Here is a 44948-nt window from a genome sequence, read left to right as displayed (position 1 = left end):
TTGGGTGTCACGAATGATATGTCGGACAACAGCTGACCCAATGAAGCCTGCTCCACCGGTTACTAATATTTTCATTACAAATGTTACCTACGTTAATTTTTGTGCCATCAGATACACATGAATACTTTATGATTATTGTAGTTTATAGACTCACTCGAGCATCGTTAGACTCAAGAAGGCTTACTTAGAGCAATCAATATAAAATGATAAAAAACTCAATTAAGATTGAGAAGCATAACCGTCCTGAAAATGTTCAAAATCGGATTCTTGCCAAATAATCTGTCGCTTTAAACGCTCTTTATTAAATGAACGCAGAAGTCTATTTAGATTTTGATGCTTCCAGTCACCAGAAGTTTCAAAACGACACTTATCAAAATCGATAATCCATACCTTATCTTTGTCGTCGATCAAGATATTGTGGATATTCAAATCGGTATGGTTAACGCCAACCTGATGCATCTTGGCAATTTCTTGCCCTATTTTCTGATACATTTCTACCGATAAAGACTGTTCTTGCAAGATACTAACCAGATCTCTGGCGTTTGGGATTCGCTCACTTAATAAATCAGCTTGATAGAAGAATCCTGACTTTACGGCTCTTGCTGCAATAGGACGAGGAACGTGCACCCCAGCCTCAATTAGCGCCAACAAAAGCTGAAACTCTTGCGCACAACGGGTGTTATCCCAGCCAGAGAACCAATAATGATCGTTAACTAACTTCCCAAACAAACCGCCACGACGGTAATGACGTAGTGCCGCTTGCATGTTCTCTAGTTGGATAAACCATGTCGTGCCTCGCCCCGTCGCACTGCCAACCACCTTGTCGGAGGACTGCCAGTATTCCGCATCAAATATCGGTTGGCTAGGGTCTGTAATGATCTCGTCATCAAACCAGATCACTTGGTTGTTGTTTTTATACTGTTGAGTCATACGCTCACCCTCTAGCCTAAATACCGGCTGGCTAATATATACAACCAAGTAAATGCAGCAAACGCCAAAGCAACCATAACGGCAGCAGAGCCTATATCTTTAGCTCGACCACTGAGTTCATGCCGTTCAATACCGATACGATCAACCACTGCCTCAATCGCTGAGTTTACAAGCTCTACAATCAAGACTAATACCACGACCCCGATCATTAAGATACGCTCAACCATGCCGACATCCACTAGCCAAGCCAAAATCACGGCGATACTCAACAGAGCCAACTCTTGTCGAATGGCAGCTTCATGCTTAAAAGCCGCTTTTAATCCTTGGATCGAATAACCCGTCGCTTTAACGATGCGCTTTAGTCCGGTATTACCCGGCTTGCCAGATTCTTGTGATTGATGTGGTGTTGTCTTTGACATTGCAGAACACTTATCAGTACTTAGCTATATTCGAGCCGTGTATTTTACATTTATTGGGGATGTCTGCATAATTTACCTGCCTCTATTCATCGAATCAGACAATAATTATGTTCACTTCTGCCCCATCGTCACTATGCGTCTTGCGTTTGTCCGCTATCGGAGACGTTTGCAATACTATCGCCACAATTCAAGCTATTCAGAAACACTGGCCTTCGACCCAGATTACTTGGATAACGGGTAAACTTGAAGCCCAGTTATTAGCCGCCATCGATGGTGTAGAAGTGATTGTTTTTGATAAAAAAGCGGGACTTGATGGCTACAAATCACTTTGGCGACAGCTGAAAGGCAGAGAGTTTGATGCGCTATTGCATATGCAGTATGCGATTCGAGCGAGTGTCGCAACGTTGGGCATTAAAGCAAAATACAAACTTGGTTTCTCTTCTGATAGAAGCCAGGACTTTCAAACACTATTTACCAATGTCAAAGTGCCTTCCCCGCAATCTCTGCATGTCGCAGATGGCTTAATGGCCTTTGCCCATCAAATTGGGGTACCAAAGGCAGGACTAGACTGGGTACTTTCTTATTCAGACCACGACCAAGCTTGGGCAGAGTCTCATATTTCTCGTAGTAAACCTAACCTGCTGATTGTGCCTGGTGCGAGCAAAGCTTATAAAAACTGGAACGCGGAAGGTTATGTGGATGTGATTCATCACGCCAGAGCAAAAGGCTGGAACGTGATTCTGGCAGGCAGCCCTGCTCAGGTAGAATTGGATCTGGCAGAGGCCATTCAATCTCGCTTGGAAGAACCGTGTCTAAATTTAGTTGGACAAAGTTCAATTCTGCAAATGCTTGCGTTAATAGATAAGGTTGAAATGGTCATCGCCCCCGATACCGGACCAGCACACATGGCGAATGCAATGAAAACACCAATCATCGGGCTCTATGCACACCATAATCCGCTGCGAGTGGGACCTTACCGTTATCTAAAATACGTTGTCTCAGTGTATGAAGAAACGATCTTTGCGGAAACAGGTAAAAACAGTCACGAGTTAAGCTGGCGAACTCGCGCTAAAGATGAAACGGCAATGAACCGCATTACCAGCACTCAAGTAATGAGCATGTTCGATCAAGTCTTAGAAGATTTGTATCCTCAATACCAGTAAACTTACTGTCTTGATTTGTTAAGAAGGAAATGACCTTGTCCAAACCAACCTTAGCCGTTGCCTTAATTGTAAAAAATGAAGAGAAGCACTTACAAGCTTGTCTAGACACAGTAAAAGATTGGGTCGATGAGATTGTCCTTCTAGACTCGGGCAGCACTGATCGCACTGAAGAAATCGCCCGACAATACACAGATAAGTTTTACACCAACCTAGATTGGCCAGGATTCGGTAAACAGCGCCAACTGGCGCAGCAATACGTTACGGCAGACTACGTTTTGTGGCTTGATGCGGACGAACAAGTCACTCCAGAGCTAAGAGAAAGTATCTTACAAGCGGTATCAGCCAATAAGCCGAACGTTTTATACAAACTTAATCGACTAAGCTCAGCGTTTGGTAAGTTCATCTACCATTCTGGTTGGTCTCCAGACTGGATTGTGCGCTTATATCGCACCGAATATACTCAATATAATGATTCGCTCGTTCATGAAAAAGTTGATGAGAAAAACTATCAAACTGAAAAACTGGATGGTCGACTGCATCACTACACTTACGAGCACCTTCATCATTACATCAATAAAACCACTGGCTACCTCAAGGCCTGGACGGATGAACGTGAAGGTAAAAAGAAAGCGGGTTTAACGACCGCTATCGTTCACGCTCTTGCGAGCTTTTTGAAGATGTATGTGCTCAAACGAGGTTTCCTTGATGGCAAGCATGGCTTCATTCTAGCTTGGCTAAGCATGCACTCTACTTTTGTAAAATATATCGATCTCTACTTACGTGAACAGGCAAAAAAATCATGAAAACGACTTTAATTATCACCACTTACAACTGGAAAGAAGCATTAAAAGCGGTGTTAGAAAGCGTGAAACGTCAAACCGTTTTGCCTGACGAAGTAATTGTTGCAGATGATGGCTCTCGAGAAGACACCAAAGCAATGGTTGACCAAATGCGTGAAGGTTTTCCAGTTCCACTGATTCATAGTTGGCACGAGGATAATGGCTTTCAGCTTTCAATGAGCCGCAACCGTGCGATCGCCAAAGCATCAGGTGACTACCTCATCATGATTGATGGCGACATGGTGCTGTCCCAAACGTTTATTGAATCACATAAGCAAGTCGCAAAACCAAATTGGTTTGTGCAGGGTGGACGTGTGTTAACGGATGAAAGCTGCAGCAAGGCCATCATGGAAAACGGCTTAGTGCCTTCCATTTTCAGCAAAGGCATTCGTAATCGTAAAAACTGCATCACCAACGCCTTGCTATCGAAATGGTTCTCTTACGAGCGTAATAACGACAAAGCCACTCGCGGCTGCAACATGGCGTTTTGGCGACAAGATGTCATCGAGGTGAATGGCTTCAACCAAGATTTTGTTGGATGGGGACGCGAAGACAGCGAGTTTGTTCATCGCATGTTGAATGCGGGTAAGTCACGTCTTTACCTAAAATTCGCAGGTGTAGGCTACCACTTGTACCACGTAGAAAACTCTCGTGCGTCACTCGGACAAAATGACGAGATTTTAGAAAACACCATTAAAAACAAGCTTAAACGCTGTAAGAATGGTGTTGATCAATTTCTAGAAGCTTAAGATTATAAAAAGGGGCGTTTCGCCCCTTTTTTATTGTTGCTGAGATAAAGCGAAGTACTTATCGGCAACCATCAATGAGATCAAACGCTCTTTACGTTTATCTTTGAACTGCTCAACCCACTGGTGCGCATTTTCAATGATCGCTAATGCTTCTTGCTCATTCGCTAGGTAATAATCCATCTTTTCGGGCAAATCCGAATAGTCATCCTTCACTTCAACATAGTGGACGCCTGCCTCTAACTTACCTTCCATAAACCAAGTCTCATATTTTGGCTTTGACATAATAACCAAGGAGTTAGACGACATAGCCCACTTAAGGTTGGTGGCCACATCATTGCCTTCTATACAGAGCAAAAACTTATACTGCAGTTGCTCTTCAATACTCATAAAGCCCTTTTCCCATGGTTCCCCTTCTACCGGGCGGGTCTGGCCAATATTGCATTGCGGATGGTTGTAAAACGCATGAATCACCTTTTTACGATGCGGCTGAAAACCCACGCCGCGCCACGCTACCATGTCCTTTTTATCTTGATAGCGAACAGGATCATCAATAAATTTAAAATGACGAACTTGATTAAGTTTCAACACCACTGAATTTTGGTTGTTACCAAAAATAGGGCGGCTTTTTATAAAGCTCGGTACATTGGGGATGTGTGTAACATCGCCGTTGATGTAGTTAAACGCAAAACTGGAAGGGAAATAGCGTACAACTTGGCGAAGATCGAAAAAATACGTCCAGCCTTTCGTTTTTTTGAATGTATCGATGGTCGAGTAATTTTGTTCTCGGCTATCGACTGAAAACGGCGTTTCACACTTATTGTAATAGTTCACTCGCTCAAGACAGCGGTGCTGCTCTGCTTCGGTCAGATTCGAAAGTAAACGCTTGGCTTGTGCTCGATATACAAAGCGAGGGATAAGTATCGAGAGAGCGTTTGAGAAATAATAAGGGAACTTACTGTCTTTCATTCAGTTTTTCCCCAATCGCGATGGCTACTGGCTTGGGAACGAATTGTTCGATACTTCCGCCATGAATCGCTACTTCTCTCACGATAGTCGACGATAAAAACGCAAACTCTTCTTCAGGAGTTAAAAATACGCTCTCAATTCCTGGTAATAGCTTTCGGTACATGTTGGTCAGTCCAAACTCGTATTCAAAGTCTACCGTTGTTCGTAAACCACGAATAAGAACCTTAGCTTTCTCATCTCTCGCGAAATCCACTAATAACCCAGAGAACCCCTTTACCGTCACACCAGGTAAATGCGCTACAACGTCCTGCATCAGTGCAACGCGCTCTTCCAATGAAAACATGGTGTTCTTCGATGGGCTTGCGGCTACGCCAATCACAACCTCATCAAACATTTCGTGAGTACGTTCTATTAGATTGAGGTGACCATTAGTCACTGGATCAAAAGTGCCCGGATAAATGACTTTCATATAATTTACTAAGTTATTCGAAACTGATTGAATTATTGAGGCTCGAGCGCAAGATTACAACAACTTAAGCTCGATAATAGCTCGACTTACTTCTGACACTCACTACAAAAGAAGGTATTACGTTGGCCAATCTTTAGCTCTTGAAGTCGTTCGCCGCACTCTGGGCATAGCTCTCCTGCTTTTCCGTAAACCAATAACTCTTGTGCAAAGTAACCCGGCTTTCCATCGGCTTGCGCAAAGTCTTTCAGCGTAGTCCCACCTTGCGTAATGGCAATCTCAAGTGTCATTTTGATATTTTCAACAAGTAACCCCCACTCTTGAGAAGTCAACTTACCTGCGGGCCTTGAAGGGTGAATTCGAGATTTAAACAACGACTCATTCGCGTAGATGTTCCCAACACCAACCACGACTTTGTTGTCCATGATGAACTGCTTGACAGCGACACGCTTATTTTTAGCTTTCTCCGCTACATATTCCGCATTGAACTCTTCAGTTAAAGGCTCAGGCCCCATGTTTGCTAGCACAGCATGTGACTCGCCAGGAGCACACCACAGCCATGCCCCAAAACGACGCGGATCGTTATAACGCAGTATTTTTCCACTGCTTAGTTTGAGATCCACATGATCGTGCTTTGCTGGCGGAAAGTCGGCGTCTAGAACACGTAAAGACCCCGACATGCCCAAGTGAACAATGGCTGTACCCGTGTTTGTCTCGATCAGTAAGTATTTCGCACGACGACTAATCGCACGGATCACCTGCCCTTCCAATTTTTTAAGCTCTGTAGGAATATCCCAGCGCAATTTAGGCGTTCGAAAAGTAAACGACTGGATCGTTTGTCCAACCATGTGGGGGCTAATCCCCATACGGCTCACTTCAACTTCTGGCAACTCAGGCATTAGATTCTCCAATTCACCGGCTAATAGTTCTCGCTGCTAGCATAATCGAAAAGAAAAACGATAAATAGGGAAGCTTATTAGGGGTATAGACGCAAAAAGGCTTTACTCTGGCATAAGGTAGTTTTCATCAACGGAGATAGCTACCCATTTGTCTTGCCAGGTTTTAAATAGCCAAAAATCAGGTAAACGAAAGAAAGTCACCCGCTGCGGCTCTTCGAGATCCTGATACCAGACTTCTACCGTTTCAGGTACCGCTAGGTTAGGTTTTAAATGGTCGTACTGTTCTGAGGTAAGCTCGGTCCCTTCCAATGATTGCCAGCGTGATACAAGCTCACTGATCGGTGCATCAACTTTGATGTTGGATTGCCACCGTCCATCATGCAGCTCGAACTCCCAGCCACTATAGTACAAAGACTCCACCGTATAGTCGGAGCGAAGTACATTTGGGTAAGGGTCTGCTTGGGCTGTTAATAGGTAAGTTTTGATCCACATCGGCGCATTTAAGATCACTATAAACGCGATAATGCCCAGAATAAGAATATTGTTCCATCGGCGGCGACGAGCCGGACTCACACGCATAACCATCTCTACTCTCTTATAGTTATGAGTAAATTACCAAAGAGTATTGAGCTTGACTAGAACAACGGTGTGCAAGTGTGTAGGGAAGTGGTAACTAAGCGGCAGAGAGCGATCAATCAAAAATTCGAGTATAGAGTCGGACCAATAAAATGACGTTAGCAGTGCCTTATAACCCGATGACGTACTGAACACTTTTCTTCAGCATTTTTATTCAGGTAATAAAAAACCCAACTCGAAAGTTGGGTTTTTCAATTCATCAAAGAGACTGAAACCAATTATTTGATTTTTGCTTCTTTGTACATAACGTGCTGGCGAACTACTGGATCAAACTTTTTGATCTCAAATTTGCCTGGCATGTTACGCTTGTTCTTATCAGTTGTGTAGAAGTGGCCTGTACCTGCAGAAGATACTAGACGGATTTTCTCACGAACGCCTTTCTTTGCCATTGCTTATTTCCTCTTAAACGTTTTCGCCACGTGCACGCATGTCTGCAAGAACAGTATCAATACCTTTCTTGTCGATGATGCGCATACCTTTAGCAGATAGACGTAGTTTAACAAAACGTTTTTCGCTCTCTACCCAGAAACGATGAGTTTGTAGGTTCGGCAGAAAACGACGCTTAGTAGCATTTCGTGCGTGTGAACGGTTGTTACCCGTTACTGGACGCTTACCAGTTACTTGGCATACTCGTGACATGAATGTCTTCTCCAAAATCGTTTCAGCTCGATATCAACCTTGGTGGCCGAACCTCTCTATCTCTCGAAAAGAAGTTAGAGGTTAAGAACCGCTATGGAAAATCCATACAAGGCTATCAAAGGTCGCGCATTATACTAACTTGATATGCATTGCTCAAGACCCGAACAGATCCTTTTTACAGGTTTTCGTGATCTTTTTTTAGACAGCAGATTTTTTTAGCAGTCCAAGCTGAATTCAGTTAAAAATTTAGTGGCGTGGATGATAGCAGATTTTTAGCAACTAACAACCTAAAAAACGCACAGTTATATCCAGCCTCTTTCAGCAAAAGAGACACTTTCCCCATCTCCGATGACGAAATGGTCCAAAATACGAATATCCACCAATGCTAATGCGTCGATGAGACGCCTTGTAATCCTTCTGTCAGCTTGGCTCGGCTCAGCAACCCCTGAAGGATGATTGTGCGCCAAAATCAAAGCCGCCGCGTTATGATGCAGAGCACGCTTGACGACTTCTCTCGGATACACCGACGCTGCATCCAACGTTCCTTCAAATAAAATTTCATCTTTTATCACTCGGTGCTGGTTATCGAGAAAAAGAATATAAAAAGCCTCTCTTTGCCGATCCCTCAAAATAGAAGACAGATATAACTTAGTTTGGTCGGGGCTGGTTAAGGCATCACCACGCTTTAGCGTCTCCGCCAAGTAACGTTGTGTCATTTCTAGTACAGCTTGCAATTGAACATACTTGGCTTGCCCTAATCCTTTGTGACGACAAAACTCTTCTTCTGATGCTGAAAATAGTTGTCTGAGCGAACCAAAGTCTTGAATAAGGAAGTCTGCAAGCTCAATCACGTTCATTCCTCGGGTGCCTGTGCGCAAGAAGATGGCCAGTAGCTCAGCATCGGTCAAAGCTTGCGGCCCTCGTTGCAGTAGCTTCTCTCTGGGCATGGACTCATTTGGCAAAGCTTTCAGTATCATCTGATGTCTCTTTATATGGAAAGTGTCCCTATTCCACAAAACAAAAAGCGAAAGTCGAGTATGACTTTCGCTTTCTTCGTGCCATCAGTGCTTTCCATGCAACTTAACAGTTCATCAGAGTTTAAAGTTGCCAACCAAGCCGTGAATTTCCGTTCCAGACTGTGATAGCTGCGTGCTGATTGACTCGGCATGCTGCAACGTCTCATTAATGTTGTTCACGATCTGTTGAATAGCCACTAAGTTTTGGTTGATGTCTTCTGCAACCGCACTTTGTTCTTCTGCGGCAGACGCGGTTTGAATACCCATATCTCGAATTGTTCCGATAGAATGATGAACACCAGAAAGAGATTGCTGAATGAGCGCGGACTCTTCCGCCGTTTTTACACCTCGTTTTTGGCTCACCGACATCGTACTGACCGCTCTTGATACACCATTTTGTAGCTGCTTGAGCATGTCGCCAATTTCATGAGTACTATTTTGTGTACGACTGGCTAACGAGCGCACTTCATCCGCAACGACGGCAAACCCTCGACCTTGCTCACCGGCTCTAGCCGCTTCAATCGCCGCATTTAGGGCCAACAAATTCGTTTGCTCGGCTATCTCGCCAATCACATCCAGCACTTTGGTTATTTTTTCGGTCTGTAAACTCAACTCAGAAATTGCATCTGACGTGCTGTCTATCTCCGTCACGAGTTCGGTAATGCCTTCTATTGCTTGCTCGACCTCATGCTGAGCGGCGGTGACTTGACTGTTGGCATCGTCAATTGCCTGCGCGGTCGCATTAGTATTGCTGGCTACTTCTTTGGCAGTCATGCTCATTTGCGTCACTGCCGTCACGACTTTGTCCGTCTCTAAACAGTGATCCTGCATTTGACCGCTCGCTTGGCTGGTCTGAGTGTTCAGGCTTTGGGAAACGGTCTGTACTGTCGTCGCAGAGCGATGAATGTCCTGCATCAGTGGATGCAGCTTATCCATAAACTCATTAAACGCCGCCGCCACTTCACCGACTTCATCCTGACTTTCGACTTTTAAACGAGCCGTTAAGTCACCGCCGCCTGCGGCAACATCTTTTAATGAAGCCGCGACATGTTGTAATGGCTGAATGCCTTTAGACACCACGATACTGGTGAGAACACTGGTAATGATCAATCCAATAGCGGAAATCAACACGGCAGATAATGTATGCTCTTTTAGCTCTTGAGTCTTTAACTCTCTGTGCATCGCAACTTGCTGGTCGATGTCATCAATATAAACGCCAGTACCTAAAACCCAGTCCCATTTCGATAGATATTCTGCATAGCCCAACTTAGGCGCTTGTGCGTCAATGGTCGGTTTGTGCCACGAGAAATAGAGGAACCCATCCCCTTTTTGAGAAGCGTCAATCAAGCCCGCAATAACTGCGACCCCATTTTCATCTTTTAAGTCGTAAAGGTTTTTACCCTCTAATGCAGGTTTGATGGCGTGCAACGTATTCACACCTTGAGAGTCGTAGGCAAAAAAGTAGCCATCGCTTTCAAAGCGCATGGCTTTCAGAATTTCTTTTGCTGCCTCTTTATTACTTCCATTTACATCCGTGTCGTATAACGGTTTTATCGCCGTCACGCCCATCATCATATAGGCTTGTAACTCTTTCTTTTTCGTTTCGATGAGCTCTTGCCTGTCTCTTGCCAGCTCCGCTTCCAAACTTTTACTGCTGTTGATGTAATACACCACTGAGATCAACGTGGTGATCAACAACAGCGGAATTAGGGTTATCAGCAGCAATTTGTTTCGACTTTTCAACACCATGGTTTCCACTACCTCTTTTTCTTTTCAGACTTGCAAACTCCGCGCAACTTGTCTGTGAGGTAGGCGAGAATTTTCCCTTCCTCGGTCAGATTAATACTCTGGAGTTTGATGTGAATTATCTTCTCGTTATATATGCTCGGGCGGTCAGACTTTGAATTGTGTTAAAATCCGGTCATCAAATTGGAGATCTCACATGCAAACACTAGCAGGAAAGAAAATTCTACTCGGCATCAGTGGCGGTATTGCCGCGTATAAATGTGCGGAGCTAACCCGTCGCCTCATAGAGAGAGGAGCGCAAGTTCAAGTTGTAATGACGAAAGCCGCAAAAGAGTTCATTACCCCTTTAACCATGCAAGCCGTTTCGGGCCGTCCTGTCTCGGACAGTTTACTAGACCCAGCAGCGGAAGCCTCTATGGGTCATATTGAATTGGCCAAATGGGCAGATTTAGTGCTATTAGCGCCAGCGACCGCGGACTTAATCGCACGCATGTCCGCAGGCATGGGGAACGATTTACTTACTACGCTCGTGCTCGCGACGGATTCCCCTGTTGCTGTTTCTCCTGCGATGAATCAACAGATGTATCGCAATATCGCAACCCAAGAGAACATCGCTACGTTAGCGCGTCGTGGTATGCACATCTGGGGCCCTGCGGCAGGAGAGCAAGCCTGTGGTGATGTAGGACCAGGTCGAATGCTGGAACCAATGCAGCTAGTACATCTATGTGAACAGTTCTTTCAACCAAAATTGCTAGAAGGTAAGTCGATACTCATTACCGCCGGACCAACTCGCGAAGCGATTGATCCAGTGCGTTACATTACTAACCATAGCTCTGGGAAAATGGGCTATGCATTGGCGAGCGCCGCAGCGCAGATGGGAGCAAAAGTCACCCTCGTGAGCGGTCCTGTCAGTTTAAATACGCCCGTAGGTGTTGAGCGCATAAATGTTTCCAGCGCACAAGAGATGCAAGAAGCCGTTATGACACATGCAAACCAGCATGATGCCTTTATTAGCTGCGCTGCCGTTGCCGACTACCGCCCACAAACGATCGCGTCTCAAAAGTTGAAAAAGACAGAAGACAACGACGAAATGGTCATTAATATGGTTAAAAATCCTGATATTGTTGCATCTGTGGCAGCAATGACGGAGAAGCGTCCGTTTACCGTCGGTTTTGCGGCTGAAACCAATGATGTAGAGACATACGCTCGAGGCAAGTTAACAAAGAAAAACCTCGATATGATCTGTGCAAACGACGTTTCGGTTGCAGGGCAAGGATTTAATAGCAACGACAACGCAATTACCCTTTACTGGCCTGAAGGTGAACTTGCGCTCGCTTTAGAATCAAAAGAAGCATTGAGCTTTAAAATTCTCGAAAAAATGCATCAATTGATGTAACTAACGTTTGAAAACCCTGCCAATTTTTTACAAAAGCTGGCATAAATTTGGTACAAAAATGACAACTAAGGGTGTTAAATCTCCCATTCCACCCTTAGTGGTCTAGTTTGAGGCGAAATAGCGTCTTATAATCCCCTCCGCTCAACTTTGTATTTTGAAAGGAAGTAACTAATGGCCGGCAGTAAAAAATCCAACCGTCGTGAAGAGATCTTACAAGCATTGGCAGAAATGCTTGAATCAACAGATGGCGCTTCACGCATTACTACGGCAAAACTGGCCAAGCAAGTCGGCGTTTCAGAAGCCGCGCTGTATCGTCATTTCCCAAGTAAAGCGCGCATGTTCGAAGGGTTGATTGAGTTCATTGAAGAAGCCTTGATGACACGCATCAACCGTATTCTAGACGACGAAAAAGATACACTAGAGCGTATTCGTATGGTGATGCACCTTATTTTGGCGTTCTCTGAACGTAACCCAGGTCTGACACGCATTTTGTCGGGTCATGCTCTAATGTTTGAAAATGAACGTCTACGTGAACGCATCAATCAACTCTTTGAGCGTATAGAAACACAATTGCGCCAAATCCTGCGTGAACGTAAGATTCGTGAAGGGAAGTCTTTCCCTGTCGAAGAGCGCATCCTAGCCGCGCAAATTCTGGGACAAGTTGAGGGGAGCCTAAACCGCTTTGTGCGTAGCGACTTTAAATACCAGCCGACTGCAAACTTTGATGAGTACTGGGCGCTTTTGAGTGCACAAATAAAGTAAAAGACTATGAGTAAAGACAAATACACGCAGCCCGAGTTTTCTCTTTCACTTCTTCACCCTCGTAACTGGGGCGTATGGCTTGGTTTTGGTCTGTTGGCCATCCTCGTCAATATTCTTCCTTATCGGCTGCTGCTTTCATTAGGTCGTTCACTCGGTAAATTTGGCATGCGCTACGGTAAAAAGCGTGTCCACGTTGCTCAGCGTAACTTAGAATTGGCCTTTCCAGACAAAACACCTGAAGAGATTCAACATATTGTTGAAGAGAACTTCAAAAATACCGGTATGGCACTGATAGAAACCGGAATCACTTGGTTCTGGCCGACTTGGCGCTTTAAAAACCTGATCGTCGAGAAAGATCTCGGCGCACTGCGTGAAAAAGCCAAAGAAGGTAAAGGCGTCCTACTTTGTTGTGTCCATGCTCTTAATCTAGAGATCACTGCGCGTGCTTTCGCCGTGTTAGGCGTGGCCGGGTACGGCGCGTTTCGTCCGCATAATAATCCTGCTTATAACTTTATCCAGTATTGGGGACGGACACATAACGGCAATAAACTGATTGATCGTAAAGATGTAAAAAAGATGATTCGTGTTTTACGCAGCGGTGAGCGTCTGTTCTATTTACCGGATCACGATTACGGTCGCAAAAAATCAGTATTTGTGCCCTTCTTTGCCGTAGACGATGCGTGTACGACAACAGGCACGAGCATTCTGGCGTATACCTCAAAATGTGCGATCATCCCAGGCTCAGGGTTTCGCAATGACGAAGGAAAATACGACATCATCGCCGATAAGTGCATTGAAGCCGACTATCCACAAAAAGACGAAGTCGCCGCTGCCGCTTATATGAACAAGTATGTGGAAGAAGTCATTCTACGCGCTCCAGAGCAATGGATGTGGCTCCATAAACGCTATAAAACCATGCAAGATGAGCATGTCGAGAAAGGCATTCGCTATAAGTAAGTGGTCACGGCGATAAATCCAAAAACAAAAAAGGGCAGATGAATATCCATCTGCCCTTTTTACTTTTTCAGAAAAAGTAACCAATTAAATGCCGTATTCTGCGCGGTACGCTTTAACTGCTTCTAGATGCTCTTTGTCTGTGCCTTTCTCTTCAAGGAAAGTCACAAGGTCAGTCAGGCTAACGATTGAGATGATTGCACAACCAAAGTCACGCTCCACTTCTTGGATCGCAGACAACTCACCTTTGCCTTTTTCTTGGCGGTCAATCGCAACCAACACACCAGCAAGGTCTGCGCCATTTGCTTGAATTATTTCCATCGATTCACGAATCGCAGTACCTGCTGTGATTACGTCATCCACTAGCATTATTCGACCTTCAAGCGCAGAGCCTACAAGGTTACCGCCTTCGCCGTGATCTTTCGCTTCTTTACGGTTGAAGCAGTAAGGCGTGTCGATATCGTGGTGATCCGCCAGCGCGACTGCTGTTGTCGTCGCGATTGGGATACCTTTGTACGCCGGGCCAAACAGTACATCAAACTCAATGCCAGAGTCAGCGAGCGCGGCTGCGTAAAAACGACCAAGACGCGCTAGGTCACGACCAGTATTGAAAAGACCAGCGTTAAAGAAGTACGGGCTTTTACGGCCAGATTTCAAAGTAAACTCACCAAACTTAAGAACTTCTTTCTCAAGTGCAAACTCAATAAATTCACGCTGGTATGCTTTCATTATTTCCTCTCTATGTCCTTGGTTTCTTGTGTCTCTTCTCGACAATCAATCATTTCTCTATTGTCGAGATAAAAAAATAGCCCCCATAATGGGAGCTATCTAAATCAATTGGCTAACGCCGCCTTCTGCGCTGCGACAATTTCCGTAATGCCGACTTTCGCCGACTCGAGCAATGCCATCAGCTGTTCGTGACTGAACGGTTCACCTTCTGCGGTGCCCTGAATTTCAATCATCTTGCCTTCTTCGGTCATTACTACGTTCATGTCTGTGTCTGCCGCTGAATCTTCAACGTATTCAAGATCACACAATACTTCGTCGCCTAGTAAGCCGACAGAAACTGCCGCTACGTGGCCTTTCATTGGGTTTGCTTTTAGCTTGCCGCTATCTACTAGGTGTTGGAACGCATCGGCCATTGCAACACTTGCGCCGCTAATGGATGCAGTACGCGTACCACCGTCTGCTTGGATAACGTCACAGTCAACGGTGATCATGAACTCACCCATGGCTTTTAGATCGACAACAGCACGTAGGCTTCGCGCGATAAGACGCTGAATTTCCATCGTACGGCCGCCTTGTTTGCCACTTGCCGCTTCACGACGAGTACGAGAATGTGTTGCTCGAGGTAGCATGCCGTATTCAGCTGTAACCCAGCCTTTACCTTGACCTTTTAGCCAACGTGGCACAGATTCTTCGACGGTCGCATTACACAACACTTTGGTGTTACCGAACTCAACTAGCACTGACCCTTCAGCGTAAGCTGTGTAGTTACGAGTAATTTTGATAGGGCGAACTTGATCCGCCTTGCGATCGTTTGGACGCATGGGCATCTACCTTAAATATGAGGAGAAGACGATTTGGTTGGGCGAAGATTATAACGGAATCGATTCCGGATTCATAGGTTACGCATCTGGCACAACATAAACAATCCATACATGCCGCGCACCTATCGACGCAGCGTGATACACTCTTGAAGTAATTTTCAAAAAATGAAGACAGGAAAATTCGATGATTTACAGTATGACAGCGTATGCACGCAAAGAAGTAAAAGGCGATTGGGGTTCTGCGGTATGGGAAATCCGCAGCGTGAACCAGCGTTATTTAGAAACATACTTCCGCATGCCAGAGCAATTTCGCGGGTTAGAGCCCGTTTTACGTGAGCGTTTTCGTAAGCGCTTAGCGCGAGGCAAAGTAGAATGTAATCTACGTTTTGAAGCAAACCCTGCCGCAAAAGGTGAGCTTAGCATCAATGAAGCGCTTGCTAGCCAGGTAATTAAAGCCGCTGAACAAGTCATGCACATGACTGGTGAACTGAGCCGAATCAATCCATTTCAAGTCATGCAATGGCCGGGGGTAATGGAAACGCCAGAGCAAGACATGGATGCGGTAAATAAAGTGCTACTAGAAGCGTTTGATGGCGCAATGGATGAATTTATTGAAGCGCGCGCTCGTGAAGGCGAGAACATGAAGGCGCTGATTGAACAGCGTTTGAACTCCATTTCTGCAGAAGTCGTAAAAGTGCGTGCGCGCATGCCAGAAATTTTAGAATGGCAACGTGAGCGTCTGTTCTCTAAATTTGAAGATGCGAAAGTAGAGCTAGACCCATCTCGCGTTGAGCAAGAGCTTATCCTTCTGGCACAGAAATCAGACGTAGCAGAAGAGCTAGACCGTCTTGATTCTCACGTAAAAGAAACCACAAACATTCTGAAAAAAGGCGGCGCAGTGGGTCGTCGTCTAGATTTCATGATGCAAGAGTTCAACCGTGAATCGAACACGCTAGCGTCGAAATCCATCAGCACCGACATCACCGCATCGGGCGTTGAACTGAAAGTTCTAATTGAACAGATGCGTGAGCAGATCCAAAACATTGAATGATCTAAAAGTCATCGAGTATTGAAACAAAAAAGCCCCGCTAATACGGGGTTTTCTTTTATTCGTCTTTTTCCAAGGTACTGTTATCAACGTAGGGCCAATAATGGTGCCCAATTCTGATCAGCAAAGTAGCCGCAGCCAAAATAAACGCAGCCAGAGATAACCACACAACCAAAACTGCATCCAGCTCTTTCATTCCGAGTGTGATGTAGCGGGCGATGGCCATCATCGCGATGTAGATAGGATAGCGTACCGGAATTTTACCGTTCATCACGAACTGCTGCACCATGGCGAGCACTTCCAGATAGATAAACATCAACAGAATATCCGTGAGTAAGACACGCTTCTCTACAAATACGTGCACAAACTCTTGCATCATGGCGTACAACGTCGCCAAGGTAATAGAGACTAATAACACCGCCTCCAAAATATGGAAGATTTTCAGGAAAGGTCGACTAAAGGATTTCGGTAAATTCGACGGCATGGTCCATTATCCAAACAAAGAAAATAGGCCTTGAGTTTAGCATGCAACGATCTTCAATCAATCAGAATAAACATCAGTGCAAATCGACTCCAAGTCCTGGCATTTGCTTATAAAAACGCTCCGCTTATTTGGCGGAGCGCTTTTGTGTTATAGGACCTGTGGCATCACTTACGCCACTTGCTGCTTTTTTTCAGCTACGCGCTTTTTCTTCCGATATTTAGGGTGAGTGATCGGAATCGCAGATAGGAGTTTTTTGGTGTATTCGTTTTGCGGGTTTGCATAAATTTCTTTAGCACTGCCTGCTTCTACCACTTTACCAAAATACATCACGGCAACTTTGTCAGAAACATGTTTCACCACCGAGAGATCGTGAGAGATAAATATGATCGCCAAGTTCATTTCTTGTTGCAGCTGTAGCAATAGGTTCAAGATTTGCGCCTGTACCGACACATCTAACGCAGATACCGATTCATCACAAATCAGCAATTTAGGCTTCAATGCAATCGCGCGAGCGATACCGATACGCTGCCGTTGTCCGCCTGAAAATTCATGTGGATAACGGTTTACTGCCGTTTCTGGTAATCCCACTTTGATTAAAAGCTCTTTTACCCATTGTTTACGCTCTGTTGGCGTGCCAATTTTATGAATAACAAACGGTTCTTCCAGAATCATACCGATGGTATGACGCTGATTGAGTGACTCCATTGGGTCTTGAAAGACGATTTGCATGTCTTTACGCAGCGAGCGCATCTCTTTAACAGACAATTTAGTGATGTCTTTACCTTCAAAGAAAATCTTACCTTCTGTTGGCTCGTATAACTTTAAGATCGTGCGACCAAGAGTGCTTTTACCACAACCTGACTCACCAACTAGCCCCAGTGTTTCACCTTCAGAAACAGACAGTGAAACCCCGTCTACCGCTTTGATGGTGTAGCCTTTCTTGAACAGCCCTTTACCAGAAACAAAGTGCTGCTTAAGATTTTCAATTCTTAATACTTCTTTTGCCATAACATCCTCTTTTATGACTGGTTCACTTTGCTCAGTTAACTGGCAAACATACTGGCATCAATAGGCTTGATATCGATCATCTGCTTTGGCTCATTATCTAAGCTCGGCATCAACCCCATCAAACGCTCTGTGTATGGGTGCTGCGGGTTATCAAACAACTCAAAAATTTCTGCTTTTTCGACAATACGCCCACCATACATCACGGCAACATCATCACACACTTCTGCCACAACCCCGAGGTCGTGAGTGATGAAGATCATTGCCATGCCTGTTTCTTCCTGAAGCTCGTTCATCAGTTCAAGGATAGACGCCTGAACCGTAACATCCAACGCTGTAGTCGGTTCATCACAAATCAGAATATCCGGCTTACAGGCCAATGCCATCGCGATCATGACACGCTGGCGCATACCACCAGATAGGTTATGGGGATACTCATTCAATCGCTTCTCTGGCATTGGAATTTTTACTTTTGCCAGCATTTCAATCGAGTACGCCTCCCGCTCCTTTTTGTCGAGCTCAGGTCGATGGAGCTCAAGCACTTCACATATTTGACGACCAATGGTATGCACTGGGTTAAGCGCCGTCATTGGGTCTTGGAAGATGATCGAAATGCGATCGCCACGCATGGCGTACATCTCTTCCGCAGGCAAATCAACTAGGTTGGTGCCGCGATAATTCACTTCACCTTTAATGATGTTGCCATATGGCTTAGGTAATAGCCCCATGATCGACATTGAGGTTACGCTCTTACCACTACCTGACTCTCCCACCAGACCGAGTGTACGTCCAGCTCTCACATCAAAGTTCACACCATGCAGAACCTTCACTGGCCCATCATCGGTGGTAAATTCAACTTCGAGATCTTTAACACTTAGGATTACATCGTTTTCCATAACCAATCCTTACAGCTTATAAGTGTCATCTACGACAACAACAGGTTCAAAAGCTTTGCCTGACTTCATCGCTTGTTTCGTTTCTTTTTTGATATCACCATCAATCCAGTAAGTGCCATCGCCTATGATTGAACCACTGAACAGCGCCTCTGTCATGCGATTCATTGGCTTATCTGGAAACTTTAACCAGCGCCAGTGACCATAGCGGACATAAGGAACCATGTAGCCTGGGACGATAACGTGAGCATCAATGATGTCACGCTGAATCTCATGACCTAGCTGGATCTTTTTATCCATATCCATGCCAAAACGATACTCGATGATCTTTTCATCCAGTTCTGGCGTGCTGTAGTTTGTGAAAGAGTTAGTTTGCGGCTTGTTCGCATTGACTGAATGGAAGTACTCCCAATACGTTGGGATCTCAGACGTACCCATATCTAAGAAAGCCAAATCGTGCTTTTTCTCACGTACGTATTTGAACATGGATGAGCCATCAACTAACTTGAGCTCAATATCCAGCCCTGCTAGCTTGGCTTGCTCACGCAAAAAGGCAATACGAGGAGTATGAACAGGTGTTCCGTAGGTCAGCTCGAAGCTTAAGCGCTCACCTTTATCATTGACACGAATACCATCAGAACCAATTTTGTTAAAGCCTGCGGCTTCGAATGCCTCGGCCGCTTTTGCGGGATCAAACTTCGGTGCCTTAGCATCTGGTAGGGTGTATTTACCATGACCATAACCGGTCGGGTTCGGTTTACGGGAGTAATCGCCACGCATGACATTCTCTATCATGCCATCAAAGTCAATCGCGTAAGTAATGCCCTTGCGAATGTTTAAATCATCCAGCAAAGGCATCGCGGTGTTCATCCATACACCACCAGCCCCAACTGGGAATTGGTTGTAACCCCAGAACTTTTGAATGTATCCCTTTTGGTAAGGTTCCGTATTCGATTTATCATGCCATAAGCTTGGTAAAACAAGACCAAATGCGTCCAGCTTCCCTTTCTCAAAGTGCTTCATCGCGATATCACTGTCGCGAATCACTGTGATGCGGATTTTGTCGACATTATAGCGATGTTGATAATACTTATTGCTGTAACCCCACCAGTCTTCACCGACATGCTTGTAGGTAACACTTTTACCTTTTTTAATGTCATCTAGGTAGTATGCACTGGTCGTTGGTTCACTTTTAAAATTGTAGTAGCGGACAAAGTTGTCATGTATACCGTCACCATTTTCATCTTTTGAAGGGTTAGCATAAAAATGTGCGGGACGTGGGCGCAGAGCCCCCATTCGTAACAGCAATTCTTCCGGATTGAACTCTTTCGCCGCCTTAACAGCAAACGTGTGAGTGTCGTACTTGATAACATCCGCAATCGTTTTGTTGTAGTAATCGTTGTACCAAGGTTCCAAGATGTCTTTGGAACGATAAAACTTCAGCATGAACACGAAATCGGCGGCAGTCACAGGTTTGCCGTCCGACCATTTGGCTTCAGGGTTGAGTTTAAAATAGACCGTTTTGTTGTCACCTGCTAACGCCCACTCGTTAGCAAGCTCAGGTATGAACTCTAAAGTATCTGGGTGGCGGACCACCAAGCCTGGTGTTTCATCTAAGATAAAAGAACGTAGCCCTGCATTAGCATCTGGGCCAACACTACGTAACGTCTGCGGGAAACTTGACATAAAGGTGCGATAAGTCCCTCCACGTTTCGCTTCTGGCGAACCATATTGAGGCTCATCCCAGTTTGTTTGCCAGTTTAAGTCAGTCGGAAGCGTTGCTGACATTGCACCAAAACTCAGGGCGCTCAGCGTGGACGCTAAAAATAATTTCTTCATAAAACTTCCCTTTTTTATGTTTTGCTCACAATGCTCGCTTAAACATAGCGTGTGAATTTTTTCGGGTCGAAAGCCGCTCGAATGGCTTCACCAATAAAGGTCACCATTACCAGAACCAGAACAATAGAAGTCACTACTGACGCAACAATCCATGGCGAATCTAAGTTTGACTTACCTTGTTGCAGTAATTCCCCCCAACTTGGTGTTGGTGGCATCAAGCCTAAGCCTAGGTAATCGAGAGCAGTCAATGCTGTGATGTTAGCTGCAATAGTGAAAGGTGCTAGGGTTACAATCATCACCATCGTATTTGGCAAGATGTGATTAAACAAGATACGTCCAGTCGATGCCCCTAAAGCACGTGCCGCCATTACGTATTCTCGTGCCGCTTCTTTATAGGTCATGGTCCGCATGTACCATGTCATCCCCATCCAAGTGAAAAGCACGTTAATAGCGACAAAGAGAGCAAACGTCGGTTGAACGATTGAAACAAGAATCATTATGACGTACAAAAACGGGACCATTGACCAGATTTCGATAAGTCGCTGTACAAACAAGTCAAATTTACCGCCCCAAAAACCCATAGCACAACCGACTGCAGTACCGATCGCGTAGGAAATGGCCATCGTAAGCAACGCAAATCCCATCGCCGTTCTGAATCCGTAGACGAGTCGCGCCAAAATATCGCGACCTATCACATCTGTACCTAAATAATGCTTATTTTCGGCACTAGGTGCTGTTGGCGGGAAATCACCACTAAAATCTTGTTCGTATGGGTTCCACGGCACAAGCGGCAAAATAACAAAGTTGTCGCCCCCTTCAGCCTCAAACGCTTTTTGCAGTACACGATAATCGGCTTCACTGGATGACTCTTGGCCGAATTCGCTACCTAAACGTACGTCACTGACAACAGGAAAATAGTAGCTACCATCGTACTTGACGACTAGCGCTTTACTGTTGATCAAAAGTTCGGCGAATAGAGAAAGGATCAACATGATAGAAAGAGCAACAAACGACCAATAGCCTCGTTTGATCTCTTTAAAGTGACGAATTTTCTTTTGAGTTAATGGACTAACTTTAATCATGTTACGCTCCAAACTTCACACGTGGGTCGACTAAAGCAACACAAATATCTGAAATGATGTTACCAATGAGCAGTAACAACGCATTAATGGCGACAATACCCATAACAACAGGGTAATCACGCTCCATGATTGATTCGTAACCCAATAAGCCAATGCCATCAATATTGAAGATAACTTCAATCAGGAAGGCACCGGTCATGAAGAACAACAAAGAGTTACCAAAGTGACTCGCGATCGGAATTAAGCTGTTACGCAACGCGTGCTTACGAACTGCTTTTTTGAAAGGTAATCCTTTCGCAATTGCGGTGCGGATGTAATCTGAGGAAAGGTTTTCCATCAGGTTATTTTTCATTGTCATCGTCAGCGTGGCAAAATCACCAATGAGGTAACAGATCAAAGGCAACACCGCATGCCACATAATGTCTTTAGCGCGTTCAAAGAAGGTTTCGTAATCGTCGAAGTCATCGCCGACAAAGCCTCCCATCGGAAACCATTCCAAGTGATAACTAAATAACGTGATCAGCAATACACCCACCACATAACCTGGTAGCGCGTAGCCTACGAAAATGAGTACTGAAGAAGCGGAATCAAACACAGAACCGTGCTTGAGTGCCTTATAGTAACCAAGAGGAATCGAGATAAAATAACTAATAAAGAAGGTCATGCCGCCATAAAACAACGACACTGGCAAACGCTCTGCGATCATGTCCGAGACAGGCTCGTAGTAACGCGTCGACTCGCCAAGATCTAGCATTACCAAACGACTTAACCACTCGACGTACGCTTCAGTTACAGGTTTATCCAGGCCATAAAACGCATTCAGCTCCGCGATTTGATCGTCAGAAAGGGCCGTATTACCACCCGCAGACGTCATTGATGCGGCGCCGTCCCCCTGGGACTGCATTTGTGACAACATGCGTTCAACAGGTCCGCCAGGCACGAAACGAGTGATAGCAAAGATGAGAATAGTTATCCCGAGAAACGTTGGGATAACCAACGCCAAACGGCGTAAAAAGTACGACAGCATATACAACTTGCTCCTTGTCTACTGTCCAGTTCAAACGGAGTGAAAGAGGATATTTTCCGCCCAAAATGGTGCATATTTATCTCGTAGTAACTAAAACTGTTGAAGCACACTCCCTGCGCCTCAAGAGCTAGACTTTTCTACTACTGCAATAATTTCAGCGTCATATTTATCTTGAATCCACATCAGCTTCAAGTGTTTGAAACCAAAACATGACAAACTTCCTTCGATGTCGAAAAACAGAAATGTTTTTGTAAAAAATTATAAAAAACCACAAAAATAATTCATACAGAATATCAATCTAGGCTGTTTAGAGCCAAAACCCTACATAAAAATGCACCCTAAACACATAAATAGACACATAATCCAAGGTTATATTTGACCTAAAAATACGAGTGAGCCCTTTAACCGCAATGGGTATCATATTTTGATACCACCTAATAAGTTCGAGCTAACAAAGTATGGATTCGATATAAAACTCATCTCAGAACAATTCACTGGAAAAATATCTTTTTCCAGATTCAATTACCCACTAAAAAACCATAGGCAAGATAAGTCATTAAAGTTTATAAGAAACACAAAATACGGTGTTTTATTGAAATTTAATCTCGATTCATAAACCTTACTCGGTTTTTTATTCCGCCTTTTAAATAAAGTCTAGTTATTTACATCTTTTTTACATTTAAGCATCCCCGTTTACCACTGGTTTGACTTCCTTTTTTCATCTCGGTTATACATTGGCCGAACGTTAACGAAATATTAACGTCACATTTGGCCGCTATGCGGCCAGACATAGGAAATAATAATAATCGGAGCAACAAGGATGTATAAAAACACAACCGCTTTATCTGTTGCGATAAGCCTTGCTTTGGGGACAGCAGCAGTTGCAGCCCCAGCAACAGCACTGGCAGAAGAGCAGCAAGTTGAAAAACTTCAAAAGATGAAAGTTACTGGTTCGCGTATCTCCACGACGGATATGGAAGGTCCTTCACCAGTTACTGTTATTAATAGTAAAGACATTGAGTCTAAAGGCTTTAACAGCGCGCAAGACGTATTGAACAGTTTGACCCAAAACACAGGTGGTGTAATGGCTCAAACAGACTCTTTCTCGTTTACACCAGCAGCGCAGTCAGTCAACTTACGTGGCCTTGGCGCGTCGCGCACATTGATTCTTATTGATGGCCGTCGTCTTCCTCAATACCCGCTAGCACAAAATGGTACATCTAACTTCCAAGATATCGGCCAAATCCCTGTCGCCGCTATTGAGCGTGTTGAAGTAATGACCGACTCAGGTTCTGCTATCTACGGCTCCGACGCAATCGGTGGTGTCGTAAACTTCATTTTAAAGAAAGACTTTGATGGCGTTTCTGTAAAAGTACGCGCGGGTGACGCGACGGATGGTGGTTACCAAAATGGTCGTTTAGACGTTGTAGCTGGCAAAAACTTTGACGACAAACGTATTCTCTTCGTTGGCCAATTTGCGGGCAACGAAATGCTAAAGCAATCTGACCGAGATGATTGGGCTGGCGATGACGGTTCTAGCCGTTCTCAGCTAAGTGGCTACTCTAGCTACGGTGCAAACTTTGAAGGCGCCAACGGAACACTTCTAACACCAGCTGATGCTGGTTCTTCATGTAAAGAAGTCGTTGGTGATGCCGCGATTGAACGAGCGGATGGAAAGTGTGGTGTTAACCGTTCTGCGTACCGAACATTAAAACCAGAAAATAAACAAGTAGACCTACTTTTACGTGGTGAAATGGACATTAACGACAATGTCACTGCCATGGCAGAAGCCCGTTTTGGCTACAAGTCTACAGAATCTGAATTCGAACCTAACCCTTACAGCGTTGAAGTTGATGCCACTCACTTCCGCGGCGAAGGCGAATACACTCGCCGTATGGTCGAATTTGGACCACGCGAAAGTAACACTGAAGCCGATTCTTTTGGCTTAACCTTAGGCTTGAACGGCCTGCTTGCTGATACGTATGATTGGGACCTATCCGCTGGTTACTCTGAGCAAAGCGTTGAAACAAGCAACCCAGCAATCTTCCTAACTCTCGACCAAGCTGTACAAAATGGTGATGTCGATCTTCTAGGGCCTATCTCTCAAGACGTTGTAGACAAATACAGCGGCACTTCAAGCAAAGAAGCTTACTCAAAGCTTTACTCTGTTAACGGCTCACTGGCTGGTGATTTGGTTGAACTTCCTGCAGGTATGTCTGGCTTTGCTGTTTATGGTGAATGGAACCGTACTGACTACAATGAGACGATTGATGCTACAACAGCAGCTGGTGGTTTCTCTGGTCTAGGTGGAACATCAGGCGGCGGTGACCGCGATCAGATTGGTCTTGGTGTTGAAGCTCTTATTCCTATCATTGAAGATTTAGAAATGACTGTCGCTGGTCGTTACGACCACTACTTCGACGACTCGGCAACTGGCGGCGCATTCACTCCTAAAGTAGCCCTAGCATACCGTCCTACTGACACCCTATTGCTACGTGGTAGCTACGGTCTAGGCTTCCGAGCTCCAGACTTGAAGCGACTATTTGGTGATCAAACTCGAGGCTTTGGTTCTGGTTTTGACCCTGTGCTTTGTGCCAACGCTGGTGGTAGCGGCCCACAAGATAAAGATAAGTACCCAGAGTGTGATACTCAGTACTTCGATACGCTTAATGGCCCTAACTCTGAGCTGAAAGAAGAAACAAGTACAAACATTAACTTGGGCCTAGCGTGGGAGCCTGTAGATGATCTTGGTGTAACTGTTGACTGGTACCACATCAAGATGGAAGACGTCGTAACAGCACCAACTTACCAAGACGTAATTAACGATCCAGGTAAATACCCAGGTACTGAAGTCGTTCGTAACCCAGATGGCACCATCAAGTCGGTATCCTATGGTCCAGTGAACCAGTCGTATGAAGAGCGTTCTGGTATTGACCTAGCGATCAAATACGCATACGACACCAATGAGTTCGGTTCATTTAACACGCGTGTTGCTGTAACGAAGATCTTGATTGCTGAATATCAAGAAAACGACAGCGAGCCTGTAACGGATGAAAGAGATTTCATGCCTGAATACACCGCAACGTTAAATCTTGGCTGGGCATATGAAGATGTCGCTATCAACCTATTTGGTAAATACCGCGACCGTATGTGTTCAAGCTACGCAAACCGTTACTACTTTGATGACTGTGATTCTGCTAAAAAAGCGGGTTACAAAGCAGAAATCGCTAGTATGACAACGTGGAACCTAACGGCTTCTTACCAATTCAACGAGAGTGGTCGTGTAACTCTTGGTGCTATCAACATGTTTGACAAAGTACCGCCTGCAGATCCTCTAAGCGATACCTCTCCATTCTATGCAACTGGGTATGACGATCCAATCGGACGTCAGCTATACGTCGAGGCATCATACGACTTCTAAAAAATATTTGGCGCGGGTTTTCCGCGCCCTTTTCGACTGACTAAAACACTGACAAGGATGCAACCATGAAATTCAAGGAATTTGGTCTCAGTGCCATAGCTGCAGCATTGCTTACTATCAGTAGTAGCTCTATAGCGGCCAACTCTGGTGCTGTCGTTTCCACACAAGCAAAAGCAAATCAATCTTCAGAAGCTTCGCAACAAAAAATCGACAATTATGCCGAAAGTACTGAAGGCATGTTGGCAGAATACAAAGGCTTACTACGTCAAATCGACAGCATGAAAGTCTACAACGAGCAAATTAACCGTATGGTTCAATCACAGCAAGGTGAATTGGACTCATTAAATAACCAAATTGCTCAGATCGATCAAACGGCAACAGAAGTAGTGCCACTGACACTTAAAATGATCGATGCACTCGATGAGTTTGTGACTCTCGATCTACCTTTCCAGAAAAAAGAACGTAATAAACGTGTCCAAGAACTGCGTCGTCTCATGGATCGCGCCGACGTAACGACTTCTGAGAAATTCCGTAAAGTGATGGAAGCCTACCAAATTGAAGAAGGTTTCTCTCGCTCAATTGAATCTTACAAAGCTAGCCTAGATAGAAATGGGGAAACCGTGACTTACGACTTCCTACGTATTGGTCGCACGGCGCTTTTATTCCAATCTCCAGACGGTGGTGAGACAGGTATGTGGAACCAACAAACACGTCAATGGGAAACATTACCGGAAAGCTACCGCATAGCGGTACAGCAAGGCCTTCGTATCGCGAAGAAGCAAGCGCCACCAGCGCTAATCAAATTGCCTGTATATGCTGGGGAGGAATAAGAGATGAAAGGATTCAAAACTCTAGCCGCTGGTCTACTAGCGAGCTTATTTATGGCTTCAGGCGTACAAGCAGAAACGCCTAAAAACCTATCTGAACTACTCAAAAACGTAAAATCAGAAAGCATCGTTGAGTCAAAAGAGAACAAAGCCCGTGAAGCTGAGTTCAAGAACAACCGAGATAAGCAAGCAGCATTATTGCAACAGGCTCGTGAAGAGCTAGCTTCACAGCAAGCACTGGGCGATCAACTTAAAGCGACATTTGATGAAAACGATAAGCAGCTGACTGAACTAACAGAAACCTTACGTGTTCGCTCTGGTACTTTGGGCGAAATGTTTGGTGTGGTCCGCCAATATGCGGGCGAGTTTAAAGGCTTATTTGCAGCCTCTCAAAACGCAGTTCAGTTCCCAGAGCGTGACGCTCTACTAACGAAACTGGCTGAAAGTAAAGAACTGCCATCAACACAAGAGCTAGAAGCATTCTGGCATACCATTCTTCAACAAGTGGTTGCCTCAGGCGAGACAGCAACAACCCAAGCAACGGTTGTTTATGGCGAAGGTAAAGAAGCGGTTCGCGATGTTACTCTTGTCGGTGAATTTAACGCGATTGCCGATGGTAAGTACGTTACTTATGTACCTCAAACAGGTAAGTTCGAAGAACTCTCTCGACAGCCTCGCACCAATATTACACGTCATGTTGCGGGCTTTGAGTCAGCGTCAAACAGCTATGAGCCACTGTTTATTGACCCATCCCGTGGTGTAATTCTGTCTCTACTTGTACAAAGCCCTACCGTTCAAGAACGTATTGATCAAGGTGGCATTGTAGGTTACGTCATCCTTGGTATGGGTGCAGTTGGCGCTATCATTGCTCTAGTTTGCTTCCTACGCCTTCAAGTGATTGGCGGTAAAATGCGTAAGCAAGCGAAATCAGAAACCGTGATTCCTGGTAACCCATTGGGTGAAGTTATCCAGGCTTACCAAGAGCACAAAGGTGACAACCTTGAAGATCTGGAAGCGAAGCTTGACGAAATCATTCTACGTAACGCACCGAGCATTGAACGCTTTATCAGCTCAATCAAGCTATTTGCTTCTGTAGCACCTCTACTTGGTCTACTGGGTACGGTAATGGGTATGATCGGTACGTTCCAAGCAATCACACTATTTGGTACCGGCGATCCTAAGCTAATGGCTGGCGGTATCTCTGAAGCACTTGTTACAACCATGCTTGGTCTGGTTGTCGCAATTCCTCTACTGTTCCTGTACACCATCGTACACAGTAAAGGTCGTCGTTTGGTTCAAACTCTTGAAGAACAGAGTGCAGGCTTCATCGCTCGCTATCAGGAAAAACTACATAAAGCCGAAAGCTAAGGAGGCGCTATGTGGTGGTTAGTTGGAGAACTTGAATCAATTAGGCGCTTCTTGGGAATGGGTGGCGATGTACTCGTCGCCATCTTCATCCTCAGCTTTATGCTGTGGGCAGTATTGTTAGAACGTTGGTTCTATTTTGCTGCCGTCGCTCCAAAAGCCATGAAAAAAGCCGTTGGCTCATGGCAGGGGCGCTCAGAGCACCAGAGCTGGAACGCTAAGATGATCCGACAAGAAATTGTTTCTCGTCAGGACATTGAGAATAAAAAGGGCCTGCCAATCGTGAAAGTATTGATTGCGCTTTGTCCCTTACTGGGTTTGCTCGGCACCGTTGTTGGCATGATCCAAGTATTCGACATCTTAGCGGTAACAGGAACAGGAAGCCCTCGAGCAATGGCCTCGGGGATCTCAAAGGCAACAATCCCAACGTTAGCCGGGATGGTGGCTTCTCTATCAGGACTGTTCTTTAGTTCACGTCTTGATCATTTAGCCAAAGTCACAACGCAAAAGCTGGAAGATAAGCTAAAGCATATTGCCTGAGTAAATGGAATTAGAGGTATAGGTCATGAAAAGACGCTATAGCAGTGATAGCAGTGATGAAACCGCTATCGATATGACACCGATGCTCGACATCGTATTCATCATGTTGATCTTCTTTATCGTAACAACATCGTTCGTCAAAGAAGCTGGTCTAGAAGTAAACCGCCCTACGGCAAGCTCTGCGCAAACCGTGAAAAAAGGTAACATCATGGTCGCAGTTGGTGCGGCGGGTGATGTTTGGGTTGATAAACGCCGCATCGAAGTCGACGCGGTTCGCGCGAATATTGAACGTCTTCGTGCAGAAAGCCCTGATGGCGCAGTTGTTATCCAAGCCGACACTGAAGCAAATGCTGGCGTAGTCGTGAAGGTTATGGACCAGATCAAAATGGCAGGTGTAGAAAGCATCTCCATTGCCGCAACCAATAAGGATTAAGCTTATGCGGTATCTGGCCTCAATTGCACTGGCGCTCATTGTCTCCCTCGGGTTGTTCTGGGGGATGGACAAGCTAGTAAACAAAGAGCGCCACGAGTTAGTGTCGAATGATGACCTGCGTATGGTCGAGTTTATTCGCATTAAACCAGACGAAAAAATACAGGAGAAAAAACGCGAACTTCCAAAGCCACCACCGCCTAAGCGTCCGCCGCCGCCGCCAGAAATGAAAGTGACAGCGACAGTAAAACCGGTGATGGAGCAGACCCCAATGGATATGCCAAAGCTTGACCTACCCGTAAATGTTACAGGTGGTTCGGTGCTTGGACATTATAGCCAGGGTGGAGGTGCGCAACTCGCGGGTAGCGGAGGTCCAACACCTCTAGCGACATTCCAACCTCAAATGCCTAGGAAGGCTGCGAAAGCAGGAATAGAAAAAGGGGTCGTCTTATTAGAGTTTACTGTAAACGCACGTGGTGCCGTAGAGGACATCAAAGTTCTTAAAGAGCAACCACGACGCTTAGGCCTCGGTCGAGCGGCAAGAAAAACAGTCTCTAAATGGACATTTAAACCAAAATTGGTTGACGGGAAACCTGTTAGCTCGCGCCTATCGCAAGAAATAGAGTTCTCAACCAATTAAGGAGTCACGATGAAAAGTTTATGGAAAAGCAAAGTGGCTTCTTTAATTCTCTTCGCAGGAGTGGCAATGACCGCTCCTACGATGGCAAAAGAAGCTCCTCAGTTATCAGATCGGACATTTCGAACCGTTAACAAAGTGCAAGAGTTGATCGCAACTGAAAAATATTCAGCAGCGAAAGAAAAACTAGCAAGCGCTTTAGAAAGCACAAGTTCGAAAAAATACGACCGAGCAGTTTTACTTCAGCAGACTGGCTTTTTGTATTCGCTACAAGACAATTATGTGCAAGCAGCAAAATACTTTGCCGAAGCATTGCAGCTCGACGCACTTCCCGTTCCTGTTGCTCAACAAGTTCGCTACAGCTTGGCTCAGCTTTACCTAGCTGAAGAAAAGTATACGTTGTCTGTAAAAACGATGAAGGAATGGTTCAAGGTTGCAGAAACAACCAAAGAGAAGCCTCAAGCTCATGCTTATATCACGTTAGCGAGCGCTTATGTTCAGTTGGAAGATTACAAAAATGCAATCCCGCCAACCAAAAAAGCCATCGCGATGAGCAAGAGCCCAAGTGAGTCTTGGTACTTAATTCTCGTTGCATCTCACTACGAGTTAGGCCAGCTGAAAAGCGTTGCCAGTGTACTCAAAACTCTGACTTCAAAGTACCCTCAGAAAAAGCGTTACTGGATGCAACTTTCTGGTGTCTACATGGAGCTAGGTCAAGAGCGCAACTCTCTAGCCACCCTAGAAATGGTTTACAAAATGGGGAAACTAGAAGGAGAGAAGGAATATTTACGCTTTGTAAACTTCTTGGCTTATCAAGGTATTCCATATAAAGCAGCCAAAACTCTTGAAAAGGAAATGGCAGCTGGAAACATTGAAAAGACGAAGGAAAACTATGACCGCCTAGCCAGTTTCTGGCAGCAAGCTAAAGAGCTAGATAAATCAATTCTCGCTTATAAAAAGTCATATAACCTCGCTCCTTCTGCTAAAACGCAAATTCAGATTGCTCGCTTAATGATACAAGACAAGCAGTATTCTGAAGCAACTCGTTTTGTAGAAAGCGCGGCATCCAGTGCCTCTAAAGAGCAAAAGGCAGAACTTGAATACATTCGCGGGATGGCCTATTTCGAGCTTAAGCAGCCACAAAAGGCCTTGCAGGCGATGAAAGGCGCTGCTCAATCGCCAAAATTCAGGTCAACCGTTAGCCCTTGGATAAATTTCCTAGAGTCTCAAGGATAATTCGAAGATTAAGTGTGAGTCAGTCGCACGCCTGGGGAAGTGAAAGCTTCCCCTTTTTTCAGTCTTATCATTATTAACCCCTATTTTTAACCAGAGTCACTCACGCAAGCCAAATCGGGAATCTAAACCTAAAATCAGCACACTAAACGGTTGTAGAAATGGTTTTAATAACAGAGTGCGCGGATGGTAAGTCCTGTATCACGCTCCTTCTTCGCTGTTTAGGAACACTCTGGCGTAAGTAACTATTTCATCAGAGACGATCACAGACAGAAAGATCAACTGGTAACAAAATAGAGATCATGATACTCTTCGCCTCCATTTTTCTGGCGGGATTATCACCAATATCCACCCCTTTGGTGGTTGATTTCTCAATGCCAGTGCTATCGTTATAAGAATGTCGAACTTTCCTTCGGCACTCAATCAATCCAATCAAAAGTGGAACAGTACAATGGGCAAAGGTACTCTCTATATCGTATCTGCACCTAGCGGCGCAGGTAAATCTAGCTTGATCTCAGCGATGTTGGAACGCAACCCAACCTACGCAATGAAAGTGTCTGTGTCTCACACCACGCGCAACATGCGACCTGGTGAAGAAAATGGTGTCCACTACCATTTTGTAGCGAAAGATGAGTTTGAAGCCCTGATCGCTAAAGGTGACTTCCTAGAATACGCAGAAGTGTTTGGTAATTATTACGGCACATCTCGTGTATGGATTGAAGAAACACTAAATAAAGGTATCGACGTTTTTCTAGATATAGACTGGCAAGGCGCACGCCAAATCCGTGAACAAATGCCAGAAGCCAAAAGCATCTTCATCCTACCACCATCAAACGGTGAGTTAGAGCGTCGCTTGAACACTCGTGGTCAAGATAGCGATGAAGTGATCGCAAAGCGTATGGCTGAAGCCAAGTCGGAAATCTCTCATTACAACGAGTACGACTACGTGATCGTAAACGACGATTTTGATACCGCTTTGATGGATTTTAAAGCAATCTTGCGTGCTGAAAGATTGAAGGAAGAAAAGCAAGCTGCTAAATATAAAGGTATGCTTGACGCGTTGTTAGCAGAGTAACTTCAAAAAAGTCACGCTGTAAAACATAAAGAATTTCCCGTTTTTTGCCCAGTGCGAAAAACACAATAAACTACCTGAGAAAGTCCACAAACGGTGGCTTGTCTAATTGCTAGTAAATAAAGTAGTTAGGTTGTATACTTTCTCGTCATTCTAAAATTTTAGTTAACTATTTGGAGTCCTCATGGCACGCGTAACTGTTCAAGACGCTGTTGAAAAAGTTGGCAACCGTTTCGACCTAGTACTGATTGCGGCTCGCCGCGCTCGTCAAATGCAAACTGGCGGTAAAGATGCACTAGTGCCAGAAGAGAACGATAAGCCAACGGTTATCGCTCTACGCGAAATCGAAGAAGGTTTAATTACTAAAGAAGTTCTAGACGCTCGTGAACGTCAAGAACAGCAAGAGCAAGAAGCGGCAGAGCTAGCGGCAGTAAGCAGCATCGCTCACAACCGTTAATTCTGACTTTAGAATTCAACAACCTCCCGGGCCTATAATTTGTATCTATTCGATAGCCTCAAAGACGTTGCCCAAGAATACCTAACAGAGCCTCAGATTGAGGCTCTGCGTCAATCTTATGTGGTAGCGAGAGATGCCCATGAAGGGCAAACCCGCTCTAGCGGTGAACCATACATCATCCACCCTGTCGCTGTGGCTCGTATCTTGGCCGAAATGCGCCTTGATATCGAAACCCTCCAAGCTGCTTTGCTGCATGACGTCATTGAAGACTGTGATGTAACCAAAGAAGATCTCGAAGAGAAATTCGGCAACACTGTCGCAGAATTGGTTGATGGTGTATCTAAACTGGACAAACTCAAATTCCGCGATAGGAAAGAGGCTCAGGCTGAGAACTTTCGTAAGATGGTTCTGGCCATGGTGCAAGATATCCGCGTCATTCTGATCAAACTGGCTGATCGCACGCACAACATGCGTACGCTTGGCGCTCTTCGACCAGATAAAAAGCGTCGTATTGCTCGTGAAACGTTAGAAATTTACGCGCCCCTCGCTCATCGTCTTGGTATTCACAATATCAAAACCGAACTCGAAGAGTTGGGCTTTGAGGCGCTATATCCCAACCGCTACCGCGTACTGAAAGAAGTGGTTAAAGCCGCACGTGGTAATCGTAAAGAGATGATCCAACGCATTCACAGCGAAATAGAAGGCCGTCTGCAAGATTTCGGCTTGAATGCTCGTGTGGTTGGTCGTGAGAAAAACCTGTTCTCTATCTATAACAAGATGAAAACCAAAGAACAGCGCTTTCACACCATCATGGATATTTATGCGTTCCGAGTCGTTGTTGATACCGCTGATACTTGTTATCGCGTTTTAGGCCAAGTACACAGCTTGTATAAGCCACGTCCTGGTCGCATGAAAGATTACATCGCGGTACCAAAGGCGAACGGCTACCAATCGCTACACACTTCCATGGTTGGTCCACACGGTGTACCTGTTGAAGTTCAGATCCGTACTGAAGATATGGATCAAATGGCGGACAAAGGTGTCGCGGCACACTGGTCTTACAAAGACAAAGGCGACAAGTCTGGTACCACTGCGCAAGTGAAAGCTCAGCGTTGGATGCAAAGCCTGTTAGAGCTACAACAAAGCGCGGGTAACTCATTCGAATTCATTGAAAACGTAAAATCCGATCTTTTCCCAGATGAGATTTACGTCTTCACACCAAAAGGTCGTATCGTTGAATTGCCTTTAGGCGCAACGGCTGTCGACTTTGCCTATGCCGTACATACCGATGTAGGCAACTCTTGTGTTGGTGCTCGTGTTGACCGTAACCCTTACCCATTGAGTAAGGCATTGAAAAACGGTCAGACGGTGGAAATTATCAGTGCCCCTGGTGCGCGTCCGAATGCGGCATGGCTAAACTATGTCGTGACTTCTCGTGCCCGCACTAAGATTCGACAAGTACTGAAAACGATGCGTCGTGAAGAGTCGATTACTTTAGGTCGTCGCCTACTTAATCACGCACTTGGCCGTCACTCGATTGATTCAATTTATCCAGAAAATATCCAAGAAGTCTTGAATGATCTTCGCCTAGAAAGCATCGATGATTTATTGGCTGCTATTGGATTGGGTGAGTTGATGAGCATTGTGATCGCACGTCGTCTCCTTGGTGACACCGAAGAGCTCACAACAACAAGTTCAATCCCAACGGACTCGAAGAAGAAGCTTCCGATTCGTGGCGCAGAAGGCTTATTGCTGACGTTTGCAAATTGTTGTCATCCTATCCCAGATGATCACATTATTGCTCACGTATCGCCTGGTCGTGGTTTGGTTGTTCACCGAGAAACATGTCCGAACGTTCGTGGTTATCAGAAAGAGCCAGACCGTTATATGGCTGTCGCTTGGTCTGAAGACTACGATAAAGAGTTCATTGCTGAACTTAAAGTCGACATGCTTAACAACCAAGGTGCTCTTGCAGAACTGACCAACGTGATCTCGAAAACAGGCTCAAACATTCATGGCCTTTCAACGGAAGAACGTGATGGTCGTCTATACACTGTGACTGTGCTGTTGACGACGAAAGATCGTGTCCACCTTGCTGGTATCATGCGTAAGATTAAGGCAATGCCTCAAGCAACCCGAGTCAGACGCAGAAAGAACTAACCTCTATCGCCACCTACTCTGTTAGGTGGCGATTTTTTATACCTCAATAAATATGAACCTAGAACGTTACAACCGTATTCACCAAGTCCTAAAAACTCGCCAAACTGATCTGACACTTTGTCTCGAAGAAGTACATAAGCCAAACAACGTCTCTGCCGTGATCCGCACCGCTGACGCGACAGGCTTACACAAAGTTCACGCAATTTGGCCTGACAAAATGCGTACGCTGAGCCATACCTCAGCTGGCGCGCGTAACTGGGTTGAAGTGGATACTCACGATTCGATTGAAACTGCGATTACCGAACTCAAAGCGCAAGGTATGCAGGTTTTGGTGACCAATCTTTCGGACACCGCCGTCGATTTTCGCGAAATCGACTACACCAAACCAACGGCAATCATTTTAGGCAGCGAAAAGGTTGGCGCTTCGGAGCAAGCCAAACAGCTTGCCGATCAAGACATTATTATCCCAATGGTGGGCATGGTGCAGTCACTAAACGTATCGGTTGCCAGTGCCGTAATTTTGTATGAAGCGCAACGTCAACGTGAAGCCGCAGGCATGTACGACCGAGAAGAAAGCGCTCTGCCTAAAGAGACAATCAACCGTATTCTCTTTGAACGTGGTCACCCAGTGCTGGCAAAAGTCGCGAAACGAAAAGGGCTCGTTTACCCACCACTCGATGAAGAAGGTCAAATCATCGCCGATGACGCGTGGTGGCAAGAGATGCAAAGCAAGTAACAGACTTTCGTCATCCTGAACAGCGGCGAAGGAGCGTGGTTCAGGATCTAATTCTCAAATATACAGATGCTGATAGTATTAACTTCAGCGACATACTTGTTGGAAATAGGCTCCTGATGTCGCTAAAGCTCCTCGGAATGATAGGTTATCAGTCAAATCATGACACTAACTAAAGCATGACTATTTTTTCCTGTACAAAAACACAGCTCCATGGTTAACATACTGCTATGTTAACCATTTTCTTGAGCCCTCTATGTCCGCCCAAATGTTATCTGCCGTCCCATTAACCTCCCTTTCTGGAGTTGGCGCGAAAGTCGCAGAAAAACTCGTCAAAGTTGGCTTACATAGCGTTCAAGATTTGCTGTTTCACCTTCCGTTACGCTACGAAGATCGTACTCGTATTTACCCTATTGCCAAACTGCATGCTGGCCTTTGGGCGGCAGTGCAAGGTAAGGTCATGGCAGTCGACACCATCTTCGGTAAGCGCAAAATGCTAACGGTAAAAATCAGCGACGGTAATGGCACTATCACGCTGCGCTTTTTCAACTTTACCGCAGCCATGAAGAACAATTTCACGCAAGGTAAGTTAGTACATGCTTACGGTGAAATTAAGCGCGGTGGCATGGGTTTGGAAATTGTTCATCCTGACTACAAGTTTTACGTCAGCGAGCAAAAGCCCGATGTAGAACAGAGCTTAACCCCTGTTTATCCCACCACCGATGGTTTACGCCAAATCACATTACGCAACCTTACCGAACAAGCTTTAGCCCTGCTTGATAAAACCGCAGTGCAGGAATTACTTCCAGCGGGGTTGTATGACCATCAAATCACGATGTCGCAAGCGCTGCACACCATTCATCGCCCACCACCAACCATTAATTTAGATGAGTTTGACGAAGGCAAACATCCTGCCCAAATCCGCTTGATCATGGAAGAATTGCTCGCACAAAACTTATCGATGCTGGCGGTGCGTAGCAAAGGTCAGAAGGATTCAGCGCTACCTCTCGGTCCTTGTCATAAACTAAAAACGCAGCTTTTAGCCCAACTGCCTTTCTCTCCTACAAACGCTCAAACCCGAGTAGTACAAGAGATTGAAGCCGATCTAGAAAAACCGCACCCAATGATGCGATTAGTGCAAGGCGATGTTGGTTCGGGGAAAACATTGGTTGCCGCTTTGGCCGCTGTTAGAGCCATTGAGCATGGCCATCAGGTGGCACTCATGGCGCCAACCGAACTATTGGCCGAGCAACACGCTATCAACTTCGCAAACTGGTTTGAAACAATGGGCATTCAAGTCGGTTGGTTAGCGGGCAAACTCAAAGGTAAGGCAAAGGAAGCCGAGTTGGCTCGTATTGCCAGTGGTGAAGCACAAATGGTAGTGGGTACTCACGCGCTATTCCAAGAGCACGTTGAATTTCATCACCTTGCTTTGGTCATCATTGATGAACAGCACCGCTTCGGTGTCCATCAGCGATTAGAATTGCGTGAAAAAGGCGCAAAACAAGGCGCCTATCCACATCAGTTGATCATGACGGCGACGCCTATTCCTCGCACCTTAGCCATGACCGCTTACGCCGATCTGGAAACTTCCGTGATTGACGAGCTACCACCGGGTCGAACGCCGATTCAAACCGTTGCCATTCCAGATACAAAACGTGACGAAATCGTCGAGCGTGTCCGAAATGCCTGCTTAAACGAAGGCAAGCAGGCATATTGGGTGTGTACCCTGATTGATGAGTCGGAAGTATTAGAAGCGCAAGCCGCGGCAGATACCGCAGAAGAGCTTCAACGTAAGCTACCGGACGTAAAAATTGGTCTAGTACACGGACGAATGAAGCCCGCAGAGAAACAAGCGGTGATGCAAGATTTCAAAGACAATAAACTGCATTTGCTGGTCGCAACGACAGTGATTGAAGTTGGTGTGGATGTACCAAACTCTAGCTTGATGATCATAGAAAACCCTGAACGTCTTGGTTTGGCACAATTACACCAGTTAAGAGGTCGCGTGGGCCGAGGTTCCGTTGCTAGCCATTGTGTACTGCTGTACCACTCTCCGCTGTCAAAAACCGCGCAAAAACGTCTCGGAGTACTACGTGAAAGTAACGATGGCTTCGTCATTGCACAGAAAGACCTAGAAATTCGTGGCCCTGGAGAACTATTGGGTACAAAGCAGACAGGTCTTGCTGATTTCAAAATCGCAGACTTAGTTCGAGATCAACGCCTGATTCCCGAAGTTCAGCGCATTGCGCGTCATATTCATGACAATTACCCGTCTAACGCAACAGCGATTATCGATCGCTGGTTGGGTGAGCGGGATATTTACTCCAAAGCGTAATGATTGAAAGCGAGCCAAATGGCTCGTTTTTTAATGCGCCAAAAACAAAGCAAACGTTTGCTTTTTGAGTAAATCTCTCTATAATCGCGCACAAATTTTTAAGTGTGTTAGATCACACTCCACCAACCTGAGTTGACTCTGATTAACAGCAATCACAGGTAACGACGTCAACTCCACCCTGCTCTCCCATTCAGCGAGAACTAGGGAAATATTGCGACTAGCGAGACAAACAATGACAACTTCAAACCGATCTTCGGAACTGGTCTATCAACTCAACGATCGACCACCTTTGCCTCAAACCATTTTTGCCGCACTTCAGCACTTATTGGCGATGTTCGTCGCGGTTATCACTCCGTCACTGATCATCTGTCAGTCTTTGGGTGTACCAGCAGACCAAACGAATACCATCATCAGCATGTCTTTATTTGCGTCAGGCGTGTCTTCGTTTATTCAAATTCGCACCATTGGCCCAATTGGCTCTGGTTTGCTCTCTGTTCAAGGTACCAGCTTTAACTTTTTAGGTCCTATTATTGGTGCAGGCCTATCGCTGAAAGCCGGTGGAGCAGACATCAGCACCATGATGGCTGCCATTTTTGGTACGATTTTAGTCGCATCATTTGCAGAAATTTTCCTATCTCGCGTGTTGGAGCATGCCCGCCGAATCATCACTCCGCTCGTTTCAGGCATCGTCGTCACTCTTATCGGTCTCACACTGATTCAAGTCGGCTTAGTATCAATGGGCGGTGGCTACGCAGCATTAAATGAAGGAACCTTCGGCAGCTTAGACAAACTTGCTCTGGCTGGGACGGTACTTGGATTAATTGTGATTTTAAACCGCTCGAAAAACCCATACATCCGTGTGGCTTCAATCGTGATTGCGATGCTAGTGGGCTACATCATGGCGTATTTTATGGGGATGGTAGATACTTCTCAGCTAGGCGCAACCGAGATCGTAGCACTGCCCGTACCAATGCAATATGGCTTATCGTTTGACTGGTCTCTGTTCATTCCGCTGGTACTGATTTTCTTTATTACCGCACTAGAGGCCATCGGTGATATTACCGCAACATCTGAAGTGTCTGGTGAGCCAGTAAAAGGCCCAGTGTACATGAAACGCATTAAGGGCGGTGTGTTAGCAGACGGCTTAAACTCTGCAATCGCAGCCGTTTTCAACAGCTTCCCGAACTCAACGTTTAGCCAGAATAACGGCATCATCATGCTAACAGGAGTCGCGAGCCGCTACGTGGGTTACTTTATTTCTGGCATGTTAGTGATTCTTGGCTTGTTTCCTGGCGTCGCTAGCTTTGTTCAGCTGATTCCTGAGCCAGTACTTGGCGGCGCAACGATTGTCATGTTTGGTACGATTGCTGCCGCTGGTGTGCGTATTATCTCTCGTGTTGAGCTCGATCGCCGCGCAATTCTGATCATGGCCTTATCCTTCTCAATGGGACTTGGTATCGCACAAAAACCAGAGATCCTGCAATTTATGCCAGAATTTATTAAGAGTATTTTCTCAACTGGTGTTGCAGCAGGTGGCATCACAGCGATCATTTTAAATCTACTTCTGCCAGAGAAACTGGAAGACGAAGATGAACTTCCTCAGGAAGTGAAAGAGTCTTAAGATTATTGAGAATAAGAAAAGCCCAACCTATTTAGGTTGGGCTTTTTGTTTAAAGGGTGCAGGCCATCGACTTACTTGGTAGGAAAGCTGATTTGAGCGATTAAACCGCCTTCACTGCGATTACGCATCACCACAGAGCCTGAATGTTGGCTGATTATACGCTTCACAATCGCCAACCCTAGCCCAGTGCCTTCACTACCGCGAGCGGTGTCACCACGCGTAAAGGGTTCAAATAACCTCGCGATTTGGGAATGCTCGATACCCGGTCCGTTGTCCTCTACTGAAATCCACACTAGCTGCTTATCTGCTGTCACACCAGTGCTGATTTTGACCCAGCCACTGCCATAACGTAGCGCATTCACAACTAAGTTACTGATCGCCCGCTTAATCGCAATCGCGCTTCCTTTGGCTGGCGGCAAGTTAAGATTAAGATCTGTTTCAATTTCAACCTCATAACCACCTTCAGAACTGGCGACGTCACTGGCAATCGTACTGATATCAACCGCTTCAAACGATTCTTGGTTCACCGGTTTGAGATAATCCATAAACTGACTGATGATCTCATTACATTCTTCCGTATCGCTAATGATCCCCTCCGCAAGATAGCTGTCCTCAGGAGACATCATTTCTGTTGCTAGGCGAATACGCGTCAGAGGTGTTCGTAAGTCATGGCTAATCCCCGCCATTAATAAGGCTCGGTCTTCTTCTAGCTCTTGAATACCTTTCGACATTTGATTAAAGGCTCGAGTTACAGAGCGAATTTCCGATGCGCCTTTCTCTGCTAAGGGGGGTGGGATCTCACCTCGACCGACGTCTTTCGCGGCTCTCTCTAAAGCCAAAAGTGGACGGTTTTGCAAACGAATAAACAACCAACCACCTGCAATGATCAGCAGCGCCATAATCAAGCTGTTACGAAACAGCGGTGCAAAATCTTCTTCTTGCAGCTCAGATAACGGAATACGAATGATGGAGTTCGGCAACTTTTCGATGTGCATCCACAAAATGTAACTTTCATCGCCAAGCAATAAGCGTACTTCTGTAGGCGAACCCAGCTCTTGGCTCATTTCTTCAGACATCAAATCAATCGACATTGCGTGATGGAATTCAATCGCCTTATCGCTGTCGAGACTATGAACCGTCACCCCTAGTCTTTCTAATAATTGACGCCTTAATGGTGCATCAGACTTTAAAGGTCCTTCATCATCAAGCACTAAATTGAGCTCATGGGCGAGAATTTTATTGAACTGCTGCAAACTCGGCATCAACGCGTAGTTAAAAACGGCGTAGTAAGAGAAAACTTGGCTCGCGAGAAGCAAAGAGATGAACAGCAGAATAGATTGTGTCAATGAACTTCGGATGCGCATGGAACGTTCCTAGTGGTCCTAATCGCGAAATTTCAGCCTTCAAAGGGAAGGTAATGAAGGCTGAAGTTGCTATAGCCAAGTGTTGGCTATGGAGTGAAGAGATTACACCTCTTTGCCGTCTGGGACGAAAACATAACCTAGGCCCCACACGGTTTGAATGTAGCGCGGCTTGCTCGGATCGTCTTCTAACATGCGACGTAAACGTGAGATTTGTACGTCAATAGAACGTTCCATTGCAGAATATTCACGGCCACGCGCCATGTTCATCAATTTGTCTCGTGACATTGGCTCACGTGCATTCATCACGAGCGCCTTTAGAACAGCAAACTCTCCAGAGGTGAGTGGCATTGCCTCATCACCGCGGAACATCTCGCGAGTGCCTAGATTGAGTCGGAATTCCCCGAACTCCACCACTTTTTCTTCCGTACTTGGTGCACCCGGCAACTCTACGGTTTGGCGGCGTAATACGGCCTTGATGCGAGCCAATAATTCGCGTGGGTTAAACGGTTTTGGCAAATAATCATCCGCCCCTACCTCAAGACCTACGATGCGGTCCACTTCATCACCTTTCGCGGTGAGCATTAAGATTGGCAACATATTGTTCGCGTGGCGTAGACGACGACAAATCGACAAACCGTCTTCACCTGGCAACATTAGGTCTAGCACCATTAAGTGAAAGTTTTCGCGCGTTAGTAGGCGATCCATCTGTTCGCCATTGGCGACACTTCGTACCTGAAAACCTTGCTCAGAAAGGTAACGCTCCAATAGAGCACGTAAACGAGCATCGTCATCAACCACTAAAATTTTATGATTTTCTTGCATTGAAACATCCTTTCAGAAGCGTCTATTGTCGAAAATGTATCACTGTTTTTCCTAACGTGCTCAAGCAAATTGTTACTCTTTTTATCTTAAGCGCTTTATTCTCTCTCTAGCAGGTATTTTCAGCACCTACTATTGACCATAATTCCATTCCAGTTCACGTTTGGCCTCAAGCAGCTCTTGCTGTGCCTCAGCCAGCTTGTGACGTTTTTTCTCAATTTTGTCTGCTTTCCCTGAATGCTGAGCTTCGACTAATTCTTCCTCTCGCTCCTCAACTTCTTTAGTCTTTTCTTCCACTTCTGCTTGCAGCTCTTGGCGCAGCTCACCTTCCGAGCATTCATTCTGGATAGCGGAAAGTGCTTGCTCCAAGCCTTTAATGCGATGCTCATTACCTTGCGCTTTTGCATACTCGAGCTGCTGCTCTACCGCTAACTCTTTAGCGTCACAGCCTTTCACTTCATCTTGAGCAAAAACTGAAAGTGAGAAACCTATTGTTAGTGCAGCACTACACATGACTGCTTTGTTCATTTTACTTCTCCGAGAAAGGCACCATGCCTTTATACCAAATATTCTGACGTTGAGACCCAAGTCACTTCTAGTGAACTTCATGAGTCTTGAATCGGTGATAAAGCCTCAGTCTTCCGAGGCCGGTTGAGTGTATTCAATTGAGTTGATGAACCACTCTTTTTCACCTTCTGGGGTGCGTACCGTGAACTCTTCGTCCACTTGTTTTTTTAACATCGCTCGCGCCATAGGTGAATCGATAGAGATGTAGTCTTTCGCATCGCCATAAATCTCTTCAGGCCCGACAATACGAAACTTTTTCACTTCTCCTGCCTCATTTTCTATTTCCACCCATGCACCAAAAAAGACTTTGCCTTCTTGTTGCGGAGAATAGTCAACGATCGTGACTTCTGGCAGGAATTTACGAAGGAAGCGGACACGACGGTCGATCTGACGGAGTAAACGTTTATTGAAGGTGTAATCCGCATTTTCTGAGCGATCGCCCAGGCTCGCCGCCCAAGTGACGATCTTGGTGATTTCCGGGCGCTTTTCATTCCAAAGGTAATCATGCTCTTGTTTGAGTTTGTTGTAACCTTCTCGTGTAATCAGCTTAGTTTTCAAATTAACTCCTATCTCAACTAAAAAATGCTGCTCTTTGGCAGCATTAAGGAGATGATATACCCAAAGATCCAATGTTTTTCAGGCTTTGGGTATCAAGGTGATAAGGCGGCCAGAGTGTTACTTTTCGTAATCCGGTTTTTGCGTCACGATGTAATTCGTATCACTCGAAACAACCGCGCCATGTTTTAGGAAGTTTTTACCTAAAATCATGCTGTAATGGAAGCGACCTCGGTCCTGTAAGTTGACTCGGATCTTCTTCTCTAATTCGCCAAGCTTAACATGCATTTCAACCACAGGGCGTACGTTCGCTTTCTCGCCTTTCTTCGCTTTAATACGCATGACGTCAACAACAGGCTTAGTAAACGCCTGTTTCATGCCAAGATCGTTCTCATAGGTAAAGCTCACCATGTCTTTGCCGTCTTTCTTAAACTGCTTGATGTTCTTAGCATTGATTGAGCTTACATCTGCACCCGTGTCTAACTTCACAGGGAAAGACATCCCCTCAACTTCCGCCACTTCGATATGGCCAGCTTTGAAAAGTGGCCTTGCATCTAGTAGATGGTCTGCGCGAGTGTTCAGCAACACACCACCCTTGGCTATGTCATGACCAAAGACGAAAAAGGGTTGAGTGTCACCCTCATCAAGCACATCGAGCGCAAACTTCATTGATGTGTCTTTCCTACCGAGAAGAAAGTCTCCTTCAACAACAGGGCGCACCGCGCTGCCAACCTTGAGCTTTTTCAACACTGGTTTGGTGATTTTTTCTTCTTTTCCCTCATCGTTCATTAAATAAAACGTGACGGACTCATCCTTACCTTTTTCTGTTACTTCAAACCCATTTACACGCAGTAATGGCGTTTTCACAGTAAAAGTGGGGTAAGCAGGGACGGTATAACCATCAATGGTGACCTGTTCTTCTGGTGAAACGACAAGAGGTTTTGATTTGAGTGCGCTTTTGAACGTTTTTTCTACGCCACCCAATAGATTTTCTCTGTCCGTATCAATAACAAAGTGCTGACTCGCAACGTCCCGACCTAAGCGAATTTGCGAACTGAACTTACTGCGATCACGCAGATACACCAACCAACGTTGAGTTTCATTTTCGCCGACTTTGACGGGTAAATAGACTAAAGGACGCTCGCTTTTGGTCGTTTTCAGCATTCGTACCAAGGGTAATGTCATTGGGTGACGCTTGCCATTCTCGCCCTCTAACATAAAAGAGACTTCGTTATGCTTTTTGTCTACCTTGATGTCCAGTGCATGGACGTTGGTATAACGGCTAGAAGTTGAGATGCTGATCTTATATGGCACACCTTCGACTTCAACCGTCTCTTTTTTGCCAATCATTTTTGCGCTTGGCTGTTCTTGAAGGTAATCGTAACCAGCGAAGACCCATGCGTTATCATCGAGATAGGTTTTACCAATCAAGATAGGAGAAGAGAATTGCGTACGCTTGGTCAGGTTCACTTCCGTCTCAACGGTGTGACCAGCGATTGTCATCGGCATTTTTATTGTCGGGCGTAGGATGGGCTTTTTGCTTGTCCGACTGCGAATCGCGCTCACTCTTTCCAGATCATCGGTAATCTGTATTCCCTTCCCTGTATAAGGGTGAGGAACCGTAAAGCTAACCTTTACTTGATATGGCTTAAAGCTGTCGGCGTCCCACTTTGCCTTCGTACCACCTAAGTCATCGACAATCGCCCAAAGTAACTCGTTATCTTTCAAATCTTGGTAATCTGGGTGTGAGCTACTGACATGGATATTCTCCGCATGCATCGATGTCGTATCTGCACCAGTATCAATCTTGCCAATAAATGGCACCGCTTTTAGTTCCGGAATGTCACTGTAGTAGACGCTCTCCACACGCCCTAGTACCAATTTGTTATCGAGCTGATAAACGGGAGCTTGTGTGGTTCCTGAGATAGACTGCGCCCAACTAAGCGGGGCGGCAAGTAAGGCACTCGTAAGCGCTAACGCCAAAGACATTTTTTTCATCATGATTATCCGTATAAGCCGAGGTACATTTAGTGATATCAACAACCGTGGAATTAGGTTAGTCGATAACTGCGGATATAAGTTCTCAATTTAATTACAGTTTTGACATAAATATGACTGATGTCCACCAGCGCCCGGTAAATTTTTGCCTCGTTAATTTAAAACATTGCAAATTCTTCGAACGACCCCAATGTTCTATACAACCAAAACTGAATTAAAAGAGAAAACACGGATGAGCCAAGCTATCTGTCGCATGATTGCTCAAGAACTGAATGTTCGCCCAGAGCAAGTCAACGCCGCTGT

The 44948-nt window shown here is 45.4% G+C and carries 44 protein-coding genes; 20 read left to right on the top strand and 24 right to left on the bottom strand.

Annotated elements, in window-relative coordinates; translation table 11 throughout:
- The 3 genes from R7Q48_RS22360 to R7Q48_RS22350 all read right to left on the bottom strand — a co-directional run.
- The coding region (locus R7Q48_RS22360) for an NAD-dependent epimerase/dehydratase family protein (protein WP_139060373.1) at positions 1–75 on the bottom strand (75 nt) is incomplete at its 3' end.
- A 144-nt stretch (positions 76–219) separates the two neighbouring features.
- The gene (locus R7Q48_RS22355) at positions 220–930 is read right to left on the bottom strand and encodes a 3-deoxy-D-manno-octulosonic acid kinase (protein ID WP_182038444.1); all 711 of its coding nucleotides are present in this window, start codon (positions 928–930) and stop codon (positions 220–222) included.
- Between the two features lie 11 nt (positions 931–941).
- Positions 942–1349: a diacylglycerol kinase gene (locus R7Q48_RS22350; protein WP_005395798.1), complete on the bottom strand. Its 408-nt coding sequence runs from the start codon at positions 1347–1349 to the stop codon at positions 942–944.
- Positions 1350–1456: 107 nt separating this feature from the next.
- Here R7Q48_RS22350 and R7Q48_RS22345 point away from each other — a divergent pair, with 107 nt between their 5' ends.
- From R7Q48_RS22345 to R7Q48_RS22335, 3 genes are read left to right on the top strand one after another with little or no spacing between them, the layout of a single operon-like run.
- Positions 1457–2512: a glycosyltransferase family 9 protein gene (locus R7Q48_RS22345; RefSeq protein ID WP_005384789.1), complete on the top strand. Its 1056-nt coding sequence runs from the start codon at positions 1457–1459 to the stop codon at positions 2510–2512.
- A gap of 35 nt (positions 2513–2547) precedes the next feature.
- Complete coding sequence (locus R7Q48_RS22340; protein WP_137281653.1) at positions 2548–3315, top strand: glycosyltransferase family 2 protein; 768 nt, start codon at positions 2548–2550, stop codon at positions 3313–3315.
- On the top strand, positions 3312–4100 hold the full coding sequence (locus R7Q48_RS22335; RefSeq protein WP_137281652.1) for a glycosyltransferase family 2 protein: 789 nt from the start codon (positions 3312–3314) through the stop codon (positions 4098–4100). Before R7Q48_RS22340 ends, R7Q48_RS22335 begins: the two co-directional genes overlap by 4 nt.
- Positions 4101–4130: 30 nt before the next feature.
- On the opposite strand, the gene R7Q48_RS22330 is transcribed toward R7Q48_RS22335, so the two are convergent.
- The 8 genes from R7Q48_RS22330 to R7Q48_RS22295 form a co-directional block, all read right to left on the bottom strand.
- Positions 4131–5066: a glycosyl transferase family 90 gene (locus R7Q48_RS22330; RefSeq protein ID WP_138939695.1), complete on the bottom strand. Its 936-nt coding sequence runs from the start codon at positions 5064–5066 to the stop codon at positions 4131–4133.
- The gene (gene coaD, locus R7Q48_RS22325) at positions 5053–5535 is read right to left on the bottom strand and encodes a pantetheine-phosphate adenylyltransferase (protein WP_005379411.1); all 483 of its coding nucleotides are present in this window, start codon (positions 5533–5535) and stop codon (positions 5053–5055) included. The genes R7Q48_RS22330 and coaD overlap by 14 nt, the downstream gene beginning before the upstream one ends.
- Positions 5536–5621: 86 nt before the next feature.
- Positions 5622–6431, bottom strand: a complete 810-nt coding sequence (gene mutM / locus R7Q48_RS22320; protein WP_138939694.1) for a bifunctional DNA-formamidopyrimidine glycosylase/DNA-(apurinic or apyrimidinic site) lyase — start codon at positions 6429–6431, stop codon at positions 5622–5624.
- Between the two features lie 102 nt (positions 6432–6533).
- Entirely contained in the window at positions 6534–7010 is a 477-nt protein-coding gene (locus tag R7Q48_RS22315; protein ID WP_047103885.1) for a hypothetical protein, read from the bottom strand.
- 275 nt (positions 7011–7285) lie between these two features.
- On the bottom strand, positions 7286–7456 hold the full coding sequence (gene rpmG / locus R7Q48_RS22310) for a 50S ribosomal protein L33 (protein ID WP_004410866.1): 171 nt from the start codon (positions 7454–7456) through the stop codon (positions 7286–7288).
- 13 nt (positions 7457–7469) lie between these two features.
- Positions 7470–7706 (bottom strand): 50S ribosomal protein L28, encoded by a 237-nt coding sequence (gene rpmB / locus R7Q48_RS22305; RefSeq protein WP_005384783.1) that lies wholly within the window; start codon positions 7704–7706, stop codon positions 7470–7472.
- A 302-nt stretch (positions 7707–8008) separates the two neighbouring features.
- Complete coding sequence (gene radC / locus R7Q48_RS22300; RefSeq protein WP_017820707.1) at positions 8009–8683, bottom strand: RadC family protein; 675 nt, start codon at positions 8681–8683, stop codon at positions 8009–8011.
- A 114-nt stretch (positions 8684–8797) separates the two neighbouring features.
- On the bottom strand, positions 8798–10471 hold the full coding sequence (locus R7Q48_RS22295; protein WP_033905951.1) for a methyl-accepting chemotaxis protein: 1674 nt from the start codon (positions 10469–10471) through the stop codon (positions 8798–8800).
- A 193-nt stretch (positions 10472–10664) separates the two neighbouring features.
- On the opposite strand from R7Q48_RS22295, the gene coaBC reads away from it, so the two are divergent.
- The 3 genes from coaBC to R7Q48_RS22280 all read left to right on the top strand — a co-directional run bounded on the left by coaBC (position 10665) and on the right by R7Q48_RS22280 (position 13583).
- Positions 10665–11864, top strand: a complete 1200-nt coding sequence (coaBC, locus tag R7Q48_RS22290) for a bifunctional phosphopantothenoylcysteine decarboxylase/phosphopantothenate--cysteine ligase CoaBC (RefSeq protein WP_213892578.1) — start codon at positions 10665–10667, stop codon at positions 11862–11864.
- 171 nt (positions 11865–12035) lie between these two features.
- The gene (slmA, locus tag R7Q48_RS22285) at positions 12036–12626 is read left to right on the top strand and encodes a nucleoid occlusion factor SlmA (RefSeq protein ID WP_005379386.1); all 591 of its coding nucleotides are present in this window, start codon (positions 12036–12038) and stop codon (positions 12624–12626) included.
- Positions 12627–12632: 6 nt separating this feature from the next.
- Entirely contained in the window at positions 12633–13583 is a 951-nt protein-coding gene (locus R7Q48_RS22280; protein WP_005384779.1) for a Kdo(2)-lipid IV(A) acyltransferase, read from the top strand.
- 84 nt (positions 13584–13667) lie between these two features.
- On the opposite strand, the gene pyrE is transcribed toward R7Q48_RS22280, so the two are convergent.
- Both pyrE and rph read right to left on the bottom strand, forming a co-directional pair.
- Positions 13668–14309, bottom strand: a complete 642-nt coding sequence (pyrE, locus tag R7Q48_RS22275) for an orotate phosphoribosyltransferase (protein ID WP_005379384.1) — start codon at positions 14307–14309, stop codon at positions 13668–13670.
- A gap of 104 nt (positions 14310–14413) precedes the next feature.
- Positions 14414–15130, bottom strand: a complete 717-nt coding sequence (rph, locus tag R7Q48_RS22270; RefSeq protein WP_031780917.1) for a ribonuclease PH — start codon at positions 15128–15130, stop codon at positions 14414–14416.
- Between the two features lie 184 nt (positions 15131–15314).
- On the opposite strand from rph, the gene R7Q48_RS22265 reads away from it, so the two are divergent.
- On the top strand, positions 15315–16181 hold the full coding sequence (locus R7Q48_RS22265) for a YicC/YloC family endoribonuclease (RefSeq protein WP_053303395.1): 867 nt from the start codon (positions 15315–15317) through the stop codon (positions 16179–16181).
- 55 nt (positions 16182–16236) lie between these two features.
- Here R7Q48_RS22265 and R7Q48_RS22260 read toward each other — a convergent pair whose 3' ends face one another.
- The 6 genes from R7Q48_RS22260 to R7Q48_RS22235 all read right to left on the bottom strand — a co-directional run bounded on the left by R7Q48_RS22260 (position 16237) and on the right by R7Q48_RS22235 (position 22508).
- Complete coding sequence (locus tag R7Q48_RS22260) at positions 16237–16662, bottom strand: phosphate-starvation-inducible protein PsiE (protein ID WP_025768316.1); 426 nt, start codon at positions 16660–16662, stop codon at positions 16237–16239.
- A gap of 168 nt (positions 16663–16830) precedes the next feature.
- Positions 16831–17670, bottom strand: coding sequence for an ABC transporter ATP-binding protein (locus R7Q48_RS22255; protein WP_005379372.1), 840 nt, complete (start codon positions 17668–17670; stop codon positions 16831–16833).
- A gap of 35 nt (positions 17671–17705) precedes the next feature.
- A complete protein-coding gene (locus R7Q48_RS22250) occupies positions 17706–18563 on the bottom strand; it encodes an ABC transporter ATP-binding protein (protein WP_005379371.1) in 858 nt (285 codons plus the stop codon).
- Between the two features lie 9 nt (positions 18564–18572).
- Positions 18573–20399 (bottom strand): extracellular solute-binding protein, encoded by a 1827-nt coding sequence (locus tag R7Q48_RS22245; protein ID WP_318132442.1) that lies wholly within the window; start codon positions 20397–20399, stop codon positions 18573–18575.
- Between the two features lie 38 nt (positions 20400–20437).
- A complete protein-coding gene (locus R7Q48_RS22240) occupies positions 20438–21481 on the bottom strand; it encodes an ABC transporter permease (protein WP_005379369.1) in 1044 nt (347 codons plus the stop codon).
- Position 21482: 1 nt separating this feature from the next.
- Entirely contained in the window at positions 21483–22508 is a 1026-nt protein-coding gene (locus R7Q48_RS22235) for an ABC transporter permease subunit (protein ID WP_005384771.1), read from the bottom strand.
- 820 nt (positions 22509–23328) lie between these two features.
- Between R7Q48_RS22235 and R7Q48_RS22230 the strand changes: the two genes are divergently transcribed.
- The 13 genes from R7Q48_RS22230 to R7Q48_RS22170 all read left to right on the top strand — a co-directional run bounded on the left by R7Q48_RS22230 (position 23329) and on the right by R7Q48_RS22170 (position 39342).
- Positions 23329–25929 (top strand): TonB-dependent receptor plug domain-containing protein, encoded by a 2601-nt coding sequence (locus tag R7Q48_RS22230; RefSeq protein WP_047103765.1) that lies wholly within the window; start codon positions 23329–23331, stop codon positions 25927–25929.
- Positions 25930–25994: 65 nt separating this feature from the next.
- Positions 25995–26759: a DUF3450 domain-containing protein gene (locus tag R7Q48_RS22225; RefSeq protein ID WP_005379365.1), complete on the top strand. Its 765-nt coding sequence runs from the start codon at positions 25995–25997 to the stop codon at positions 26757–26759.
- A gap of 3 nt (positions 26760–26762) precedes the next feature.
- A complete protein-coding gene (locus R7Q48_RS22220) occupies positions 26763–28124 on the top strand; it encodes a MotA/TolQ/ExbB proton channel family protein (RefSeq protein ID WP_017634999.1) in 1362 nt (453 codons plus the stop codon).
- Between the two features lie 9 nt (positions 28125–28133).
- Positions 28134–28661: a MotA/TolQ/ExbB proton channel family protein gene (locus R7Q48_RS22215; protein ID WP_005379363.1), complete on the top strand. Its 528-nt coding sequence runs from the start codon at positions 28134–28136 to the stop codon at positions 28659–28661.
- A gap of 25 nt (positions 28662–28686) precedes the next feature.
- Positions 28687–29094, top strand: a complete 408-nt coding sequence (locus R7Q48_RS22210) for an ExbD/TolR family protein (RefSeq protein WP_005379359.1) — start codon at positions 28687–28689, stop codon at positions 29092–29094.
- A 4-nt stretch (positions 29095–29098) separates the two neighbouring features.
- The gene (locus R7Q48_RS22205; RefSeq protein WP_005379353.1) at positions 29099–29731 is read left to right on the top strand and encodes an energy transducer TonB; all 633 of its coding nucleotides are present in this window, start codon (positions 29099–29101) and stop codon (positions 29729–29731) included.
- A 9-nt stretch (positions 29732–29740) separates the two neighbouring features.
- On the top strand, positions 29741–30964 hold the full coding sequence (locus R7Q48_RS22200; RefSeq protein WP_169644337.1) for a tetratricopeptide repeat protein: 1224 nt from the start codon (positions 29741–29743) through the stop codon (positions 30962–30964).
- Positions 30965–31412: 448 nt separating this feature from the next.
- Positions 31413–32036, top strand: a complete 624-nt coding sequence (gene gmk, locus R7Q48_RS22195; protein WP_005379347.1) for a guanylate kinase — start codon at positions 31413–31415, stop codon at positions 32034–32036.
- Positions 32037–32217: 181 nt separating this feature from the next.
- Positions 32218–32490, top strand: coding sequence for a DNA-directed RNA polymerase subunit omega (rpoZ, locus tag R7Q48_RS22190; RefSeq protein WP_005379346.1), 273 nt, complete (start codon positions 32218–32220; stop codon positions 32488–32490).
- Between the two features lie 39 nt (positions 32491–32529).
- Positions 32530–34650, top strand: coding sequence for a bifunctional GTP diphosphokinase/guanosine-3',5'-bis pyrophosphate 3'-pyrophosphohydrolase (gene spoT, locus R7Q48_RS22185; protein WP_005379340.1), 2121 nt, complete (start codon positions 32530–32532; stop codon positions 34648–34650).
- Between the two features lie 52 nt (positions 34651–34702).
- On the top strand, positions 34703–35386 hold the full coding sequence (gene trmH / locus R7Q48_RS22180) for a tRNA (guanosine(18)-2'-O)-methyltransferase TrmH (protein WP_017820702.1): 684 nt from the start codon (positions 34703–34705) through the stop codon (positions 35384–35386).
- 253 nt (positions 35387–35639) lie between these two features.
- The gene (gene recG, locus R7Q48_RS22175; RefSeq protein WP_213969811.1) at positions 35640–37721 is read left to right on the top strand and encodes an ATP-dependent DNA helicase RecG; all 2082 of its coding nucleotides are present in this window, start codon (positions 35640–35642) and stop codon (positions 37719–37721) included.
- Positions 37722–37953: 232 nt separating this feature from the next.
- Entirely contained in the window at positions 37954–39342 is a 1389-nt protein-coding gene (locus R7Q48_RS22170) for a uracil-xanthine permease family protein (RefSeq protein ID WP_047103752.1), read from the top strand.
- Positions 39343–39413: 71 nt separating this feature from the next.
- Here R7Q48_RS22170 and envZ read toward each other — a convergent pair whose 3' ends face one another.
- The 5 genes from envZ to R7Q48_RS22145 form a co-directional block, all read right to left on the bottom strand.
- Positions 39414–40706: a two-component system sensor histidine kinase EnvZ gene (gene envZ / locus R7Q48_RS22165; RefSeq protein ID WP_085569724.1), complete on the bottom strand. Its 1293-nt coding sequence runs from the start codon at positions 40704–40706 to the stop codon at positions 39414–39416.
- Between the two features lie 102 nt (positions 40707–40808).
- Positions 40809–41528, bottom strand: coding sequence for a two-component system response regulator OmpR (ompR, locus tag R7Q48_RS22160; protein WP_005379333.1), 720 nt, complete (start codon positions 41526–41528; stop codon positions 40809–40811).
- Positions 41529–41657: 129 nt separating this feature from the next.
- Complete coding sequence (locus R7Q48_RS22155; protein ID WP_017635004.1) at positions 41658–42053, bottom strand: DUF1090 domain-containing protein; 396 nt, start codon at positions 42051–42053, stop codon at positions 41658–41660.
- A gap of 105 nt (positions 42054–42158) precedes the next feature.
- On the bottom strand, positions 42159–42650 hold the full coding sequence (gene greB, locus R7Q48_RS22150; protein WP_005379321.1) for a transcription elongation factor GreB: 492 nt from the start codon (positions 42648–42650) through the stop codon (positions 42159–42161).
- 117 nt (positions 42651–42767) lie between these two features.
- Entirely contained in the window at positions 42768–44648 is a 1881-nt protein-coding gene (locus tag R7Q48_RS22145; protein WP_256903247.1) for an ATP-dependent zinc protease, read from the bottom strand.
- Positions 44649–44948: the final 300 nt, after the last annotated feature.

The organism is Vibrio sp. 378, assembly GCF_033339435.1.
This window is presented reverse-complemented; position numbering and strand designations above follow the sequence as displayed.

Bases quoted from the DNA above. Each gene is read 5' to 3' on its own strand.
- R7Q48_RS22345 (WP_005384789.1), top strand. From the start codon at position 1,457: ATGTTCACTTCTGCCCCATCGTCACTATGCGTCTTGCGTTTGTCCGCT.
- R7Q48_RS22265 (WP_053303395.1), top strand. From the start codon at position 15,315: ATGATTTACAGTATGACAGCGTATGCACGCAAAGAAGTAAAAGGCGAT.
- R7Q48_RS22215 (WP_005379363.1), top strand. From the start codon at position 28,134: ATGTGGTGGTTAGTTGGAGAACTTGAATCAATTAGGCGCTTCTTGGGA.
- R7Q48_RS22230 (WP_047103765.1), top strand. From the start codon at position 23,329: ATGTATAAAAACACAACCGCTTTATCTGTTGCGATAAGCCTTGCTTTG.
- coaBC (WP_213892578.1), top strand. From the start codon at position 10,665: ATGCAAACACTAGCAGGAAAGAAAATTCTACTCGGCATCAGTGGCGGT.
- R7Q48_RS22280 (WP_005384779.1), top strand. From the start codon at position 12,633: ATGAGTAAAGACAAATACACGCAGCCCGAGTTTTCTCTTTCACTTCTT.
- R7Q48_RS22240 (WP_005379369.1), bottom strand. From the start codon at position 21,481: ATGATTAAAGTTAGTCCATTAACTCAAAAGAAAATTCGTCACTTTAAA.
- radC (WP_017820707.1), bottom strand. From the start codon at position 8,683: ATGATACTGAAAGCTTTGCCAAATGAGTCCATGCCCAGAGAGAAGCTA.
- slmA (WP_005379386.1), top strand. From the start codon at position 12,036: ATGGCCGGCAGTAAAAAATCCAACCGTCGTGAAGAGATCTTACAAGCA.
- mutM (WP_138939694.1), bottom strand. From the start codon at position 6,431: ATGCCTGAGTTGCCAGAAGTTGAAGTGAGCCGTATGGGGATTAGCCCC.
- R7Q48_RS22220 (WP_017634999.1), top strand. From the start codon at position 26,763: ATGAAAGGATTCAAAACTCTAGCCGCTGGTCTACTAGCGAGCTTATTT.
- gmk (WP_005379347.1), top strand. From the start codon at position 31,413: ATGGGCAAAGGTACTCTCTATATCGTATCTGCACCTAGCGGCGCAGGT.
- R7Q48_RS22155 (WP_017635004.1), bottom strand. From the start codon at position 42,053: ATGAACAAAGCAGTCATGTGTAGTGCTGCACTAACAATAGGTTTCTCA.
- R7Q48_RS22170 (WP_047103752.1), top strand. From the start codon at position 37,954: ATGACAACTTCAAACCGATCTTCGGAACTGGTCTATCAACTCAACGAT.
- rpmG (WP_004410866.1), bottom strand. From the start codon at position 7,456: ATGGCAAAGAAAGGCGTTCGTGAGAAAATCCGTCTAGTATCTTCTGCA.
- rpmB (WP_005384783.1), bottom strand. From the start codon at position 7,706: ATGTCACGAGTATGCCAAGTAACTGGTAAGCGTCCAGTAACGGGTAAC.
- R7Q48_RS22145 (WP_256903247.1), bottom strand. From the start codon at position 44,648: ATGATGAAAAAAATGTCTTTGGCGTTAGCGCTTACGAGTGCCTTACTT.
- trmH (WP_017820702.1), top strand. From the start codon at position 34,703: ATGAACCTAGAACGTTACAACCGTATTCACCAAGTCCTAAAAACTCGC.
- R7Q48_RS22245 (WP_318132442.1), bottom strand. From the start codon at position 20,399: ATGAAGAAATTATTTTTAGCGTCCACGCTGAGCGCCCTGAGTTTTGGT.
- R7Q48_RS22210 (WP_005379359.1), top strand. From the start codon at position 28,687: ATGAAAAGACGCTATAGCAGTGATAGCAGTGATGAAACCGCTATCGAT.
- R7Q48_RS22355 (WP_182038444.1), bottom strand. From the start codon at position 930: ATGACTCAACAGTATAAAAACAACAACCAAGTGATCTGGTTTGATGAC.
- envZ (WP_085569724.1), bottom strand. From the start codon at position 40,706: ATGCGCATCCGAAGTTCATTGACACAATCTATTCTGCTGTTCATCTCT.
- R7Q48_RS22350 (WP_005395798.1), bottom strand. From the start codon at position 1,349: ATGTCAAAGACAACACCACATCAATCACAAGAATCTGGCAAGCCGGGT.
- R7Q48_RS22330 (WP_138939695.1), bottom strand. From the start codon at position 5,066: ATGAAAGACAGTAAGTTCCCTTATTATTTCTCAAACGCTCTCTCGATA.
- rpoZ (WP_005379346.1), top strand. From the start codon at position 32,218: ATGGCACGCGTAACTGTTCAAGACGCTGTTGAAAAAGTTGGCAACCGT.
- R7Q48_RS22200 (WP_169644337.1), top strand. From the start codon at position 29,741: ATGAAAAGTTTATGGAAAAGCAAAGTGGCTTCTTTAATTCTCTTCGCA.
- R7Q48_RS22225 (WP_005379365.1), top strand. From the start codon at position 25,995: ATGAAATTCAAGGAATTTGGTCTCAGTGCCATAGCTGCAGCATTGCTT.
- ompR (WP_005379333.1), bottom strand. From the start codon at position 41,528: ATGCAAGAAAATCATAAAATTTTAGTGGTTGATGACGATGCTCGTTTA.
- R7Q48_RS22260 (WP_025768316.1), bottom strand. From the start codon at position 16,662: ATGCCGTCGAATTTACCGAAATCCTTTAGTCGACCTTTCCTGAAAATC.
- R7Q48_RS22295 (WP_033905951.1), bottom strand. From the start codon at position 10,471: ATGGTGTTGAAAAGTCGAAACAAATTGCTGCTGATAACCCTAATTCCG.
- R7Q48_RS22235 (WP_005384771.1), bottom strand. From the start codon at position 22,508: ATGCTGTCGTACTTTTTACGCCGTTTGGCGTTGGTTATCCCAACGTTT.
- R7Q48_RS22250 (WP_005379371.1), bottom strand. From the start codon at position 18,563: ATGGAAAACGATGTAATCCTAAGTGTTAAAGATCTCGAAGTTGAATTT.
- coaD (WP_005379411.1), bottom strand. From the start codon at position 5,535: ATGAAAGTCATTTATCCGGGCACTTTTGATCCAGTGACTAATGGTCAC.
- R7Q48_RS22205 (WP_005379353.1), top strand. From the start codon at position 29,099: ATGCGGTATCTGGCCTCAATTGCACTGGCGCTCATTGTCTCCCTCGGG.
- pyrE (WP_005379384.1), bottom strand. From the start codon at position 14,309: ATGAAAGCATACCAGCGTGAATTTATTGAGTTTGCACTTGAGAAAGAA.
- R7Q48_RS22315 (WP_047103885.1), bottom strand. From the start codon at position 7,010: ATGCGTGTGAGTCCGGCTCGTCGCCGCCGATGGAACAATATTCTTATT.
- rph (WP_031780917.1), bottom strand. From the start codon at position 15,130: ATGCGTCCAAACGATCGCAAGGCGGATCAAGTTCGCCCTATCAAAATT.
- R7Q48_RS22335 (WP_137281652.1), top strand. From the start codon at position 3,312: ATGAAAACGACTTTAATTATCACCACTTACAACTGGAAAGAAGCATTA.
- R7Q48_RS22255 (WP_005379372.1), bottom strand. From the start codon at position 17,670: ATGGCAAAAGAAGTATTAAGAATTGAAAATCTTAAGCAGCACTTTGTT.
- recG (WP_213969811.1), top strand. From the start codon at position 35,640: ATGTCCGCCCAAATGTTATCTGCCGTCCCATTAACCTCCCTTTCTGGA.